47 protein-coding genes and 2 pseudogenes (2 of these 49 only partly in view) are annotated in these 57,671 nt (G+C 71.4%); 28 read left to right on the forward strand and 21 right to left on the reverse strand.

From position 1 onward, the window contains the following. The 15 genes from WFJ17_RS13240 to WFJ17_RS13310 all read right to left on the reverse strand — a co-directional run. On the reverse strand, positions 1 to 1,030 hold the 5' portion of the coding sequence (locus tag WFJ17_RS13240) for an O-antigen ligase family protein (protein ID WP_336648664.1). It extends 281 nt beyond the left edge of the window; only the first 1,030 of its 1,311 coding nucleotides appear in the window; it begins with the start codon at positions 1,028 to 1,030; its stop codon lies beyond the left edge, outside the window. Positions 1,031 to 1,083: 53 nt separating this feature from the next. Beyond that, positions 1,084 to 2,217 (reverse strand): glycosyltransferase family 4 protein, encoded by a 1,134-nt coding sequence (locus tag WFJ17_RS13245; protein WP_336648665.1) that lies wholly within the window; start codon positions 2,215 to 2,217, stop codon positions 1,084 to 1,086. Between the two features lie 32 nt (positions 2,218 to 2,249). After that, positions 2,250 to 2,912: an acetyltransferase gene (locus WFJ17_RS13250; RefSeq protein ID WP_336648666.1), complete on the reverse strand. Its 663-nt coding sequence runs from the start codon at positions 2,910 to 2,912 to the stop codon at positions 2,250 to 2,252. Further along, positions 2,905 to 3,525, reverse strand: coding sequence for a sugar transferase (locus WFJ17_RS13255; RefSeq protein ID WP_336648667.1), 621 nt, complete (start codon positions 3,523 to 3,525; stop codon positions 2,905 to 2,907). The genes WFJ17_RS13250 and WFJ17_RS13255 overlap by 8 nt, the downstream gene beginning before the upstream one ends. A gap of 3 nt (positions 3,526 to 3,528) precedes the next feature. Further along, positions 3,529 to 4,662 carry a DegT/DnrJ/EryC1/StrS family aminotransferase gene (locus WFJ17_RS13260; RefSeq protein ID WP_336648668.1) on the reverse strand — a complete coding sequence of 378 codons (1,134 nt, stop codon included), beginning with the start codon at positions 4,660 to 4,662 and terminating at the stop codon, positions 3,529 to 3,531. Continuing rightward, positions 4,655 to 6,409: a polysaccharide biosynthesis protein gene (locus WFJ17_RS13265; protein ID WP_336648669.1), complete on the reverse strand. Its 1,755-nt coding sequence runs from the start codon at positions 6,407 to 6,409 to the stop codon at positions 4,655 to 4,657. The genes WFJ17_RS13260 and WFJ17_RS13265 overlap by 8 nt, the downstream gene beginning before the upstream one ends. 269 nt (positions 6,410 to 6,678) lie before the next feature. Then, on the reverse strand, positions 6,679 to 8,145 hold the full coding sequence (locus WFJ17_RS13270) for a polysaccharide biosynthesis tyrosine autokinase (protein WP_336648670.1): 1,467 nt from the start codon (positions 8,143 to 8,145) through the stop codon (positions 6,679 to 6,681). Between the two features lie 403 nt (positions 8,146 to 8,548). Further along, positions 8,549 to 9,106 (reverse strand): hypothetical protein, encoded by a 558-nt coding sequence (locus WFJ17_RS13275; protein ID WP_336648671.1) that lies wholly within the window; start codon positions 9,104 to 9,106, stop codon positions 8,549 to 8,551. Between the two features lie 397 nt (positions 9,107 to 9,503). Continuing rightward, on the reverse strand, positions 9,504 to 9,677 hold the full coding sequence (locus WFJ17_RS13280; protein ID WP_336648672.1) for a hypothetical protein: 174 nt from the start codon (positions 9,675 to 9,677) through the stop codon (positions 9,504 to 9,506). Between the two features lie 42 nt (positions 9,678 to 9,719). Further along, a complete protein-coding gene (locus WFJ17_RS13285) occupies positions 9,720 to 10,358 on the reverse strand; it encodes a hypothetical protein (RefSeq protein WP_251445753.1) in 639 nt (212 codons plus the stop codon). Between the two features lie 217 nt (positions 10,359 to 10,575). Beyond that, positions 10,576 to 11,676, reverse strand: a complete 1,101-nt coding sequence (locus WFJ17_RS13290; protein WP_336648673.1) for a glycosyltransferase — start codon at positions 11,674 to 11,676, stop codon at positions 10,576 to 10,578. A gap of 25 nt (positions 11,677 to 11,701) precedes the next feature. Further along, entirely contained in the window at positions 11,702 to 13,258 is a 1,557-nt protein-coding gene (locus WFJ17_RS13295) for a sugar transferase (protein ID WP_336648674.1), read from the reverse strand. A 206-nt stretch (positions 13,259 to 13,464) separates the two neighbouring features. Continuing rightward, positions 13,465 to 14,202, reverse strand: a complete 738-nt coding sequence (gene lepB, locus WFJ17_RS13300) for a signal peptidase I (RefSeq protein ID WP_251445763.1) — start codon at positions 14,200 to 14,202, stop codon at positions 13,465 to 13,467. Continuing rightward, positions 14,199 to 14,981: an arsenate reductase/protein-tyrosine-phosphatase family protein gene (locus tag WFJ17_RS13305; RefSeq protein ID WP_285814330.1), complete on the reverse strand. Its 783-nt coding sequence runs from the start codon at positions 14,979 to 14,981 to the stop codon at positions 14,199 to 14,201. The genes lepB and WFJ17_RS13305 overlap by 4 nt, the downstream gene beginning before the upstream one ends. 45 nt (positions 14,982 to 15,026) lie before the next feature. Next, positions 15,027 to 15,980 (reverse strand): Ppx/GppA phosphatase family protein, encoded by a 954-nt coding sequence (locus tag WFJ17_RS13310; RefSeq protein WP_336648675.1) that lies wholly within the window; start codon positions 15,978 to 15,980, stop codon positions 15,027 to 15,029. A gap of 75 nt (positions 15,981 to 16,055) precedes the next feature. Here WFJ17_RS13310 and coaA point away from each other — a divergent pair, with 75 nt between their 5' ends. The 9 genes and pseudogenes from coaA (at position 16,056) to WFJ17_RS13355 (ending at position 25,465) form a co-directional block, all read left to right on the forward strand. Continuing rightward, the gene (gene coaA / locus WFJ17_RS13315; RefSeq protein ID WP_336648676.1) at positions 16,056 to 17,012 is read left to right on the forward strand and encodes a type I pantothenate kinase; all 957 of its coding nucleotides are present in this window, start codon (positions 16,056 to 16,058) and stop codon (positions 17,010 to 17,012) included. A gap of 95 nt (positions 17,013 to 17,107) precedes the next feature. Further along, complete coding sequence (locus WFJ17_RS13320) at positions 17,108 to 18,145, forward strand: MauE/DoxX family redox-associated membrane protein (protein ID WP_251445772.1); 1,038 nt, start codon at positions 17,108 to 17,110, stop codon at positions 18,143 to 18,145. 227 nt (positions 18,146 to 18,372) lie between these two features. Beyond that, positions 18,373 to 19,242: a helix-turn-helix domain-containing protein gene (locus tag WFJ17_RS13325; RefSeq protein WP_251445775.1), complete on the forward strand. Its 870-nt coding sequence runs from the start codon at positions 18,373 to 18,375 to the stop codon at positions 19,240 to 19,242. Between the two features lie 180 nt (positions 19,243 to 19,422). Continuing rightward, positions 19,423 to 20,034 (forward strand): hypothetical protein, encoded by a 612-nt coding sequence (locus WFJ17_RS13330; protein WP_251445778.1) that lies wholly within the window; start codon positions 19,423 to 19,425, stop codon positions 20,032 to 20,034. Positions 20,035 to 20,243: 209 nt separating this feature from the next. Beyond that, entirely contained in the window at positions 20,244 to 22,094 is a 1,851-nt protein-coding gene (glmS, locus tag WFJ17_RS13335) for a glutamine--fructose-6-phosphate transaminase (isomerizing) (RefSeq protein WP_251445781.1), read from the forward strand. 274 nt (positions 22,095 to 22,368) lie between these two features. Further along, positions 22,369 to 22,716: pseudogene (locus WFJ17_RS13340) on the forward strand (holo-ACP synthase); the annotation flags it as partial. Positions 22,717 to 22,907: 191 nt separating this feature from the next. Beyond that, positions 22,908 to 24,017 carry an alanine racemase gene (gene alr / locus WFJ17_RS13345; RefSeq protein WP_336648677.1) on the forward strand — a complete coding sequence of 370 codons (1,110 nt, stop codon included), beginning with the start codon at positions 22,908 to 22,910 and terminating at the stop codon, positions 24,015 to 24,017. Continuing rightward, complete coding sequence (tsaE, locus tag WFJ17_RS13350; protein ID WP_308220704.1) at positions 24,014 to 24,502, forward strand: tRNA (adenosine(37)-N6)-threonylcarbamoyltransferase complex ATPase subunit type 1 TsaE; 489 nt, start codon at positions 24,014 to 24,016, stop codon at positions 24,500 to 24,502. The genes alr and tsaE overlap by 4 nt, the downstream gene beginning before the upstream one ends. 108 nt (positions 24,503 to 24,610) lie before the next feature. Beyond that, a pseudogene (locus tag WFJ17_RS13355) lies at positions 24,611 to 25,465 on the forward strand (response regulator transcription factor). A gap of 314 nt (positions 25,466 to 25,779) precedes the next feature. Here WFJ17_RS13355 and WFJ17_RS13365 read toward each other — a convergent pair. Then, complete coding sequence (locus WFJ17_RS13365; protein WP_336648679.1) at positions 25,780 to 26,949, reverse strand: glycosyl hydrolase; 1,170 nt, start codon at positions 26,947 to 26,949, stop codon at positions 25,780 to 25,782. A 255-nt stretch (positions 26,950 to 27,204) separates the two neighbouring features. Between WFJ17_RS13365 and WFJ17_RS13370 the strand changes: the two genes are divergently transcribed. The 7 genes from WFJ17_RS13370 to WFJ17_RS13400 all read left to right on the forward strand — a co-directional run bounded on the left by WFJ17_RS13370 (position 27,205) and on the right by WFJ17_RS13400 (position 34,002). Beyond that, entirely contained in the window at positions 27,205 to 28,800 is a 1,596-nt protein-coding gene (locus WFJ17_RS13370; protein ID WP_336648680.1) for a sensor histidine kinase, read from the forward strand. Next, positions 28,797 to 29,945, forward strand: a complete 1,149-nt coding sequence (locus tag WFJ17_RS13375; protein ID WP_336648681.1) for a hypothetical protein — start codon at positions 28,797 to 28,799, stop codon at positions 29,943 to 29,945. The genes WFJ17_RS13370 and WFJ17_RS13375 overlap by 4 nt, the downstream gene beginning before the upstream one ends. 41 nt (positions 29,946 to 29,986) lie before the next feature. Then, positions 29,987 to 30,619 (forward strand): tRNA (adenosine(37)-N6)-threonylcarbamoyltransferase complex dimerization subunit type 1 TsaB, encoded by a 633-nt coding sequence (gene tsaB / locus WFJ17_RS13380; RefSeq protein WP_251445800.1) that lies wholly within the window; start codon positions 29,987 to 29,989, stop codon positions 30,617 to 30,619. Positions 30,620 to 30,701: 82 nt separating this feature from the next. Further along, positions 30,702 to 31,241, forward strand: a complete 540-nt coding sequence (rimI, locus tag WFJ17_RS13385) for a ribosomal protein S18-alanine N-acetyltransferase (protein ID WP_442927991.1) — start codon at positions 30,702 to 30,704, stop codon at positions 31,239 to 31,241. Further along, positions 31,234 to 32,313, forward strand: coding sequence for a tRNA (adenosine(37)-N6)-threonylcarbamoyltransferase complex transferase subunit TsaD (tsaD, locus tag WFJ17_RS13390; protein WP_336648683.1), 1,080 nt, complete (start codon positions 31,234 to 31,236; stop codon positions 32,311 to 32,313). Before rimI ends, tsaD begins: the two co-directional genes overlap by 8 nt. Beyond that, entirely contained in the window at positions 32,313 to 32,753 is a 441-nt protein-coding gene (locus WFJ17_RS13395) for a hypothetical protein (RefSeq protein WP_336648684.1), read from the forward strand. The genes tsaD and WFJ17_RS13395 overlap by 1 nt, the downstream gene beginning before the upstream one ends. A 4-nt stretch (positions 32,754 to 32,757) precedes the next feature. Continuing rightward, positions 32,758 to 34,002, forward strand: coding sequence for a hypothetical protein (locus tag WFJ17_RS13400; RefSeq protein WP_336648685.1), 1,245 nt, complete (start codon positions 32,758 to 32,760; stop codon positions 34,000 to 34,002). On the opposite strand, the gene WFJ17_RS13405 is transcribed toward WFJ17_RS13400, so the two are convergent. After that, positions 34,003 to 35,202, reverse strand: coding sequence for a class I SAM-dependent methyltransferase (locus WFJ17_RS13405; protein WP_336648686.1), 1,200 nt, complete (start codon positions 35,200 to 35,202; stop codon positions 34,003 to 34,005). A gap of 316 nt (positions 35,203 to 35,518) precedes the next feature. On the opposite strand from WFJ17_RS13405, the gene groES reads away from it, so the two are divergent. The 5 genes from groES (at position 35,519) to WFJ17_RS13430 (ending at position 41,064) form a co-directional block, all read left to right on the forward strand. Continuing rightward, complete coding sequence (groES, locus tag WFJ17_RS13410; RefSeq protein ID WP_045250571.1) at positions 35,519 to 35,815, forward strand: co-chaperone GroES; 297 nt, start codon at positions 35,519 to 35,521, stop codon at positions 35,813 to 35,815. 202 nt (positions 35,816 to 36,017) lie between these two features. Beyond that, the gene (locus tag WFJ17_RS13415) at positions 36,018 to 37,163 is read left to right on the forward strand and encodes a hypothetical protein (protein WP_251445818.1); all 1,146 of its coding nucleotides are present in this window, start codon (positions 36,018 to 36,020) and stop codon (positions 37,161 to 37,163) included. A 79-nt stretch (positions 37,164 to 37,242) separates the two neighbouring features. Further along, a complete protein-coding gene (locus tag WFJ17_RS13420; RefSeq protein WP_251445821.1) occupies positions 37,243 to 37,449 on the forward strand; it encodes a hypothetical protein in 207 nt (68 codons plus the stop codon). A 79-nt stretch (positions 37,450 to 37,528) separates the two neighbouring features. Next, positions 37,529 to 39,406 carry a dynamin family protein gene (locus WFJ17_RS13425; RefSeq protein WP_336648687.1) on the forward strand — a complete coding sequence of 626 codons (1,878 nt, stop codon included), beginning with the start codon at positions 37,529 to 37,531 and terminating at the stop codon, positions 39,404 to 39,406. Beyond that, positions 39,403 to 41,064: a dynamin family protein gene (locus tag WFJ17_RS13430; RefSeq protein ID WP_336648688.1), complete on the forward strand. Its 1,662-nt coding sequence runs from the start codon at positions 39,403 to 39,405 to the stop codon at positions 41,062 to 41,064. Before WFJ17_RS13425 ends, WFJ17_RS13430 begins: the two co-directional genes overlap by 4 nt. Before the next feature lie 523 nt (positions 41,065 to 41,587). Here the strand turns inward: WFJ17_RS13430 and WFJ17_RS13435 are convergent. The 3 genes from WFJ17_RS13435 to WFJ17_RS13445 all read right to left on the reverse strand — a co-directional run bounded on the left by WFJ17_RS13435 (position 41,588) and on the right by WFJ17_RS13445 (position 46,870). Further along, complete coding sequence (locus WFJ17_RS13435; RefSeq protein ID WP_336648689.1) at positions 41,588 to 42,373, reverse strand: IniB N-terminal domain-containing protein; 786 nt, start codon at positions 42,371 to 42,373, stop codon at positions 41,588 to 41,590. A 147-nt stretch (positions 42,374 to 42,520) separates the two neighbouring features. Next, the gene (locus tag WFJ17_RS13440) at positions 42,521 to 45,028 is read right to left on the reverse strand and encodes a LuxR C-terminal-related transcriptional regulator (RefSeq protein WP_336648690.1); all 2,508 of its coding nucleotides are present in this window, start codon (positions 45,026 to 45,028) and stop codon (positions 42,521 to 42,523) included. A 21-nt stretch (positions 45,029 to 45,049) separates the two neighbouring features. After that, positions 45,050 to 46,870 (reverse strand): Hsp70 family protein, encoded by a 1,821-nt coding sequence (locus WFJ17_RS13445; protein WP_336648691.1) that lies wholly within the window; start codon positions 46,868 to 46,870, stop codon positions 45,050 to 45,052. A 130-nt stretch (positions 46,871 to 47,000) separates the two neighbouring features. Between WFJ17_RS13445 and rarD the strand changes: the two genes are divergently transcribed. Both rarD and guaB read left to right on the forward strand, forming a co-directional pair. Beyond that, complete coding sequence (gene rarD / locus WFJ17_RS13450) at positions 47,001 to 47,957, forward strand: EamA family transporter RarD (RefSeq protein WP_336648692.1); 957 nt, start codon at positions 47,001 to 47,003, stop codon at positions 47,955 to 47,957. 101 nt (positions 47,958 to 48,058) lie between these two features. Beyond that, complete coding sequence (guaB, locus tag WFJ17_RS13455) at positions 48,059 to 49,561, forward strand: IMP dehydrogenase (RefSeq protein ID WP_336648693.1); 1,503 nt, start codon at positions 48,059 to 48,061, stop codon at positions 49,559 to 49,561. A 157-nt stretch (positions 49,562 to 49,718) separates the two neighbouring features. On the opposite strand, the gene WFJ17_RS13460 is transcribed toward guaB, so the two are convergent. Then, positions 49,719 to 51,203 carry a DHA2 family efflux MFS transporter permease subunit gene (locus tag WFJ17_RS13460; RefSeq protein ID WP_251445847.1) on the reverse strand — a complete coding sequence of 495 codons (1,485 nt, stop codon included), beginning with the start codon at positions 51,201 to 51,203 and terminating at the stop codon, positions 49,719 to 49,721. A 98-nt stretch (positions 51,204 to 51,301) separates the two neighbouring features. Here WFJ17_RS13460 and WFJ17_RS13465 point away from each other — a divergent pair, with 98 nt between their 5' ends. The 5 genes from WFJ17_RS13465 to WFJ17_RS13485 all read left to right on the forward strand — a co-directional run. Further along, positions 51,302 to 51,946 carry a TetR/AcrR family transcriptional regulator gene (locus WFJ17_RS13465; RefSeq protein WP_336648694.1) on the forward strand — a complete coding sequence of 215 codons (645 nt, stop codon included), beginning with the start codon at positions 51,302 to 51,304 and terminating at the stop codon, positions 51,944 to 51,946. A 116-nt stretch (positions 51,947 to 52,062) separates the two neighbouring features. Next, the gene (locus WFJ17_RS13470) at positions 52,063 to 53,751 is read left to right on the forward strand and encodes an ABC-F family ATP-binding cassette domain-containing protein (protein WP_336648695.1); all 1,689 of its coding nucleotides are present in this window, start codon (positions 52,063 to 52,065) and stop codon (positions 53,749 to 53,751) included. Between the two features lie 179 nt (positions 53,752 to 53,930). Beyond that, positions 53,931 to 55,052 carry a GuaB3 family IMP dehydrogenase-related protein gene (locus tag WFJ17_RS13475; protein ID WP_251445856.1) on the forward strand — a complete coding sequence of 374 codons (1,122 nt, stop codon included), beginning with the start codon at positions 53,931 to 53,933 and terminating at the stop codon, positions 55,050 to 55,052. Between the two features lie 91 nt (positions 55,053 to 55,143). Further along, positions 55,144 to 55,908, forward strand: coding sequence for an SURF1 family cytochrome oxidase biogenesis protein (locus WFJ17_RS13480; protein WP_336648933.1), 765 nt, complete (start codon positions 55,144 to 55,146; stop codon positions 55,906 to 55,908). A 358-nt stretch (positions 55,909 to 56,266) separates the two neighbouring features. After that, positions 56,267 to 57,671 carry the 5' end (the start) of an ExeM/NucH family extracellular endonuclease gene (locus tag WFJ17_RS13485; protein ID WP_336648696.1) on the forward strand. The gene runs 3,629 nt beyond the window's last position, so only the first 1,405 of its 5,034 coding nucleotides appear in the window; it begins with the start codon at positions 56,267 to 56,269; the stop codon falls past the right edge of the window.

The raw sequence follows: 57,671 nt of genomic DNA on the forward strand, positions 1-57,671 counted from the left end.
CCAGCCACCCGAAGAAGAGGACGCCAAGCGGCAGACCCCACTCGGCCGCGATCTGAATGTAGGTGTTGTGTGCGACGGTGGCTTCTCCGAACATGGCCTCGTTGACCGCTTGGTAGGTGCCAAGGCCGACGCCGACCCAGGGTGACGTTCCGATCATCGCCAAGCCGGAGCCCCACGCATCTCCGCGGGCAGAGCCGCTCTCGGAGATCGCTCCGGACGGGTCTTCGACAAGGATGGAGATTCGACTCAGCTGAGGGAAGGTCGTGGAACCTTCGGAGATGGCTTGGGCTACCACGGTCATTATCGGTTGCCACAGCAAAGCAAGGGCGACTACGGCCATCAGAAGGAACACGTTGAAACCGACGCTGCCCTCTGACCGTCGCATGCGTTCGAATATCAAGACCACCGCCAGCACGGCGAGCGTGATGAGCCCAGTCTTAGAACCCGACAGGAGTATCGACGCCATAAGGCACAAGACCATACCGAAGCGGGCCCATTTTCTGAGCCCTCGATCCCAGATCACGAATGCGATGGCTGAGGCGGCGAGGACAGCCCAATAGTTTGGGTCAACCATGAAACCGCGAAAGCGGAACCCTGCGTAGTACATCGAGTCCGGCAGGAACCGGCCGCCGAACTCAGCCACGACGCTCAGCAGAGCCACAAGCGATGCTCCGATCGCATACCAGCGAAGCGCCGAGATATGCACGCCGAGCCGCGCGATGCCCACTCCGCAGATGATGTAGAGGAGCGCGACCACTAGTTTGACCAGATCCGACAGCGTGGAGAGATCTGGATAGACCCCGAATAGGCCCGGCGTCACGAACATCGCAGTGATTCCCGAAACGACGACGACGAGGAAGAAGAAGAGGAGGACGAAAACCGGTATGATGAGCTGCCGCATCGCAGCGAGCAGGAGGAGCACCAGCGCCATCAGGGGATCTGCCAGGGAGAGGTTGAGCCCTGCGACGCGTGCAGAGTGATTCAGAAGCAGCGCCATGGTGCAGATCACGACGAGGATCGCCTTCGGCACGGGGGCTACCGTACTGTTGATGCTCTTGTCGGCGGACAGGCTGCGCGGATTGATCATCGCGCTCCCGTGATCGATGCACTGCCGGTGGCTCTCAGCTGACGGGCGACGATCTGCTCCTTGGCCCCCCAGACGGTGTGAGGGTGGAACTCTGCCACCACACGCGCTCTCGCCGCGCGTCCCATCCGCTGCCGTGTCTCGGGCTGCCGGAGACGCTCAATTGCATCGACCAACCGGCCTACGTTCCCGACGGGGATAATCGCTCCTGTCGCGCCGTCGATGACTGCGTCAACGCAGCCGGTTGCATCCGAGACGATCGCCGGCACCTCCATAGCAGCAGCTTCGAGAACCACATTGGGGAAGCCCTCGCGAAGACTCATCAGGACAAGCATGTCAAACGCGGCGAGGTACGGCCGCACGTCCTCGATCTCGCCTGTCCGGTGCACAGGCAGAGAATCATGCGTGGGTAGACGAGTTCCCTCATCGCCGCCGACCAGCAACACCCGCACTTCGGTACCCTTGGCTCGCAGTTGCTCGGCGGCATTCAGCAGCACGTCGACGCCTTTGTCCGGATGCAGTCGGCCGATGTAGCCAATGGTCACCCCGGGGTTCCGCTCGAGGAATTGTGCGGTGCCCGCATCAAGCTCTGAGCGTGCTGCATCCGGCGAGAAGCGCGCGGAGTCGACCCCGTGTGACGAGCCAGCGGCAGGAGCGGTGATCCGCTCGGGCGACGTGATTCCGAGGGCGACGGCCTGCCGCGCGAGGCTCTCGCTGTTGGCGATGATCGATGTCGAACTCGACGCGATGATCCGCTCGATCAGCCGGAAGACCTTTCGCCCGGCGCCAGTCGCAGTCTCGAATCGAATGCCCCAGAGCTCGTAGATACGCACAGGAACACGGAGCAGTCGGGCTGCCACCGATGCGAGCATGCTCGCCTTGGGTGTTGCGTAGACCACGACGTCAGGGCGGACGCGACGCATGAGTAGGACCATCTTCCACAGGCTGCGGAGGTCGCGAATTGGAGACGGATCCCGACGCATCGGGAGGGAGTGCGCTTCGACGCCTTGTTGCGCCAGCACGTCCGCGATCTCGCTCACATCGTCGGCCACCAGCGTCACGGCATAGCCCTGCTCGGCGAGGAACCCCGCGTACCCACGCATGAAGAGACGCGCAGTGATGGCGGCGGTCACGACCACCATGATCGTGGGGCGCTTGGCCGATGTCACGACGCCGCTCCCACCACGCGCGCGGGCACCCCGACCATCACGGATCCCGCTGCGACGTCCTTCGTCACGCAGGCGCTGGCGCCGACCGTGGCGCCCTCGCCGACGCTCAGGCCCTGGAGCACGGTGGCTCCGGCGCCGATGAGCGTGCGCGCGCCGACGGTCACCTCGCCCGAGACGATCGCACCCGGGTTCACCGAGACGAAGTCCTCGAGCACGGAGTCGTGGCCGATGATCGCGCCGGGATTGACGTGTGCATGACGGCCCAGGCGCACGTTCGTCGAGATCTGGGCGCCGCCGCACACCACCGCACCCGGGGAGATCCGCACCCGGGTGCCGACGACCGCAGCAGGGTGCACGAGCACGGCCGGTCGCGCACCCCAGGCTTCGGCCTTCTCGGCGATGCGGGCGCGCACGGCGGGGGATCCGATCCCCACCACGTAGTGCGCGCCGTCCAGGAGCTTGCGATTGCCCTCCGCGTCGCCGAGCATGCGGATCCCGCGGTCGTGAAGGCGCTCGACCTGGATCTCGGCCGGGGCGTCGTCGATGACGCCGATGACATCCCAGAGCGGCTCCCCGTTCGCGGCGTTGATCGCCGCGATGACGTCGAGGGTCTCCCGCCCGAATCCGCCGGCGCCGATGACGATGATGCCGTCAGCCACTCGCTTCTCCGAACTTCGTCATGGTCGCCTGACCCTCTGCCGAGATGCCCTCGCGGACGATCACGGCCCGGAGGGTGGCGAGGATGATGCGGGCGTCGAGCCCCAGGCTCCGATTGTCCACGTACTCGACGTCGAGGGCGAACTTGTCCTCCCAGGAGAGGGCGTTGCGGCCGTTGGCCTGCGCGAGGCCGGTGATGCCGGGACGCACCTCATGACGTCGCGCCTGCTGCGGGGTGTACCGCGGCAGATACTCCACCAGCAGCGGTCGCGGGCCGACGATGCTCATGTCGCCACGGAGCACGTTCCACAGCGAGGGCAGCTCGTCGAGACTCGTGGCGCGCAGCGCCCGGCCGAACGACGTCAGCCGGTCCGCGTCGCTGACGAGCCCGCGGGCCTCGTCGACGTCGCGCATCGACCGGAACTTGCGCAGCAGGAAGACCCGGCCGTCCCGACCAGGGCGGGGTTGCACGAACAGCACGGGCCGCCCGAGTCGCAGCGCGACCGTGATCGCCACGAGGGCGATCACGGGGGAGAGGAGCACGAGCGCCGCGGCGGACGCGACGATGTCGAGGAGCCGTTTGATCGAATCGTACGGCTGTGCGGTTCCGGCCACGGCTCAGCGTCCGCCGAGGAACGCGGTGATGCCGTCGACCACTCGCGCGCGCTGCGGCGCGGTCAACGCCGAGCCGCTGGGCAGAGTGAGTCCCTGCGCGAAGAGTCTCTCGGATGCGCCGTTGATCACGCCGCGGTGGTGTGCGAACACCGGCTGCTTGTGCATCGGCTTCCACAGCGGACGGCTCTCGATGTCATCGGCCGCGAGGGCGGCGGACAGCTCGGCGGGAGCCCAGCCGGTGCGCGATTCGTCGACCACGATCGACGTCAGCCAGACGTTGTCGCCCTCGTCCCCCTCGGCGCCGAAGACCTCGACGCCGTCGACGGCGCCGAACAGCTGCTTGTACAGGTCCCGCATCTCACGGCGGCGGGCGATCATGGTGTCCAGCCGGGACAGCTGCGCGCGGCCGAGCGCCGCGAGCAGGTTGCTCATGCGGTAGTTGTAGCCGACGTCGGTGTGCTCGTAGTGCACGACCGGCTGGCGCGCCTGGGTGGCCAGATACCGCACGTGCTGCGCGATGCCGGCGTCGTCGGTGAGCAGCATGCCGCCACCCGACGTGGTCATGATCTTGTTCCCGTTGAACGAGACCGCCGACGCGCGGCCGAAACCGCCCGCCGCCCGCCCCGCGTGCGTCGCGCCCAGCGATTCCGCCGCGTCGGCGAGCACGGGCACGTCGAACTCGTCTGCGATCGCGAGGATCGCGGTGTAGTCCACGGCCTTGCCGAGCAGGTCCACCGGGACGATCGCGGCGACGTGCTCTCCGCCGTCGCGCAGCGCGGTGAGCGCCTCGCGCAGCAGATCCGGATCCATGTTGCCGGTTGCGGGATCGGCGTCGACGAAGAAGGGCTCCGCGCCGGTGTAGACGATCGCATTGGTGGTGGCGGCGAAGGTCATCGTCGAGGTCACCACGATGTCGCCGGGCTTCACGCCGAGCGCCAGCAGGCCGAGGTGCAGAGCCGCCGTCCCAGAGCTCAGCGCGACGCCGTGCGCCACGCCCACCCGGTCGGCGAGCTCGCGCTCGAACGCGTCGACGTCGGGGCCGAGCGGCGCGATCCATCCGGACCGGATGGCGGAGATGATCGACTGCTCCTCCAGCTCCGTGACATCGGGGGAGGACATGTAGATCCGCTCAGGCATTCGAGAACTCCTCCTGCACGCGGGCCATGACCGCGGTGTCGTTGTCGCGCGGCACGGCGATCATGCGTGCTTCCCAGCCGGCCTTGTCGAGGCGCTCCGGGCTGATCGAGTCCGCATGCGCGTGGGAGATCTGCGGGTGGAACGGTCGCTCCAGGTGCTCCCGGTCGCCCACGAGCTCCTCGTGCAGCTTCTCCCCGGCGCGCAGGCCGGTGTAGACGATGTCGACGTCCTTGCCGCTCATCGCGATCATGCGCTTGGCCACCTCGAGGATCGAGACGGGCTCGCCCATGTCGAGGATCAGCACCTCTCCCGCGCGGCCGATGCCTCCGGCCTGGATCACCAGCTGGCAGGCCTCCGGGATCGTCATGAAGTAGCGGGTGGCCTCGGGATGCGTGACCGTGATCGGCCGGCCCTCGGCGATCAGCCGCTGGAACGTGGGGAGCATCGATCCGCGGCTGCCGATCACGTTCCCGAAACGCACCGAGAGGTACTGCATCCCGGTCTGCTCTCCGGCCCACGCCGTGAGCTTCTCCGCCACGCGCTTCGAGTGGCCCAGCACGCTGGTCGGGTTCGCGGCCTTGTCCGTCGAGACGTTGACGAAGTGGCTCACGCCGACCCGGCGGGCCGCCTGCAGCACGTTGAGCGAACCGAGCACGTTGGTCTTCCACGCCTCGTCGGGATACTGCTCCAGCATGGGCAGGTGCTTGAGGGCCGCCGCGTGGAACACGACCTCGGGCCTGCGGTCGTCGAAGATCGCGTTCAGCACCGCGGCGTCGCGGATGTCGGCGAGCACGACCTCCTTGGTGTCGAGCAGGCCGTTGCCCGCCGTGCCGAGCTGCGCCGTCTGCAGGCCGGTCTCGTCGCGGTCCAGCATGATCAGCTCGCTGGGCCCGAAAGAGGCCAGCTGCCGGCAGAGCTCGGATCCGATGGATCCGCCCGCACCCGTGACGAGCACCCGCTTCCCGGTGATGTATCCCGCGACGAGCTCCACGTTGGTGTCGACCGGGTGCCGGCCGATGAGGTCCTCGATCTCGATGTCGCGGACGTCCACGGTCGTGCGCGCGTCGAGCAGGAAGTCGGTGACCGTCGGCGTCACGGACACCCGCATGCCCTCCGCGTCGGCGGCGTCGCTGAGCTTGCGCAGCAGCACGCTGTCCGCGTTGCCGAGCGCGATCACCAGGCGCGTGGCGCACGTCTGCCGTGCGATCTCCGCCAGCTCGTCGGTCGAGCCCAGCACGGGCACGCCCCGCAGCGTCAGGTTCTTCTTCAGCGGGTCGTCGTCGATGAGGCCGACGGGACGGATCGGCGAAGCCGGATCGGTGGTGATCCCGTGCAGGAGCCGCTCGCCGAGGTAGCCGGCGCCGACGATGAGGGCGCGCTCGGCGGTGTGGCCCGGCTTGCGCGTGCGCTCGATCTTCAGGCGGATGAGGTACCGCGCCCCGAACATGAGCAGCAGGGCGAAGGGACCCGCCAGAAGCATGGTTCCGCGCGGCACGCCGATCGCGTTCCCGAACGGAACGACCAGGAGCGAGAGGGCGGCGGCGATGCCGAGGACGATCGCCGCCAGGGCGCGCACGACCTCGAACGAGCCGAACGCGTAGCGTCCGCGGTAGAGCGCGATCGAGTACCCGATCATCAGCTGTATCGCGGCGGCCGCGGCGCCGAGCAGGAGCGTGGAGGCCCACACGCCGAACGACAGGGTGAAGTCCAGCCGAAGGGCGACGGCCAGGATGCGCCGAAGATCCACGCGAAGGCATCGAAGGCCGCCATCGCGGCACGCCGTTGCCGCTTCGGTGCGGATGTACGGTTCTCCCTGTTCCTGGCAGCATCAAGCGTGTCTGAAGTCACCATTTCACCTATCCCGCACGCCGCCGACCGCCCCGTGACCCGGTGCCCCCCGTCGCTCGCTGCGTGCAAGCAACATTCTGGCATACTGAGATCCCACTGGGACCGGTATATGAACGGGCTGGACGGATTGTTACGTCAGCGCGACAGAGACGGATCCGCCCGGGGCGCTCAGGCCGTCGGCGAGCCGGCTCGGCGCGGCCCGGAGGCCGGCGTGAACGCCTGCGTCTGGCCGTCCTCCGCGGTGTAGTAGTCGCCGTGGTACTGGTAGCCGAAGTAGGCGGCGCCCTGGCCGCGCAGCGGCACCCGGTTCAGCACGATGCCGAGCGTGCGGGCGCCGACGCGCTCCAGGTTGCCGAGCGCCCTGCCGAGCACGTCGTACCTGGTGCGTCCGACCGTGCTGACCACGATGGCTCCGTCGGCGCTGTGCGCGAGCACGGCGGCGTCCGTGACCGGGATGAGCGGAGGGCTGTCGATCACGACGACGGCTTCGCGCGCGATCGTGTGCAGCAGGTCCCGCATGCGGGTCGATCCGAGCATCTCGCTGGGGTTCGGCGGAAGCTTGCCGGCGCACACGACGAGCAGCTTCCCGTCGCCGAAGCGATGGGCGACGTCGGCGATCGATGCCCGGCCGGCGAGGACGTCGGAGACCCCCGCCCCGGCGGGCACGCCGAACACCGTGTGCTGCACGGGCCGGCGCAGGTCGGCGTCGATCAGGACGACCGGCTGACCGCTGGCGGCGAGCGTGACCGCGAGGTTCGCGGCGACGAGCGACTTCCCGTCTCCGGGCAGCGGGCTCGTCACGACGACGATGCGGGGCGGGTCGTCGACATCCATGTACTGCAGGTTGGTGCGCAGCTCGCGGAACGCCTCCGACACCGTGAAGAGGTGGGGGTTGCTGCTCGCGCTGCTCACGGCCCCGGACTCCGGCAGCAGCCGATCGCCGTCGGCGAAGGCCGGCTCCTCGGGGATCGTGCCCACCACGGAGATCCCGGTCTCGCGCTCGGTCTGCTCGACCGAGCGGATCCGCTGGTCGAGGGTGTGCCGCAGCAGTCCGTAGCTGATCGCGACCGCAAGGCCGAGAAGGCCTCCCAGCACCAGTGCGAGGGCGGTGTTCGGCGACGAGGGACGCTCGGGCAGCAGCGCCGAGTCGAGCCGGCTGAGGAAGACGGCTCCCTTCGTCTGCGGCGAGCCCGACTCGACGCGGTTGATCTCCGAGCCCATCGACGTCACCCATGCCTCGGCGATGTCGCGCGCCTTCTCCGGCGTGCTCGCGTTCGCCGTCACCGACAGGGTCTGCGTGTCGACGGCGCTGGTCACGCGCACCTGCTTCACGAGGTCGGCGGGGGAGACCTTGAGGTTGAGCGCCTCGATCACGCCTTCGGCCACGGAGCGGGACTCTCCCAGGGCGGCATAGGTCTTCACGCGTCCGGTGACCAGCGTGTTGACGGAAGCGGCCGTGCCCGCCTGATTCGCGAAGTAGTCGGCGTTCGCCTGCACGATGGCGGTGGAGTCGGCCGAGTAGACCTTGGGCTGGATCAGCGTCCAACCGAACGCGGCGACGACCCCGACGACGGTGATGAGGACGATCCCGAGCCAGTGGGCTCGAACGACACGCAGATACTCGCGCAGATCCATGCGGACGGCTTTCCCCCTACTTCGCCCTCGAGGGCGACTCTCACCGCGGGCCTATCGAGCCTACCTGAACTGGGATATTGGTGTTACTGGTTGTCCGTCGTGTGACGGCCCGTGCCCATCCGGCCATACCCGAGAACTTGCGGCGGCGGACGCGAAGCCGCCCCGCCGTCCGATGACGGCGGGGCGGCTTCCTCATTGCCGGGAGTCGTTCGCGCTCGCCAAGCTGAGTGAGGCGATGCGATCTGGGCCACGACTAGTTCTGAGCGATGAAGATTCCGGGACTCGTTTCCACGGCGGTGCTCGAAGGTGCCAGCGGCGTGGTCCCGGGAACGTCCGTGCTCGGGTTGGGGGTGGGGTCGGGATTCGTCATGATGGGCTCCTGATCGGTGGTGAGGTGTCGAGACTAGGCCGTGACGGGACCGCGGACGAAGGAGTAGGAGGTTCCGTCCACGATCACGCTGCGCCGGATATACGACGTGATCTGGCTGCACTGCCACCCGATGTCGGCCGTCCACTTCGGACGCCCGTTGGCGACCTGCACGTCCGACTGCGGGTTTCCGTTGTTGTCGACGTAGCCGTTGGTGCTGTGCTTGTAGGTCCACGTGCCGGAGTAGGTGGCTTTGTAGGCGTAGAAGCCGCTGGCCGGTGCCGATCCGTCATCCCCGGGACTGCGCACGAGGTTGTTCCAGCCGGTGCCGGAGCCGTTGATGAAGGTGAGATCGCTCCGGGACAGGTAGACGATCATCGTCGCGCCCGAGATCACGGCTGCCGACCCCGCGAAGATCCAGATACCCCGATCGGAGCTGGAGCCCGTGACGAAGCCGGAGCCCTGTGTGCCGTCGAGAGAGTAGGTGCTGCCGATGAAGCAGTTCCGTTCGACCGTCACCCAGCCGTTGAGGCCTTTCGCCGGCACGGTGTTGGACGCGGCGTACGCGGGCGCGGCGGCTGCGAGAGCGATCATGGGCGCGGCCCAAGCGGCGCCCTTCATCAGAGTGCGGCGCGAAACCCCGCGCGATTCGTAGGCACGTCGAACGTCGGTGTCATTTGTCATGTGTGAAGCTCCCCAGTAGCTTTTCTCGTCATGCCCGAGGGCGCGACGTATCACACGACGCCTCCCCAGGCGGCTGAAATCGTCCGTGCGATATCCCAGTCAGAACACGAACCCTCTGACTCTTCCACCGACGGCCCGGAGTGTCAAATGCCCGCCCTCTGGAGGGGTCGTCGGGGCGGTCGGCAGGAACGGCAGAGTCGCCCCCACCGTCGCAGGGCGGGGGCGACTCTGATGTCGGTCGCGGAATGCGTGGCTCTCGGCTCGCGTGACCAGGACTCCTGGGATACTCTCCTGTCGAGCCGAGGGACTAGATCTGGGCGACGAAGATTCCGCTGTCGGCGCTCGTGTCGTCCGATTGCGTGCTCCGCTCAGCGGGTGCCTGCTCCGTCGACGCGGTCTCGGGTGAATCCGTGCTCTGATCGGGCGCGGCACTCGGATCGGGCGCGGCACTCGGATCGGGCGAGGTGGTGTTGTCAGTCATGTCTGGCTCCTGAATCGTTGCTGGATGAGAAGTGGTCGGCGACTAGGCGCCGACGGGGCCGCGGACGAAGCTGTAGGAAGATCCGTCCACGGTCACGGTGCGCCGCGCGTAGGCGCTGAGCGAGGGACAGCTTTGCCCCAAGCTGGCGGTCCACTTCGGCTGGGAGTCCGCCACCCACACTTGAGTCTGCGGGTCGCCGTTGTTGTCGACGAAGTTGCCCGTGTGATAGGTCCAGGTACCGGTATAGGTGGTCTTGTAGGCGTAGTAGCCACTGGCGGGAGACGATCCGTCATCCCCGCTGCTCCGCACCAGGTTCGACCAACCCGAACCCGAACTGTTCGTGAAGGTCAGGTTCGACTTGTTGATGTAGAAGATGATCGTCGCGCCCGAGATCACGGGGGCGGGTGTGTTCCCCGCGAACAGCCAGATGCCCCTGTCGTTGGTGCCGCCATTCGTGAAGGACCCGGTCCCGTCGATGACGAAGGTGTTGTTGTCGCAGTTGCGCCTGAGTTCCACCCAGCCGTTGAGGCCCTTCGGCGGCACCTTGCCCGAGGCGGCATAGGCCGGTGCGGCCACAGCGGCGATGAGCAGCGGAGCCGACCACGCGGCCCCCTTCATCACGGTGCGGCGTGAGATCCCGGCCTGATTCCGGGTACTCCGAACGTCGTTCATATCGGTCATAGCAGAGAACTCCCCAGTGCTCTATCGCTGTGCCCGCGACAATATTGCTCCCCACCACGCAACACCGCCCCAGACGGTTGATGTGTGCTCCGTGTCGAAGACCCCAGTCAAGACACGGTTTCACCCATTCTCATCTGGGTGTGTCGGTCGTGTCAATCGCCAGCCTGTCTCGGCCTGCCGTTCTCGTCGACCGGGGAGTGACCGCAGTCGTCGCGGATCAGGCCGGCAGCCACTCCCGCACGGCGCGATCGAACTCCGCCGTGTCGAAGCGGAGGGCTCTGGCGGCCACCGCCGAGCGGTCCAGGGCCGCGACGCGATCCAGCGCGGCCCGGAACTCCGCGCCTTCGAACGCGTCGAGATCCTCGATCAGCACGCCGCTGACGCCGTCCTGCACCGACTCGGAGACCCCGCCCGTCGTGCGGCCGATCACGGGGGTCCCCGTCGCCATCGCCTCCACCGGCATGATCCCGAAGTCCTCGACCGCGGGGAAGACGTAGGCGATGCTGCGGCGGTAGAGCTCGGCCAGCAGTGCACGGCTCGGGCTGTCCACGAGGACGATGCGCACGCCGCGCTCGGCCGCGAGCGCGACCAGCGCGTCGCGCTCGGGACCGCCGCCGGCGAGGACCACGGGGAGTCCCGCGGCGGCGCCGGCGCGCACCACGGTGTCGAGGCGCTTGTACGGCACGAACCGTGATGCGCCCAGCAGGAACTCGGACGGCAGGCCGTCGAGCACCGCGGATTCCGCTGAGCTGAGCGGCGCGGGGTCGCGCAGTCCCACCACATCGACCGGGGGATGGATCACTCCGGCATCGACGCCCCAGTGTTCGCGGATCCGCTCGCGCACCGCCTCGCTGTTGGCCATCATCGACGCGGCCTCCTCCGCCCGGCTACGGTCGATCGCCCGCAATGCCGGGGCCGCCGCGCGCACGGCCGCGCTCCGGCCCCGGTCATCGAGCTCCGGGTTCCAGATGTAGCGCGCCGGGGTGTGCACGTAGACGTGCTTGGGTGCGTCCCGTGCGGTCCCCGCGAAGCGGGCGTGGTGCGCGAACAGGTGCGAGCTGCAGACGATCCAGTCGGCGTCCGCGCTGCCGAGATGGCGCCAGGTCGAGGGCTGGAACGGCAGCGCCAGGGCCTTGCGGCGCCGCAGCGGCGTGCGGGCGAGCCAGGTCTCGTGCACCCGTGCCGGGTCGAAGCGCCCCGGTGCGTCGTTCCACAGGGCCTGGATCGGCGCCTGCGGGTAGAGCGCGGCGAAGCGGTCGACGACGTTCTCGGCCCCGCCGAAGCGCTCGAGCCATTCGTGGACGATGATGCCCGTCATGCTGCCTTTCGCGGCACGACGGCCGTCAGTATGCCCCTTCCGGAGCGATGACGGCGCGGACGGTGCGCCAGAGGATCATCAGGTCTCCGGCCGGCGACCAGTTCTCCACGTAGTACAGGTCGAGGCGCACGCTGTCCTCCCAGGAGAGGTCGGAGCGCCCGCTCACCTGCCAGAGACCGGTGATGCCGGGCTTGACCAGGAAGCGACGCCGCACGTGGTTGTCGTAGCGCTGCACCTCGGAGGCGAGCGGCGGGCGCGGGCCGACCAGGGACATGTCGCCGCGCAGGACGTTGATCAGCTGCGGCAGCTCGTCGATGCTGTACCGGCGCAGCCAGCGGCCGAACGGAGTGACCCGCGGATCGGTCTTCATCTTGAACAGCATGCCGTTGCCGTCGGTGCGGTCGAGCAGGCCCTTCAGACGCTCTTCGGCGTCGACGACCATGGTGCGGAACTTCAGCATGGCGAAGGAGCGCCCGTCGAGGCCGACGCGTTCCTGGCGGAACAGGGCGGGGCCCCCGTCGCGGCGCACCATCACCGCGATGAACAGGAACAGCGGCGAGAGCAGGAGCAGGCCCAGTGCGGACACCACGATGTCCGCGGCCCGCTTCGTCAGATAGCGCCCGCCCTCGAACGTCGGGAAGTCGACGTAGATGAGCGGGAGTCCCGCGACGGGGCGCGCGTGGATCCGGGGTCCCGCGATGTCGGTGAGGGCGGGAGCGACGATGAGGTCGATCCCGCGGGATTCGAGGTTCCAGCCGATCTCGCGCATCTGCTGCGGCGAGATGGAGTCGGATCCGCTGAAGATCACGGTGTCGGCGCCGACGACGTCGAGCTGCGTCACCACGTCGCCGAATCCCGCGATCACGGGCACGCCGGGAACGAGGTCGTTGCGGGTGCCGCTCTCGGTGATCGCGCCGACGATCTGGAAGCCGACCGACGGGACGCCCTGGGTCTGCTCCGCCACGTGGCGCAGCTGGGTGCGCTCGCCCATCAGCAGCGCGCGCTGCACGAACGCTCCCTGCAGGCGCTGGCGATGCAGCCAGGACCGCCAGGCCCATCGGCCCAGCAGCAACAGGCACAGCCCGAGGGGCAGTGCGACGAGCAGGTAGCCGCGGGCGATCGGGATCTTGAACGCGAACGCGATGATCGCGAACGCGCCGAAGGTGCGGAAGGTCGCCGAGCCGATCCGCTTGTACTCGGTGGACCCGTTGCCGATCACCTTGTGGTCTCGCGTGCCGGACAGGGCGAGCATCGCCATCCAGGCGACCGCGATCACGGCGGCGATGATCGGATAGCCGAGCTGGACGAACTCGCTGGGAAGCGCAGTGTCGGTGTCGCCGAAGCGTAGCAGCACGGCCGCGAAGACGGCGATGACGACCGCTAGCCCGTCGGTGATGCGCAGGCGCATCGCATAGGCCCTGCGCCAGTCGTGCGTGCGACGCGAGGGCAGGACGAGGTCGGTGAGTGCGTTGAACGTCGCATCCTCCTCCGCCGTCGTCCGCCTCGGCGCGATGTACGTCGCGACCCGCGTCCTTGTCCCAAGCTGCGGCTCTGCGCCGCTGCGAACCCCGAAATCCACCACGTCCGTTGGAAACCTTCCCCAAAGGTTCCGCCCTCCACAGGGCGAAGACACGCTTCCCGGATCGTCCCCACGACGCTCCGGCATCCCCGCCGCGGGAGGACGCCCGGGTGTGCGCCGTCTGCCGTGAGGATTGGCAGGAGTCTAACAGGAGGCGCGCGGGGCGCAGGGCCGGTTCCTCTGTTGTGGGTCAGCGACCCGCCGTGTGGTCAGAATCCCCGCCAGCGCGAGATCGGCCACAGCGTCGCGACGACGCGGCCCACGATCTGGTCGCGCCGCGCCCAGCGGAAGCACCCGGGTGCCTCCGCCCCCGGGGCCCGGCAGCGGACGGCGCCGTCCGCGGAATTGGAGCGGTGGTCGCCGAGTACGAGATAGGACTGCGCGGGCACCGTCACCGCGGGGAAGCAGCGCAGGGATCGCGGCGTGGTGGAGCAGTCCAGACTCCCCGCCTGGAAGGCGAGGTCCTGATAGATGTAGGGCTCGTCGACGGGCACGCCGTCGACGATCAGGCGTCCGTCCGCCGTGCAGCACTCGACCTTCTGCCCCGGCGTCGCCACGATGCGCTTCACCAGCGTGTGCGGGCCGGAGGGACCGAAGCCGGTGACCTCGCCCACCCAGCGCAGCGCCGCCTTCCACGGCGGATCCTGCACTGCGGGAACCCCCCAGGAATCGTCTGCGTCGAACACCACGACGTCCCCGCGTCCCGGATCCGCCCAGTGGTAGGCGAGCCGGTTCACGAGCACCCGATCGCCGATCTCGAGGGTCTGCTGCATGGACCCGGAGGGGACCACGTACGGCTTCGCGATGAACGAGAGCACGAGACCCGTCACCACGACGGCCAGCAGCAGCTGGAACCACGCGCTCGAGGTGAACCGGCGCAGGCGCCGGCGGGCCGGGGGACCCGGAGTCGGCGGACTCTCCGGGGTCTCGGCCGTGGCGTCGGTCATTCCGCGGTCCCGCCGAGCGCCGCCCGCACGACGCGCTCGACCTCCGCGAGAGCGGGATCCAGCTGAGCGGCGGAGGCTTCGTAGGCGGCGGCGCCCTGGCGGTACGGGTCGAGCACGTCGTCGTCGTCGCTGATCGAGCCGCGCCGGCCGGCGATCGCCATGATCACGGCGCCCAGTCGCGCCCGGGGGTCGCTGCCGCCCGTCGCCGCGAGCCGGCGGATCTCCTCCTCGGACAGCCCGCTCGCCGCCCGGGCGAACTCCCGCACCGGGAAGATGCGGTGCAGCCGGCTCGGCACGAGCTGGACGACGAACCCGCGCTGCTCCTGCGTCATGGTGAGCACGAGGTCGGATTCCAGCACCATCGGCTCGAGCAGGCGCCGGCCGCGGTGCGCGGCGATGTCGGCCGGGCGCGCCTGCCGGGCCAGGGCGACGGCCTGGGCCTCCTCGGGCATACCGGCCCCGATCAGGGCGTGCGTTCCCGCGCTGTGCAGGCGCACACCGAGCGCTTCGAGCCGGGCGCGCAGCAGCACCTCGGCGAGCGGTGAGCGGCAGATGTTGCCGGTGCACACGGTGAGGATCGTGGGCGCGCCCTGCGGCATCGGATCCGGGGCGATGACCGGGGTGCGATTGCGCAGGCGCTTCGCGGGCGGCGAGGGCGGTGCGGCCGGGCGGGCGGCGGCGGCGCGGGCGGCTTCCCGGGCCGCGCGCAGCTCGCGGCGTGTGCGCGGGCGCAACGGCCCCCCGGAGCCGCGCGTGCGGCCGTGCCCCTCTTCGCTCATCGCTCCAGCCTAAGGGCGCGGACTGCCGCGGGGGAGCAGCTCCTGCTACGCGTCGCGGTCGTGCGCGCGGTCCTCGATGTAGCGCAGCAGCACGCCCTCACGCAGCGCCCAGGGCGAGACCTCGAGCTCGTCGACGGCCATCGCCGTCATCGCGGTGTGGAGCACGACAGCGGCGGCCACGATCTGGAAGGTGCGGTCCGGGGTGATCCCCGGGAGCTCCTGCCGGGCCGAGGCGGGCAGGCGGGCGAGGCGCGGGATCCAGGATCCGAGGGACGCGCGCGGCAGCAGCATCGCGACGTCGGCCCCCGAGCCGTTCGGGGAGCCGGGCGCCGGATGGCCCACGAGCCGGGCGAGCGACCGGATCGCCTTCGACGAGCCGACCACGTGGTCGGGGCGGGGAAGCGCCGAGAACCGGGCGGTGACCGGCGCGAAGACGTCGGCGGCGTGCGCGCGCAGGCGCTCGACGGCCTCCTCGCCGGGCGGGTCGTCGGGGAGGAACATCAGCGTCGAGCGGCCCGCGCCGAGCGGGACGGAGGCGGCGATGTCGGGCAGCTCCTCGGATCCGGCGGCCATCTCGAACGAGCCGCCGCCGATGTCGAACAGCAGGATCTGCCCGGCCGACCAGCCGAACCAGCGCCGTGCGGCGAGGAACGTGAGGCGCGCCTCGGTCTCGCCGTCGAGCACCTGCAGCGGCTGTCCGAGCGCGGCCTCGACGCGGGCGATCACGTCGGCGCCGTTCGCGGCCTCGCGCACGGCGCTCGTGGCCGTGGCGAGCAGCGCGTCGACCTTCTCCTGCGCGGCGATCGCGCGCGCCCGCACGACGGCGGCCACCAGCGCCTGCACGCCCTCCTCGCTGATCGCCCCCGACGGGGTCAGGAAGCGCATCAGGCGCAGCACGGTGCGATCGCTCGTGGTGGCGAGCGGACGTCCGCCGGGATGGACGTCGGCGGCGAGCAGGTGGACGGTGTTGGATCCGATGTCGAGCACTCCGAGACGCACGGGGGAAGGATACCCGGCCCGGGTGACGCCGAGGTCGGCGGATGCGGGCCGCCGGCGCGGATGCGCGCGGATACGATGGAGCGCGTGAGCCCCGATCCCCTCGCGTCGCAGTCGCTGTCGCCGTACCGCCGCATCGATCGTGCCGACTGGGCGCGCCTCGCCCAGGGACTGGATCAGCCGCTCAGCGAGACCGAGGTCGTCGAGATCCGCGGTCTGGGCGATCGGCTCGACCTCACGGAGGTGCAGGAGGTCTACCTGCCGCTGAGCCGCCTCCTCAGCCTGTACGCCACGAGCACCAAGCGTCTCGGCGCGGCGACCAGCCAGTTCCTCGGCGAGGCCGACGACACCACGCCCTTCGTCGTCGGCGTGGCCGGCTCCGTCGCGGTCGGCAAGTCGACGATCGCGCGTCTGCTGCGCGAGCTGATGAGCCGCTGGCCGGGCACGCCCCGCGTCGAGCTCGTCACGACCGACGGGTTCCTGCATCCGAACGCCGAGCTCGAGCGCCGCGGCATCATGGACAGGAAGGGATTCCCGGAGTCCTACGACCGGCGCGCCCTGATCGAGTTCCTGACCGAGGTCAAGAGCGGGGCGGACGAGGTGCGCGCGCCGTTTTACTCGCACATCCGCTACGACATCGTGCCCGACGCGCATGTCGTGGTGCGCCGGCCCGACGTCGTGATCGTCGAGGGCCTGAACGTGCTGCAGCCGCCGCCGGCGCCGAACGACGTCGCCGTCAGCGACCTCTTCGACTTCTCGATCTACGTCGACGCCGAGCTCGACCACATCGCGCAGTGGTACGTCGACCGGTTCCTCGCGCTGCGGCAGGGCGCGTTCACGAACCCGTCGTCGTACTTCAACGTCTTCGCGCACCTCACGGACGACGAGGCCGTCACGACCGCGATGGGGTACTGGAACGAGATCAACCTGCCGAACCTCATCGAGAACGTGATGCCCACCAAGCACCGTGCGACGCTCGTGCTGAACAAGGGCGCCTCGCACGCCGTCGAGTCGGTGCTGCTGCGCAAGCTCTGACACGGGTGAGCCAGCCCGCCGGCGGCGAGTGAGCCGGGACCCGACGCGGATCCGGATCCGCGCCCGGTGCGCCGAGCGACTGGGATACTGACAGCATGGGGAGTGCTCTCTACGTTTTTCTGCTGCCGGCGCTGGCGCTGTCGTCGACGCTCATCCTGGTCGGGGTGCTCGCGGTCAGCGGGATCGCGAAGCTGCGCACCCCCGATGACGCCGCGGGCTGGGAGGCGCTGGGAATCCCGGCCGTCCTGCGCAGGACCTGGCTGATCCGACTGCATCCGATCGCCGAGCTGGTGCTCGCCGCGGCGCTGCTGCTGCTCGGCGGCGCCCTCGGGACGGCCGCCGCGGTGGTCGCGGTGCTCCTGTTCGCGGCCTACCTCGCGATGGTCTGGAGGGCTCGGCGGCAGACGCCCGATGCGTCCTGCGCATGTTTCGGCGAGCGTCGCCCTATCACCGGACGCACGCTGCTGCGCAACGGCTGGCTGACCCTGCTGGCCCTGGTCTCCGCGGCGACGATCGGGGCGCTCCCGCCGTTCGGCGGCGTCGCCGTGCTGGCGGTCGCCTTCTGGCCCTGGGCGATCGCGCTCGCGGCCGTCGCGGTGACCTTCGTCCTGATCCAGGAGCCCTCCTCCGCCGATGCCGGTCCGGCGCGCGCCGGCCAGCCGGGCGCGGCGGGATCCGCTCTCGGCGAGGAGGGGGAGTTCGAGGACTACCTGCGCACGCGCACCCCCTCGGTGCCCGTCCAGCTCGGCGACGGCGAGACGGTGAACCTGCGCGAACTCGCCGCGCAGAAGCCGCTCCTACTGCTGTTCGTCTCCGAGACCTGCGGATCCTGCACTCCCGTGATCGAGAGCGCCGGAGCGTATCGCGCGCTGCTGCCCGAGGTCTCGGTGCGCATGGTCCTGCAGATGCGACCGGAGGAGAGCGCCCTCGCGTCCGCCGAGGAACCGCAGACGCTGCACGACCCGCACCGCTACGCCAGCGGCTCGATCGGCGACTTCTCCACGCCGACCGCGGTGCTGCTCGGCATGGACGGGATGCTCGCGGGCGGCCCCGTGACCGGCGCCGGCGCGATCGCCGAGTTCGTCGACGACGTGTACGAGAGCCTGCACGGCGAGCGTCCGCCCGGTCGCTGAACCGTCGCGGCCCGCTCCCCTCCTCGTCCGAGCTGTTCCCCGGGCGGTCCGTGCCCCTCGCCGCCGTCGATGGGCGGCCGGCATCCTCGGCGAACCGTGACCGGGGAACACCTCCTTCGGGGGTCATCCGCGCACTTCTTCCGCAAGTCGCGTAATGGATCCGCCTCTCATGCATCTCATTGATCGGACGTCTGTCCTGACGTTCTGGGGACCTGGGGAGGTCGACGATGGGGATCGTCATGGATGCCGCAGAGGCGACGAGCCTGCTGCATGGCACGAAGCAGGGGCCGCTCACCGCGGTCGGCTTCCGTTCGGCGCTGCTGACGCGGCATGCGCTGGCTGCGGAGGAGGAGGTCCGCTGGTCTGCGCAGACCGCGGATGGCACGGCGATGGCGGCCATGGTGGTCGCGGTCGGAGGACTCCGGGTGCAGGACGACCGGGGCACCGTGCACGACGTGCCCGACAGCCGGCTCGTCTTCCTGCATCCGGAGCGGGCGGCCCGCATCGTGACGCCGCGGCCGTCGACCCTGATCTGCGCGTGGGTGCCGTGGAGCGTGCTCGAGGAGGTGGAGCGGTCGGGCGAGATCCCGCCGGGGGCGATCCCCGACACGGCCCTGACGCGCGGGCTCTCGTCGTTCCTGGAGTCCGCCACGCAGAACGCACCCGAGACGCGATCGCACACGGATGCGGTGATGGAGCGGCTGATCGGCGAGATGCTCTTCGGGATCCTGGCGGATGCCGTCGCGCACGGCCCGGTACGGCCTCGGGCGCCGCGGCCCATCGACCGGGCTCGCGCGCGCATCCTCGCCCGCCACATCGACCCCGACTTCGACGTCTCGACGCTCGCCCGGGAGATGCATCTGTCCCATCGGCAGGTGCAGCGCCTCTTCGCGGCGGAGGGCAGCACGGCCGCCGATGAGCTGCGCAGGCTGCGCATCGGCGTCGCGCGCGAGCTGCTCGACTCGGACGGCGGACGCTCGATGCGGATCAGCGAGATCGCGCGGCGCGCCGGCTTCCGGGATCGCCCCGCGCTGCGCAGGGCGCTCGCCGCGGTGGGCGCCGCGGCGCCCAGGGCCGCACGCACCGTGCGGCCCTGACCGCCTCCGGCGCACCGCAGGGCGTTTCGCGACGCGATGCGTGCAAATCGCGACATCCGGATCGCGGCCCCGCGGAGGCCGGCGGAGAGTGGCGATGTACCCGCCGCGCTTGGGAGCGCGACGCGCCCGGGAGCGCAGAGCGGAGTGCACCAATCCATCGATATCTGTCTGGGGAGACGCATGCCTGAATCGGCGACGTGGGTAAATGGATCGAACGAGAGCAGCACCGGCACGGCCGTGGCCGTCCGCCGGCGCACGCTGCTGAAGGGCGCCGCGTGGAGCCTGCCGGTGATCGCGGCCGCAGCAGCGGCTCCGCTCGCCGCAGCGAGCGGAGCGCCGAAGAACGCGCTGGCCGGGGTGTTCTACGTGACACGCAGCTTCGACCAGACGGTCACCTGGGACGGGCGGGCCAGCAGCGGCGGTCAGCTCTACGTCACCGACACGGTGACGGGGCAGAAGATCACTAGCATGAGCCTGCGGTTCGGATCGACCAAGCAGGTGTCGAACTGGACCAAGGTCGGCGGCGGGACCTGCTGGTCGCTGCCCGTCGCGGACGGCCAGCTCACCTACAACGGCCAGACGTTCTACATGTACAAGTCGGTCTACCAGTGCGCCCTGCCGCTCTCCGCGACGAACGGCAACACCACCGTGAACTCCGAGTTCTACTGGCAGGGCACGGTGAGCAACCCGACGAACCTCATCACGCAGCGCGTGACGCAGGTGACGCAGCCGCCGAGCAACACGGCGCCCGGAGCCACGATCACGTGGATCCGCAACGTGGCGACCATCTGAGCCGCCGCGCACGCACCCCTGTCACGAGAACCGAACGGAGCACATCATGACCGACAACGGCACCGCACCGCAGCCCGACCCGACCACTCCCGTCGCCGACGCGACGGCGGAGACCCCCGTGCCCGTGGGCACGGTCATGCCGAACTGAGCCCCGCCGGATCGGATTTCGTACGGAAGCCGCGCAAAATCGCGGCCGTACGCTGGAAACCATGTGTGGAATCGTCGGATACGTGGGGTCGCGCCCCAGCCAGGACATCCTGCTCGCGGGCCTCGCCCGTCTGGAGTACCGAGGGTACGATTCGGCCGGCATCGCCGTGATCGATGAGGCCGGATCTCTCGGCATGCGCAAGAAGGCGGGAAAGCTGCAGATGCTGCGCGACTCGCTCGCGGACGCCGCGCTGCCCGACGGCAGCACCGGCATCGGGCACACCCGCTGGGCCACCCACGGCGGCCCGACGGATGCGAACGCGCACCCGCACCTGGCCGACGACGACAAGCTCGCGCTCATCCACAACGGCATCATCGAGAACTTCGCCGCCCTGCGCGCCGAACTCGAGGCCGAGGGTGTGACGTTCCGCAGCGAGACGGACACCGAGGTGGCCGCCGCTCTGGTCGGTCGCGAGTACCGCCGCACCGGCGACCTGCGCGCGGCCTTCCGTGCGGTGGTCAACCGCCTCGAGGGCGCGTTCACCCTGCTCGCCGTGCACGAGGACGAGCCCGGTCTCGTCGTCGCCGCGCGCCGCAACTCGCCGCTGGTGGTCGGCCTCGGCGAGGGGGAGAACTTCCTCGGATCCGACGTGGCCGCGTTCGTGGAGCACACCCGCCGTGCGCTCGCGATCGGCCAGGACGAGATCGTCGCGATCACGCCGTCCGAGGTGACCGTCACCGACTTCGCGGGCACCGCGGTGACCCCCGAGCCGTTCGAGGTCTCGTGGGACGCGTCGTCCGCCGAGAAGGGCGGCTGGCCGAGCTTCATGGCCAAGGAGGTCGCCGAGGAGCCCGACGCCGTCGCGAACACGATCCGCGGCCGCGTGCGGGACGGGGCCGTCGTGATCCCCGAGCTGGACGGATCCGACGAGCTCTTCCGCGGGATCGACCGCATCATCATCACCGCCTGCGGCACCGCGTCGTACGCGGGCATGGTCGGCAAGTACGCGCTGGAGCAGTGGGCGCGCGTGCCGGTCGACGTCGAGCTCGCGCACGAGTTCCGCTACCGCGACCCGGTGATCGGCGAGACCACGCTGGTGGTGTCGATCAGCCAGTCGGGCGAGACCATGGACACCCTGATGGCGGTCAAGTACGCCCGTGAGCGCGGCGCGCGCACGCTGTCGATCTGCAACACGCAGGGCGCGACGATCCCGCGCGAGTCGGACGCGGTCGTCTACACGCACGCCGGTCCGGAGGTCGCGGTCGCGTCGACCAAGGCGTTCGTGGCGCAGATCACCGCGCTGCTGCTCCTCGGCCTGCACGCGGGGCGCGTGCGCGGCTCGCTCTCCGCCGCCGACGGCGCATCCGCCGTGGCGGAGCTGGAGAGCCTGCCCGGCAAGATCGCCGAGGTGCTCGCCGAGGAGCAGGCGCACGTCACCCAGCTCGCGGGCTGGATGGCGGACACCCGCTCGGTGCTGTTCCTCGGCCGCCACGTGGGCTATCCGATCGCGCTCGAGGGCGCGCTCAAGCTCAAGGAGATCTCGTACATCCACGCCGAGGGCTTCGCCGCCGGCGAGCTCAAGCACGGACCGATCGCCCTGATCGAGCCCGGCCAGCCGGTGTTCGTGCTCGTGCCGTCGCCGCGGCACTCCGCGCTGCTGCACGCGAAGGTCGTCTCCAACATCCAGGAGATCCGCGCCCGCGGCGCCCGCGTGATCGTGATCGCCGAGGAGGGCGACGCGGCCGTGCTGCCGTTCGCCGATGAGGTCATCCGGATCCCGCTCGCGGAGGCGCTCTTCGAGCCGATCCTCGCGGTCGTGCCGCTGCAGATCTTCGCCATGGCGCTCGCCACGGCGAAGGGCCTCGACGTCGACCAGCCGCGCAACCTGGCCAAGTCCGTCACCGTGGAGTGAGGTCCCGGCGCGACTCGACCCGGCGCGTGTCCGGCTCGGGCTCGCGCCGCCCGGACCGGGCGGTCTGCGCGCACGGGTTCTCGTCGAACGCACGGCTTCGCGTCGAACGCACGGGAACGACGCGTGAAGAAGCGGTGCGTTCGGCAAGATCCGGTGCACTCGCGGTGCGTGTCGTCGGCGGCACGGGTTCTCGACGCGCGGATCGGTCCACCGTCGCCCGGGTGGACCGCCGCACCATCCGGGCCGCGTGGATCCCGCCCGGTAGGCTGAATCGGTGATCATCGGCACCGGCATCGACCTCGTGGACATCCCGCGGTTCGAGCGGACGGTCGCCCGCACGCCCCGGCTCATGCAGCGGCTGTTCGCGCCGTCGGAGCAGGGGCTGCGGCTGCCCTCGCTCGCCGCGCGGTACGCAGCCAAGGAGGCGCTGATCAAGGCGCTGGGCGGATCCGACGGCGTGCACTGGACCGAGATCGAGATCGCCTCGGAACCCTCCGGCAAGCCGTACTTCGTGCTGACCGGCACCACGGCCGCCGCGGTCGCCGAGCGCGGCATCACCACGCTGCATCTCTCGCTGACCCACGACGCGGGCCTCGCCGCGGCGCACGTCGTGGCCGAGTCCCGGGAGGCGGACGTTCGCGAGACGGACGCCCGGTTCGGAACGCGCGGATCCGCCGACGCCCCCTCTGAGCACCGAGACCCCCTCGCAGGTGCGAACCTCAGCGGGGGCGCGGACGCTGCCGGGGGGCCTCGACAGGATCCCTCGGGCGTTGACAGCGCCGCCCAGAGCCGCGGTCCCGGGGAAGGACGCCCATGACCGCTCCGTTCCGCGAGGCGACGATCGATCTCGACGCCATCAGCGACAACACCCGCCACCTGCGCCGCCTCACCGGCGTCGAGGTCATCGGCGTCGTCAAGGCGAACGCCTACGGCCACGGGGCGGCGGCCGCCGCGGTCGCGGCGCTCGCCGGGGGAGCGACCCGGCTCGGCGTCGCCACGGTCGACGAGGGGCTGCAGCTGCGCCGCGACGGCGTGAACGCGCCGATCCTCGCCTGGCTGCATGCGCCCGACCGCCGGTTCGACGACGCGGCCGAGGCCGGCATCGAGCTCGGCATCTCGAGCTTCGAGCAGCTGATCGCCGCCGCGGCGGCGTCACGCGGATCGGATCCGGTCCGCCTGCATCTCAAGTTCGAGACGGGCCTGAGCCGCAACGGCATCGCCCCCGCCGACCGCGCCCGGTTGCTCGCCGAGGCGGCGCGCCTGGAGCGCATCGGCCGGATCCGCGTCGTCGGCCTATTCAGCCACGTCTCCAACACCTCGCCGGAGGACGACCGCGCCGCGCTCGCGGCGTTCGAGGCGGCGTGCGCCGAGGCCGAGGCGAACGGGATCCACCCGGAGCTGCGCCATCTCGCCGCGACCGCGGCGGCCATCGATCTGCCCGAGACCCGGCTCGACGCGGTGCGCATCGGGATCGGCCTCTACGGCGTCAGCCCCTTCGACGACCGGAGTCCCGGGGATCTCGGTCTGCGCCCGGCCATGACGCTGCGCGGCGCGGTCGCCGCCGTGCGCCGAGTGCCGGCGGGCACGGGCGTCTCCTACGGCTACACGCACCGCACCGAGTCCGAGACCACGCTCGCGCTGATCCCGCTGGGCTACGCCGACGGCGTGCCGCGGCAGGCATCGGGCCGCGGACCCGTGCAGATCGGCGGGCGCCGCTACACCGTCGCCGGACGGATCGCCATGGATCAATTCCTCGTCGACGTGGGCGACGATCCGGTCGCGGTCGGCGACGAGGTCGTGCTCTTCGGCGACCCCACGCTGGGGGTGCCCTCGGCCAGGGACTGGGCGGATGCGGCGGACACCATCGACTACGAGATCGTGACGAGGATCGGACCCCGCGTGCCGCGCCGGAGCGTGTCGTGACCGCGCTCGACGACCTCGCGGGGCGGCATGAGATCCGCACCGCCGAGGCCATGGAGGAGCTCGGCCGGCGGATCGGATCCGACCTCGTCGCCGGCGACGTGCTGATCCTCACGGGCGCCCTCGGCGCGGGCAAGACGACGTTCACGCGCGGACTGGCGGACGGCCTCGGGGTGCGCGGGCCGGTGCAGAGTCCCACCTTCGTGATCGCGCGGACCCACCCGTCGCTGGTCGGCGGGGCGCCCCTCGTGCACGTCGATGCGTATCGTCTCGGATCCGCGGCGGAGCTGGACGACCTCGACGTCGACGTGCCGGGATCCGTCGTCGTGGTGGAGTGGGGGCGGGGCATGGCGGAGGAGCTCGCCGACGCCTGGTGGGACATCGAGCTGGAGCGCCCGATCGGGGCGTCCGCCGACGATCTCGCGGCGGAGGATCTCGACGCCGATGCGCCCCGTCTCGTCACGATCGCCCGCGCGGGTCGTCGCTAGCGGAGTCCGGACCGGCTCTTCCGGCGGCCGTGCGGTGCAGGTCACACCCCCGGGAGGCGTACTCATATGCCGATATGATGCTCACGACCGGGAGCTGCAGGGAAGAACATGACCGAAGACGCCACGAAGACCGCCGTCATCATCGAGGACGATCCGGACGTCCGCTCGCTGCTGGACGAGGTCTTCCGGGCTGCGGGATTCCGCACCGTGCTGGCCGGCACGGGCCTCGAGGGGGTCGCGGCGGTCGCCGAGCACAGCCCCGTCATCACCACGCTCGACATCAACCTCCCCGGCATCGACGGCTTCGAGGCCGCCCGCCGGATCCGGCTGCTCAGCACGACGTTCATCATCATGCTGTCCGCGCTCGGGGAGGAGTCGGACGTCGTGCTCGGCCTCACCTCCGGCGCCGACGAGTACCTGGTCAAGCCGTTCCGGCCGCGTGAGCTGCGGGCGCGCATCGAAGCGCTGCTGCGGCGTCCGCGCAGCCCGGAGTCCGTGCAGCCCGACGGCGAGGCGGCGCCCGTGCCCTCCGAGGCGGTGCGTGCTCCGCAGATCGCGGCCGCGGAGTCCGCGGCTCCCGCGCGCAACCCCTCCGTCACTGCGGCCGTCCCGCTCCCTGGCGCAGCGGGGCGGTGGCATGCGCACCGCGACATCCGCCTCGATCTCGACACCCACACCGTGCTCGTGGCGTAGCAGGAGGTCGAGCTGACGCCGACCGAGTTCGATCTGCTCGCCACGCTGCTCGAGTCCAAGCGGCGGGTGCGCAGCAAGTCCGATCTCGCACTCGTGCTGCGCGGCGAGGCGTTCGGATCCGCGTCCTATGTGGGCGAGCCCGACAAGCGGGCGATCGAGGCGCACATGGCGAACCTGCGGCGGAAGATCGGGGACAGCACCGCGGATCCCCGCTACATCGAGACGGTGCGCGGCGTCGGCTACCGCCTCACCGCGCACGCGGAGGTCTGAGTCCGCCGCAGCCGGCCGACCGTGCGGCGGACGGCTGAGACCTCGCGGCTATCGCCGTGCGCCGGAGCCCTCCGTGGTCCGCCGACGGCCACGGGCCTCAGGACCCGCGCTTCCCGTGCGGCAGAGGCCCCAAGCCCCTGCCGCCTGCGCGGGCCCCAAGACCCGAACCCTGTGCGGTCCCCGGGGGCCGGTCCCCTCGGCCCCCGGGTCCACAGGCCGGACATCGATCCCCATCGATCTCCGGTGTCCGTTCCCGGGCAGGGCCCCGGGAACGGAGCGGCGCCTCCCGAAGGCGCCTTCCCCTCCGCGTCCGGTTACGGGTCCGGACTCGGAGCGGGCGTCGAAGCCGGCGGTGCCGGGGCAGTGGTGGCGGGCGGTGCCGAGGCGGGCGGGTCCGTCGTGGCGCCCAGTCCGCGTCTCAGCACGGCGGCGAAGGCGTCGTCCTGCGGAAGCGCCCCGGTGCATCCGCCGGCGCCGGGGTCCGTCGCCGGGGTGCACGAGAGGTCGCGGTTCGCCGACCACATCGACAGCCGGGCGAGGCGCTGCTTCTGCGCGAAGGTGCTGAGGGCCGCCGCGTCGTCGAGGGCGAACACCCCGTCCTCGCCCTCGACGCGCCCGATCGTCGGCGTGGCGCCCATGATCGCCCAGACGCCGCCCACCGGGAGATCCACGTTCAGCTCGTCGTACAGGCGCCCGAGCTGATCGTGCACCGCCGTGAGCGCCGCGATCGCTGCCGCGCCCCGGGACTGCCCGTCCTGCGGCGCCTCGTCGCGCCCGGTCATCGCGTTGATGCCGGAGAGGCGCACGCCCGCCTGCTGCAGCTGGCGGATCGACCGCAGTCCGCCCGTGCTGAGCCCGCTGCGCCCGGCGGGCAGAGTGAGCCAGACGGCGAGTTGAGCCCCCCGCGCGCGATGGTTCGCCTGCAGTTGCGCGACGGCCTGGGCGCGCCGGTCGCCGGCCGCCGGGTCGTCGAGGCTGCGGGCGCCCAGGTCGAGGTCCATCGTGGTCACCGCATAGCGGTCGAGCACCGACGCGTAGGCGCTCGCGAGGTCGCCGACCGATGCGCAGGCGCCCGCCAGCTCGATCCCGGTTCCGCCGAACGACACCGCGACCATCCGCCCGCTCTGCTGCACGCGCGCGATCCGGTGGTCCAGGTCGAGGGCCCGTGCGGCGTCGGCGAGGGAGTACGCGCCTCCCCAGCTCGCGCTGCAGGCGTTCGCCGAGGGGGCGCTGACGAACGCGAGCACGACGGCGTCCGAGGGGGATCCGCCAGCGAGGGCGGACGCTGCCTGCCCCTGGGTGACATCGACGTAGCTGCCGAACCAGCGCGCTCCGGCCGGGGCGAGGGGCACGGCCCGCTCCTGCATCAGGAACCAGGGCACGGCGACGACCCCGAGCGCGACGGTGAGGGCGACGAGTGCGCCGGTCAGCACCGTCCAGCCCCGGCGGGGCCGGGCGGGTGCCACAGAGGAGGGGGCGGTCATCGCGCATCCTCCTTCGGCGGGTGATCGTGGATCCGGGGGCGACGGGAGAGTGGTGCCGGATCCGCGTTCGGGCCGCGGATCCGGCGACGGAGGGGGGTCCGTCTTCCAGCGATGCTATGCGGCGCGATATCCCGGTTGAACCGCCTTGGGCCGTTCTTTGGATAACCTTGCGGAAGCGTTGAGCGGGCGGGCTCCGGAACGGGTCCGTGCGGCGCATCCGGCGCCGGCGTCGGGCCGCGCGGGGAGAGGATCGGCATGTCGCGCAGGGCGTCGATCTGGCGCTGGCAGCTCATCTTCGTCAGCACCACCGTGGCGATCGCGGTGCTCGTCGCCGCGCTCAAGCCGACCGTCTTCGCCACCCCGCTCTTCACCGCAGGACTCGTGCTGGCCCTGCTCACGACCGTCGTCGCACTCGTGCTGCCCTGGGACCGGATCCCGTCCGCCGCGATCCTCGCCGTTCCGATGGTCGACATCGCCGCGATCGGCCTCACCACCCAGGCCCCCGACATCCGGCTCGGCTTCCTCTGGGTGATCCCGATCACGTGGATCGCCACCTACTACTCGATGATCGCCGTCCTCGGGGGCATCGCGCTGATCACGGCGTTCCTCTTCACGGTCGCCAACCAGAGCGGGCTCTTCTCGGACGTGGTGCTGCGCGTGCTGATCACCGCGTTCTCGCTCGGCTTCCTGGGGACGACGATCCGGATCGGGGTGCGCCGCTCGCGCGCCGCGAGCAGGCTGCTGCGGCGCGGATCCGAGCAGATCGACCGGGTCGCACGCCGCGCGGAGACGCATGAGCGGCGCATGGCGCAGATCATCGACGCCCTCGGCACCGCCCTCGTCACGGTCGGCGAGGACGGTGCGATCCTGCGGATGAACGACGCCTACCGGCGGCTGTACGGGATCGACGCCGACGGGTCCGCCCTGCCGGCGCCCGCCGTGGAGTACGACGACCGGGAGGGGGATCCGGTGCCGATGCACCGGACCCTGCTCGCCCGCGCCGTGCGCGGCGAACGCCTCGACGGGGAGCGGGTCTGGCTCTACGACGCCGCCGGCGTGTGGCGGGCGCTCGAGGTGGACACGCTGCCGATGGCGGGCGACGCCGACCAGGGGGCGGTGGTGCTGGTCACGATCGACGACGTGACCGCCCGGCTGGCGGCGGCCGAGGAGCGCCGGCTGATGTCCGCGATCCTGACCCATGAGCTGCGCAACCCGCTCACGGCGATCGTGGGGCACGTCGATCTGCTGCTGGAACGGGCGGATCTGCCCCCGCGGATGGCCGACCAGCTCTCCGTGGTTGCGGGCGCCGCCGAGCGCATGCAGGATCTCGTCACGACGGCGCTGGACGCCTCCCGTCCCGCCGCGCGCGTGCTCTCCGAACCGGTAGACCTGCACGCGCTCGTGCAGGCGTCGGTCTCGTCGTTCCTTCCGACGGCCGCCGCCGGCCGGCGGCAGGTCACGGTCACCGGAGCCGCCACGCTCCTCATCTACGGGGATGCGTTCCGGCTGCGTCAGGTGATCGACAACCTGCTGAGCAACGCGGTCAAGTACACCCCGGCGGGAGGATCCATCGTGGTCTCGCTGGACGTCGCCGAGGACGGCTGGGCCGAGCTCGTCGTCGCCGACACGGGGGTCGGCATGGCTCCCGCCGACGTCGATCGACTGTTCCAGCCGTATTTCCGCAGCGAGCAGGCCGAGCACAGCGGCGTCCCGGGCACGGGCCTGGGCCTCGTCGCCGTCCGGGACATCGCGACCGCGCACGGCGGCACCGTCGACGTGCACAGCCGCATCGGCGAGGGCACCCGCATGCGCGTGCGCCTGCCGCGCCGCCCCGAGAGGAACGACGCATGATCTCCGTCACCGCCCCCATCGGCATCACCGTCAACACCTCCGCGACCCTGGTCGCGCTGGTGACGCTGTCGGCCGCGCTGGTGTTCGGCCTGGCCCTGATGCCGCGCCCGAGCAGGGCCACGATCACCTGGTCCGTCGGCTTCGGCGTCGCCATGCTCGCGACCTACGTCTGGGTGGCGGCCAACCAGTTCGACAGCGCTTCGCTGCGGGCGCTGTCGTCGGGGCTCATCGTCTGCTTCGAACCGCTGCTGTGGCTCGGGATCCGCTTCTACGCCGGCCGGCGGGCGTTCTGGCCCGCGGCGGTCGTCTACATCGCGATCGGGCCCGCGGCGCTCGCGCTCACGTCGACCACGGACGCGTATCCGGTCGTGTTCCGCATCGTGTTCTCGGCGGGCGCGGTGTTCGCGGGGATGTCCGCCTGGGAGCTGTTCCGGCTGCGGATCAGCGCCCGGGACGTGGTGATCCCGCTCGCCCTCGTGTCCTCGGCGTTCGTCGTCGTCGCCGTTTTCGGCATCGCGGCAGGGATCACCGGCGTCGGTTCCGCCCCCGGAGACGAACTGCGGATGCTGCGCGACATCAACGGCGTCGGCATCCTGCTCACCAGTCAGTGCGCCGCGATCACGATCGTGCTGCTCACCCGGGGGGAGACGCTGCTGCGCGGCGGGGGCAAGGGCGAGCAGGACGACCACGCGATCCTGCGCGCCCGGATCGCCCGCGCGAGCCGCCGCCAGGATCCGGCGTGGTCGCTGCTCGACGTCCGTCTCGACGATCCGGTGGACGTGCAGGACGCCCTGGGGCCGGCCGCGTTCGCGAGCATCGTCGCGGCGTTCCACGCGCATGTGCTGGATGCGCTGCCGGCCGCCGCCGACGTGGCGAGGATCGCGGATGGGCGGGTGCTCGTACTGCTGCCCGGCAGCGACGACGAGGTGCGGCGCCTGCTCCGGGCCCTGCTGACGCGGGTCTCCACGATCGAGGATCCGGGCCCCCGCGCGCCCCTGCGGGTCTCGGCGAGCGTCGGCTGGGCGGGCGTGCTGGATGCGGACTACGACCTCGAGGCGCTCACGTCGGCCGCCGCCGAGGCGTCCGCCCTCGCCCAGGCGCGCGGCGGGGATCGCTGGGAGCGGGCGGTCGTCGCCGCCCGGTGATCCGGGGGTGCCGCGCCGGGCGCACCGACTACCCTGGAAGGGTGATTCTCGGCGTGGACACCTCACTCGGCTCGGCCGTCGGCCTGATCGGCCATGACGGCCGCACTCTGGCCGAGGTGTCCCAGGGCGGGCACCTCGGGCACGCCGAGGCGATCGGGACGCTGCTCGAGCAGGTCCTCGCCGCCGGATCCGAGGACGAGGATCCGCTCACGCACGTCGCGGCGGGCATGGGCCCCGGACCGTTCACGGGACTGCGGATCGGGATCGCCGCGGCACGCGCCTTCGCGCTCGGCCGGGACGTCCCCGTGATCGCCGTGCCCAGCCACCACGCCGCCGCGCTCGCCGTGATCGAGGGCGAGCACCCGCCGCAGCACCCGTTCGCGATCCTCACCGACGCGCGCCGGCGCGAGACCGCGGTGACCGTCTACGAGGGCATCGACGTCGACGGGATCCCGCACGCCGTGGTCGACACGGTGCTCGTCCCGCAGGCCGACGTCGACCGCAAGCTGGGGGCGCTGCGCCGCTTCGAGGTCACCGGGATATCGGGGGCCGCGGTCGCCCGCGTCGCCCGCCGCGCGGTCGCCGCCGGACGCACGCTGACCGGATCCGAGCCGCTGTACCTGCGTCCGCCGGACGCCCTGGTGCCGGCCGCGCCCAAGAAGGTGGGCTCGTGAGGCCGCTTGCCCCGCACCGCAGCGCCGGGGCGGGAGGCGCCTCGTGATCCGCAATGCGACGGCGGACGACCTCGACGCGATCATGCTCATCGAACGGCGCTCGTTCCCGACCGATGCCTGGAGCGCCGAGATGATGGCCGCCGAGCTCGCGAGCCCGCACGGCCGTTACCTCGTCGACGTCGAGCCGTCCGCCGTGCCGGCCGACCGCGGGACCGTCGTCGGCTACGGGGGAGTGCGCGCGCTGCGCGGATCCGCCGACAGCGACATCCAGACCATCGCCCTCGACGCGGCGCACCGCGGATCCGGACGGGGCAGAGCGCTGCTGCGCGCTCTGCTCGCGGAGGCCGCGGAACGCGGCGCCCGCGAGGTGTTCCTCGAGGTGCGCGCGGACAACCCGGTCGCCCAGCGGCTCTACGCCTCGGAGGGGTTCGCCGAGATCGGCCGGCGCGCCGGCTACTACCAGCCCGACGACGTCGACGCCGTGATCATGAGGCTCGACCTGTCCGATCGCGACACGACCGTACTCAGGCTGGATCCGGCGGATCCGCGAGAATCGAACGGAATCATGCCGGAGAAGCGCATCGAGCCTGAATACGGCAACGCGGAGGGATCCGATGACTGACCAGCCCCTCGTGCTCGGGATCGAGACGAGCTGCGACGAGACCGGGATCGGCATCGTCCGCGGGCGCACCCTGCTGTCCAACACGATCGCGTCGAGCATGGACGAGCACGCCCGCTACGGCGGTGTGGTCCCCGAGGTCGCCGCCCGCGCGCATCTCGAGGAGCTGCAGCCGGCGATCGAGCGCGCGCTCGCCGAGGCGCAGGTGCGGCTGCAGGATCTCGACGCGGTCGCGGTGACGAGCGGCCCGGGGCTCGCCGGAGCGCTGATGGTCGGCATCGGCGCGGCGAAGGGGCTGGCGGTGTCGCTCGGCAAGCCGCTCTACGCCGTGAACCACCTCGTGGGCCACATCGCGGCCGACATCCTGACGCCCGACTCGGTGCCCCTGGAGTATCCGACGATCGCGCTGCTCGTCTCGGGCGGGCACACGTCGCTGCTGCACGTGCGCGATCTCACGACGGACGTCGAGCTGCTCGGCGAGACCGTCGACGACGCGGCGGGCGAGGCCTTCGACAAGGTCGCCCGGATCCTCGGCCTGCCCTATCCGGGCGGTCCGGAGATCGACAGGGCCGCCGTCGGCGGGGACCCGGCCGCGATCCGGTTCCCGCGCGGGCTGTCCCGCGCCTCGGACCTGGAGAAGCATCGCTACGACTTCTCCTTCTCGGGCCTGAAGACCGCGGTCGCCCGGTGGATCGAGCGCGAGGAGGCGTCGGGGAACCCGATCCCGGTCGCCGATGTCGCGGCGAGCTTCCGCGAAGCCGTCGTCGACGTGCTGGTGACGAAGGCGCTCGCCGCCTGCGCCGACCGCGGCGTCCCGCGCCTGCTGCTCGGCGGCGGAGTGATCGCGAACCGCCGGCTGCGCGAGGTCGCCCTCGCCCGTGCCGCCGAGGCCGGGGTCACCGTGCGCATCCCGCCGCTCTCGCTGTGCACCGACAACGGCGCGATGATCGCCGGCCTCGCGGCCGAGCTGATCTCGTCGGGCCGGCGTCCCTCGACGCTCGCGTTCGGGGCGGACTCGACGCTGCCCGTGACGGAGATCCAGGTCGCCGAGCGCGCCGGGGAGGCCGGGGCCTGATGGCGGAGACGGGCGGGAAGGATCCGGAGCGGTACACACGGCTGCCGACGGCGCCCGTGCCGGTCGGCGTCGAGAGCGGACCGCAGCTGGACAGCGGGATCGCGCCCGAGGAGCTGGAGCTCGACCGCGACGGCACGACCGTCGCGCACGAGGAGTGGCACCCCACGGACAGCACCGACGTCCCGGTGCCGGTGGCCGCCGAGCCCCGGCTCGCGCCTTGGGCGCTGCTCTCCGCCATCGTCGCGCTCTTCGCCTCGATGTTCGTCGGCTGGGGGATCCCGGTCGCGATCGTGTCGGTGATCGCGGCGATCATGTCGCTGCGCCGGCCGGACGAAAGCCGTGCCCTCTCGGTGTGGGCACTCGTGCTCGGGCTCGTCGCCACGCTGTACAGCGCGGGCTGGCTGGTCTGGGCCGCCTACCGGTTCGGCTGGATCGGGTAGCCGCATGCCGGATCCGGGCCTCGACCGCGAGCGTCGCGAGCTGGAGCGCCGCGCCTTCGCGCGCGAGGGATCCGGTCTGAGCGAGGTCGAGGCAGCGCGGCTCTCCGAGCTGCGGCGGGCCGACGCGCCGGCCCCTCCGCCGACGCCCGCGTCGGGAGGGCCCGCTCCGGCGCCGTCCCCGTCGGCGCCGCCTCCGCCGGGGGAGGCGCCGCCTCCGCCGGGGGAGTCGAGGGCGCGCGTCCCCGGGCCTGCGCCGGTAGAGGGTGAGCCGGCGATCACCGCGGAGCGCCCGGGACCGTCGCACAGCGACGCCGCGGATGCCGCCCCTCCGGGAGCGTTGAAGGAGGGAGCCGCGGGTGCGGCCGCTCCCGGCTCTCGCATCCTGTCGATCGGGCCGGGGAGGGCAGTCCGCGCCTGGCTCGCCACCGGCGCCTGGAAGCGCCCGCGCTTCGTCGTCGGTGGTCTCGCCGTGGTCCTGCTGGCGGGCCTGCTGGTGGGCTGGGCGATCCCGCGCCCGCCCGATGTCGGGCTCGCGCTGCGGGCCGGGGAGGGCGTGCGGGCGGCGGCGATCCTGAAGCTGCACGACGGCATCGATCCCGGAACCCTGCAGCTGCTCGCGCGCGATCACGACGGACTGCTCTGGTACGCGACGCAGGCGAACGGCATGCTGCGCTGCGCGATCCTCGATGTGCGCGGTTCCGCTCCGCAGCGCGAGTGCCAGACGGCGGAGCAGCTGCGGGACCAGCCGCTGACGGTCTCGCCGCGGACGTTCACCGACCAGCGCGACGGGTACCAGGGGACCCTGGCGATCGCGGGCACGGGCGTTCCACTGGGGACTCTGATGCGCTTCGAGGGGATGTTCTACGGCGCGGGTCTGCAGGATCCCGAGGAGCAGAGCGAGATGAACCGTCTCGTCGCCGAGAACGATTTCGCCTACGCCATGGTCGTCGGGCGCGTGGGGGAGACCCGGGTGTGGATCGGGGACGACGGCCGCGGGAACAGATGCATGATCGTGGAGGATCCGGATCCGCAGAAGGCCTGCAGCCGGAGCACGGTTGCGTTGGAGTTCGGCGCCGACGGCAACGCCGATCCGCCCCCAGAGAATCCGCCGCTCACCCTGCGGCTGCGCGAGACCGCAGCGCATCCGGCGCTCCGGCTCGAGTACTGGATGCCGTCGATGAGCGGCCAGTACCTCGTCATCACGCAGGACGACGCCCTCTTCTCCCGCAGCGACCGCAGCGCGGACTGATCAGACCCGGTCGGCGAGGAGCGCGTGCCGCTTGTCCCCGATCCGCACCAGGATGAGCGTCGCCTCGCCGGATCCGCGCAGGTTCAGCTTCTTGCGGAACGCGGCCGGATCCACGTCCACGCCGCGCTTCTTGATCTCGAGGCGCCCGATGCCCGCCTTCTTGAGGGCGGCGCCGATCGCCTTCGGGTTCATCGGCAGCACCTCGCGCACGCGGAACGACGCCGCGAACGGGCTGTCGGCCGGCGCATCGGACGTCAGATACGCGATGTGCGGATCCAGCATGCCGGCGCCGAGCCGGCGGGCGAGGTCGCCGATGAGGCGGGCGCGGATCACGGCGCCGTCGGGTTCGTGCACATAGGCGCAGAGCTCGCGCACCTCGGCGTCCTCGGTGTCGGCGGGGGCCGTGAGCTCGTGCGCGCGGTCGCCGCGGATCACGAGGGCCGCCCGGCGCACGCCCTCGCGAGCCAGGGAACCCGACCACAGCACGAGCTCGACGACGTCGCCGTCCGCGCTCACCCACTGGGCCTCGACGTCGGCGGGGATCGCGTCCCGGTCGTGGGCGGGTCCGAGCTTGATGCCGGTGGGCACGCGCTCGGCCAGCGCGAAGGCCCAGTCCAGCGAGGGGGAGTAGTCGTCCGCGGACACGCGACGGGTCTCGGAGTGCCCGGCCGTGCGCCGGGCCGGATCCAGCCACACCGCGGCGGCGCCGTCTCCCGCGACGAGGGATGCGTGGTCCTCGGCGAACCCGTGGCGTACCTCGACGTCGGATCCGAACGGCGCGAGGTTGTACGCCGCCAGCGCGGCGGTGACCTCGTCGGCGTCCACGGCCGTGACGCGCAGGCCCGCGCCGGCGAACGCCAGTGCGTCCCCGCCGATCCCGCACCCGAGATCCGACACGTGCCCGATCCCGGCGGAGCGCATCCGGCCCGCGTGACGCGCGGCGACGCCGAGCCGGGTGGCCTGCTCGAGGCCGGCGCGAGTGAACAGCATCCGGTCCGCGAACTCGCCGAACTTCGCCCTGCCCTTCGTGCGCAGCCGTGCCTGGCCGACCACGGCCGAGACGAAGTCGGGGGAGCGGCCTTCGGCGCGCAGGCGCAGGACCGCCCGTGCGGCCGCATCCGTGGATCCGATCTCGCCGAGCTCGTCGATCGCCCGCAGCGCCTCGGGCGTCAGCACGGTTCGCAGTTCGCTCATGTCCACGCGGTCCAGGCTATCGACGTCGCGCCCCGGGCCGCCGCCGATGAGGCCGTGCCGTGCGGTCGGCACGCGCCCCACCGCACCGGATCCTGACGAGTGCACGGGGAGTTCGCGTCCACAGGTCGTGCACTCGGCAGCAGGCCGTGCACTCATGGCGGAGCCCGTCTCCGGCCGCGAGTCCGGCGACCGGCGGTGCGCTCCACTCGCCCCCGACTGGCACTCTGATTGCGGGAGTGCCAGCGATGCGCCTAGACTGGCGTTAGCACTCTCGGGTTGAGGGTGCTAACGAAGTCTTGAACCGTCAAGAAAGAGGTAGACCGTGTCGGTTTCCATCAAGCCGCTCGAGGACCGCATCGTCATCAAGCAGGTCGAGGCCGAGCAGACCACCGCGAGTGGCCTGGTCATCCCCGACACCGCCAAGGAGAAGCCCCAGGAGGGCGAGGTCGTGGCCGTGGGCCCCGGTCGCATCGATGACAACGGCAACCGCGTTCCGCTCGACGTCAACGTCGGCGACCGCGTGCTCTACAGCAAGTACGGCGGCACCGAGGTGAAGTTCGGCGTCGAGGAGTACCTCGTGCTCTCGGCGCGCGACGTGCTCGCCGTCGTGGTGCGCTGAGTCCGCACCGACGTACCGAAGGCCCGGATGCCCTGCGCATCCGGGCCTTCGTCGTGCCCGGAGCATCCCCTACCGGTCCGTCGGGAGTCCCCCTGCGCCGACGGGGGAGGATGCGGGATCATCCCCGATGCCGCGATCGGCGCCGCGTCCCACACTCGTAGGACACGCCGCTTGGCGCCCACACGAACAAGGGGATTCGATCATGGCTTTGGAAGACAACATCAACGTTCTCGGCCGGCAGTGGAACGTGGGAGTCGCTGACTCCGGCAACGACAACTCCGACAACTCGGACAACTCGGAGAACTGGTCCCACAACGACACCGAGGTCGAGGACTCCTTCAACGACAACTCCGACAACTCCGACAACTCGGACAACTGGTCCCACAACGACACCGAGGTCGAGGACTCGTTCAACGACGACCACTCGACCAACGACTCGTACAACACGGACCACTCGTACAACACGGACCAGTCCGACCGCTCGGTGCACGACTCCGGCAACGACAGCTCGATCAACGCCGGTGTTCGGCAGTACAACGCTGGCTTCGGCGACTTCAACCTCGGCCTCGGCGGGGCCGGAGGCATGGCGGCGGCCGCCAAGCACGGCGGCGGCGGGGACACGGACATCGACATCGAGATCGACGCGCGCTCCACGACCACCGACCAGTCGGTCAACCAGAACATCTCGACCTCGTCCGGCAGCGGCGGCGCCGCCATCGCGGTCGGCGGAAGCGCCGACGGCGGCTTCGGCGGGCCGGCGCTCGCGGGGGCCGCGGGGGGCGACACGGGCTCGGGCGGTGCCGGCGGCAACAGCGGCAGTGCGACCGCGGGTGCCGGTGGCGACGGCGGTGTCGGCGGCCTCGCCAGCGGCGGCGACGGCGGCGACGGCGGTCCGGCGACGAGCGGCGGCACCGGAGCCGGCGGTGCGACGGGCGACGCCGGCGGAGCCGGAGCCGGTGCCTTCGGCGGCGGCGCCGACGGCGGCACGGGCGGCGACTCCGGCGCGGTGGGCGGGGGAGCGTACGGCGGCAACGTCGTGCAGTCCTTCAACCAGAGCGCGGTCACCGGGTCCGGGGATCACTCGGTCGCCGGAGGCGGCGACGTGACGATCCACAACATCGACACGGACATCTCGGTCGGAGACGTGTCGATCGGCAACACCTGGAACACCGACTCGTACAACCAGGACTTCTCGGACAACTGGTCGATCGACGATTCGTTCCAGGACAACTCGATGGTCGACGACTCCTACACGGACCACTCGAGCACCGATGTCGACGTCGATGTCGACGTCGATCACTCCAACGTCGGAAGCCCGTTCGGCGACGCGAACGAGTTCGACTTCTGACAGGACCCGTGCGCTGCCCGATCCCCCTTCCGGGTGGTCGGGCAGCGCACTACACTCCAGAGCACAGAGAGGGTGAGAGATGTCTGCGGATCCGGATGAGCCTCTGGGCGCCTCGGGCGGAGGCGGCCCCGCCTGGATGGACGGCCAGGACGATCCCTTCGCGAGCAACACCTTCACCGACGAGCTGGCCGGAGCCGATCAATCGGTGTGGGACATCGACTCCGACTTCTTCTGGGGAGATCCTCCTGCGGACGGGGACGCGCCCGACGCGGGCCTTCTGATGTGACCCGGTCCGATCGGCCCGCTTCGATCGCAGGCGGACCGCACAACCGAAAAGCCCGTCCAACCGACCGCAGGGGGGTCGCATGCCGGATGCAGGGGACGACTCAGAGATCGAGATCGCCGATGTCCTTCGCGAGGTCGGCGATCTCGCCGCGACGTCGGGGCGCGGGGACCTGCGCGACCGCCTCCTGCAGACGCAGCGGCGACTCGAGGATCCGGCGATCCACGTCATCGTCGTCGGCGAGTTCAAGCAGGGCAAGAGCAAGCTGATCAACGCGCTCGTCAATGCCCCCGTGTGCCCGGTGGACGACGACATCGCCACGAGCGTCCCCACCACGGTCGGGTATGCGGAGACCGCTGCCGCATGGGTCGTCGAACGGACGGACCCGGCCGGCAGCCCGGGGTCCGCACCGCGCCGCCGTGAGATCCCCTTGGCGGAGTTGGCCGATTACGTCTCCGAACGCGGGAACCCCGGCAATCAGCGCGGCATCGTGGCCGCCGAGGTGCAGCTGCCGAGGGAACTGCTGCGCGGTGGCCTCAAGCTGGTCGACTCGCCCGGCGTGGGCGGGCTGGAATCGGCGAACTCCCTCGCCACCCTGGCCGCGTTGTCGTCGGCGCACGCGGTGCTCGTGGTGTCGGACGCCTCGCAGGAGTACACCGAACCCGAGGTGCAGTTCCTCCGGCACGCGATGCGCATCTCGCCGAACGTCGCCGCGGTCCTCGCCAAGACGGACCTGTACCCGGAGTGGCGCCGGATCGAGGACATCGACCGCGGTCACCTGCACGACGTCGGGGAGGTGCCGCTCTTCGCGGTGTCGAGCGATCTGCGCCTACTGGCGGCCGAGACGCAGGATCGCTCGCTCAATGACGAGTCCGGGTTCCCGGCGCTGGTCGGACATCTGCACCGTGACGTGCTCGGCCGCGCGGAGCTCGTGAGCCGTCGCGGCGCGGTGCACGACCTGCGGTCCGTGGTGGACCAGCTCGGCATGTCGCTGCACGCCGAGCTGAACGCGCTGCTGCATCCGCAGGACACGCCGCGGATGATCGCGGAGCTCGAGGTCGCCAAGGCGCGCGCGGACGAGTTCCGCGGACGCTCCGCGCGCTGGCAGGTGACCCTGACCGACGGCATCGCCGATCTGGTCGCCGACATGGAGCACGATGTGCGGGACCGTCTGCGCCGGGTGCAGCGCGAGGCGGAGCGCGCGATCGACGAGGGCGATCCCGGTCCCATCTGGGACCAGATCCGGGAGTGGATCGATCAGCGCGTCACCGCGGGGGTCGCCGAGACGTTCGTGTGGACCGATGAGCGCGCGCGCTGGCTCTCCGAGGAGGTCGCCGAGCTCTTCAGCGCCGAGGAGGCGGACGTCCCCACCATCGATGTGAGCGACACGCGGGGGATCCTCGACGTGGTCGACGACATCGCCGGCCTCGAGGTCGGGCACCTGAACGCCGCCGAGAAGATGTACATCGGGGTGCGGGGCTCGTACGGCGGCGTGCTCATGGTGGGTCTCGCCACCGGGCTGATCGGCATGTCCCTGATCAATCCGATATCGCTGCTCGCGGGGGTGCTCGTGGGGCGCCGGGCCTATCGCGAGGACATGAACGCGCGCCTGAACCGTCGCCAGCAGGAAGCGAAGATGATCGTCCGCCGGCACATCGACGAGGTCACGTTCCAGGTCAGCAAGCAGCTGAAGGACCGGCTGCGCCTCGTTCAGCGCATCTCGCGGGACCACTTCGGCTCGATGGCGGAGGAGCTGCACCGTTCGCTGTCCGAGGCTCTCGCCCGGGCCAAGCAGGCGGCCGCGGCCTATACGGCGGACAACGACGAGCAGGTCGCCGTCCTGCGGGTGCGACTGGGCGAGATGGAGCGGCTGCGCGCCCTCATCCCCGAGAACGAACCGCCGGAGGGCGGCGACGTGCCCGCCGTGCGGCAGCGCGCGCAGCGCAGCGTGGCATCATGACCGTGATCGACGGCGAGCGGACCCGGAGCGAACCGGACGTGATCGCGCAGACCCGCGATCTGCTGCGGATCGCGCGGACCCTCTACGCCTCCGACCGTGCGGCGCTGGCGGCGCTGGACGCCATGCAGACGCGGCTCGACGAGCCGTTGCGGGTGGCGGTGGCTGGCATGGTCAAAGCGGGGAAGTCGACCCTGCTGAACGCCCTGCTCGGCGAGCGCATCGCGGCGACGGACGCGGGCGAGTGCACGCGCGTGGTCACGTGGTACCGCTACGCGCAGACCCCGTCGATCTCGATGCATCTGCGCGACGGGCGCACCGAGCGCATGCAGATCCGGCGCGATCACGGGCGCCTCGTGCTGGACCTCGGCGGCAGGGTCGCCGAGGAGATCGACTGGATCGACGTCGGGTGGCCGCTCGGCGGCCTGGAATCGCAGATCCTGATCGACACGCCGGGCATCGCGTCGTTGTCGCACGGCGTCTCCGCCCGCACGGCGCAGTTCCTCGCGCCCGAGCAGTCGGCCTCGTCCGCCGATGCGGTGATCTACCTCATGCGCCACCTGCACGGATCCGACATCCACTTCCTCGAGGCGTTCCGCGACACGGCGGCCGGTGCGGCTCAGAGCGTCTGCGCGGTCGGCGTCCTCTCCCGTGCCGACGAGGTGGGGTCGGGGCGGATCGACTCGCTGATGTCGGCTCGGCGCGTGGCACGGCGCTACGAGCGAGACGGAGAGCTGGCCTCGCTCGCCCTGGGGGTCATTCCGATGGCGGGGCTGCTCGCCGAGGGGGCACGCACGCTGCGGGAGAGCGAGTTCATCGCCTTGCGCGACCTGGCGGGACGGGAGCGGACCGACCGCGAGCGCCTGCTGGTCTCGGCCGATCGCTTCGTGCGGCCCGATGCGGACACGGATCTCAGCGTCGGCGTGCGACAGGACCTGCTGGCTCGCTTCGGGCTGTTCGGCGTGCGCCTCGCGGCCGCGGTGATCCGCGGCGGTGTGGCCGACTCCTCGTCCCTCTCCGCCGCGCTGGCCGAGCAGAGCGGACTGCACCAGCTCGAGGAGTTCATCGCACGCCAGTTCATCCCGCGTGCGCCGGCCCTCAAGGTGCGCGGCGTCATGATGCAGCTCCAGGAACTCGTGTCCGAGCGCCCGTGTGAGGGCGAGGAGCGGATCCGCGCCGGGATCGAGCGGTTCTTCGCCTCGGCGCACACGCTGCGCGAGCTCTCCCTGCTCGCCCTGGCCCGCACGGGCGCGCTGCCGTTGCCGGAGGCCGAGGCCGACGACGCCATCCGCATCATCGGCGGTGACGGCACCACGGCGGCGCTGCGACTCGGGATGGCGGAAGGGGCGTCGCAGGGCGAGATCCGCATCCGGGCGCAGCAGGAGAGCATCCGCTGGCGCAGCCTCGCCGCGGATCCGACGGCGGCACCGGACACGGCGGAGATCCGCCGATGCGTGGTGCGCAGCCTCGCCGGGATCGCCTCAGAGATCGGGGGCGCCCGTGACCTCAGGCCCGCGCCTGATGTCGTGCCGTCGGGCGGACCAGGCCATGGCGCCGGGGAGGACGCTGAACAGGAGAGCCAGCAGCACCAGCGCGGCCTGCGCCGCAAGAATCGGCTGCATGATCTCTCCCTGCGTTCCCAGCGCGACCCATTTCGGTGACATCACGACCAGCGCCGCCTGAAAGAGAAGCGTCACGAGCTGCCACCAGCGCACCTGCGGCCGGCGGGCCATGAACGACACCAGCAGCATGATCTGCGCGAACAGCGCTGCGACGATGACGGCGAACACCACCCAGAAGACGATGTCGGCGGCCGCGGCGTACGTCGTCGCGTCCCGCCCCGTGGCGGCCTTCTTCGCAGCATCGGCGATCTCGGGCAGCAGCTTCTTGCGGATCACGAAGAAGTACACCGTGGCGAACCCGCCGACGGCGAAGCTCAGGATCCACAGCAGCTGGGCCGTCCGCACCGAGAACGGCGGAGTCGCCTTGATCAGGACAGGGGCGCCGTTCGGACTGCGCATGGACGGGCGCCGCGGCGCTTCTCTCGTCCCGTATCGCGGCGCGGGGGCCTCCGCGGCCGGTACGGCCGGGACCGCGGCGGCGTCGATGCGCGCGACATCCCGATCGTCCGAGGGAGCCTGCTCTCCCCTCGGACGATCGCCGCGCCGCGGCGCGGAGTCGATGTCAGTCATCCTCGAGCGGCGCATCGACCGCTCCGTCGTCGATCGCCGCCGCGCTGGCCGTGTCCGCCTCGTAGGTGTCGCTCGCCGTGGACGTCATGTCGCCCTCCAGCATGTCGGCGGGTTCCGGCACCGCGGCGTCGGCGGGAGCGTCGTGCGCGGCGTCGGCCGCGGTGCCCGCCGCGTCTCCGACCTGGGCCGGGAGGTCGTACACGGTCTCGTAGATGACCGTCGGCTCGGGGGCTTCCTCGGGTGCCGGCTCGGCGCCGGTCGTGTTGTAGCTGTCGGTGTTGGTCGTGTTGCCGGCGGTGATGTCGCCGGTGGTGATGTCGACCTGGGAATCGACGACCGTGGCGTCGTGGCCGGCCGCGACCGCGTCATCACCCGAGGCGACCACGGCCCCCTGGTCGAACGTCTGCGTCACGTCCCCGCCGTTGGTCCAGATGTTCTGGTTCACGGACTGGTCGACGATCGTCGAACGGGCGTCGACGGTGGTGAAGTGCTGCACCATCCTCACGATCTCCTGCACCGGATCGTGGTGCTCGGGAGCCGGCGGCCGATAGGAAGGCTGAGGGGCCGGTGCGGGGCTCGGCACGTAGACCACCGAAGGGTGATCCACGATGACGGGTTTCACCGCGGCGACATCGGCCTGGCACACGTTCCCCAGGCCGTGGTTCGCCAGCGTCGCCTGGGGCTCGGCGGTGAACTCCTTCGCCGCGACGGGATCCCTGAGCAGGCTCAGGATGAATGAGAACAGCGCGTCCGCAACAGTCTCGACCGGCGTAGCCATCAGCTTCCCCCTTCGTCGTCGACCGCGACGCCGGCATCCTGCCGGACCACGCTGTCGCCATCGACGTTTGCTTCTCGGAGCGTAGACCTCGTGCCGCGGCGCGGGCATCGGGGGATACCCCGATATCCCGGACGCGGCCTACGGGGGTCACTCATCGGAGCCCCTCGCAGCCAGAGCGCCGTCCTCGCTGAGCAGCTCCCGCAGCTTCGCCAGGACGTCCGCCCGGGAGGTCGCGCCGAGCCGGCGGCGGATGTGCGCGATGTGATGCTCGGCGGTGCGCGGAGAGATGAAGATCGCCTCGCCGATCTGCGCGTAGGTGCGTCCCTGCAGCACGAGGCGTGCGATCTCCAGCTCGCGCTCGCTGAGCAGCTCCGCGGCCTGTGGGCGCTCCGTGCCGGTCGCGCTGTCGTCGGCGGCGACGAGGCTGCGTGTTCCGTCGGCGGGATGGATCTCCCGCGCACAGGCCAGCAGCCGCGCGGCGACCTTGCGGTCGGTGGCGCGTCCCGCACCATGTCCCGCGAGCCGCGCGGCATCCCACATCATGCCGATCGAGGAGAGGCCGATCGCCGCCTCCTCGACAGCTTCCGGATCCACCGAACCGGCGAGGACCGACGTCCAGACGCGCCCGGCCTTGGCCATCGTCGCCGCGACCTCGCTGTGCGCGGACTGGACGACCAGCGCCTTCGCATGCGGTGCGACCAGGTCGGGACGCCCGAGCAGGATCCCCTGCTGGATCCCGGCCCAGTGCAGGTGCGCGGTCCACAGGGGTGGGCTTCCCCAGCGCGCGGTGAGGGCGAGGGCTGCGTCGAAGGCCGCGGCGGTGTGATCGGCATCGCCGAGGCGCGCCGCCGCGCCGATCAGCTCGGTCAGCGGATGAAGGAGGAACGCATCGACGTCGACGCGCAGCAGCGCGCCCCGAGCCTCGCGCCAGGCCGACTCGAGCGCGGCCGTGTCCTCGTACCGGCGCACCAGGGCGACCCGCACCGCGTGCGCCAGCAGTGCGCTCCGCGGGGTGAACGCAGGAGCAGCGGCCTCGGCGCGGCGCAGGGAATCGCGGGCCTCGCCCGGTCGGGCGCGCTGCACCTGCACCCAGGCGAGCCAGAGCAGCAGCCGGTGCCGCGCCCAGGGGCCGCTGTGACCGGTGGCGATCGCGTCGGTCAGCACCGCCTCGGCGGTGGCGAGCGCGCCCAGGCCGAGGGCGACGTTGGCCGCGACGACGGCGGGCGGCTCGCAGATCGCCCCGGCGTGCCCGGAGCGGGTGTAGAGCTCCGCGGATCGCACCAGGTCGGTGAGCGCTGCCTCCGAGGCGTCGGGGCTCACGGAGCTGATCAGTCCGCGCCGCAGGAGCTGCGTCGACACGCCCAGGGCGGTCGGCGGGCACGGGCGGTCGTCCGCCTGGATGAGGGACTCGGCGTCGCCGGTGCCGAATGCCGTGAGCAGGGCGGAGGGGGTGAGCGGGTCGCGATCCGGCATGAGCCGGTGCACCGCCTCGCCCTGGGCGAGCATGCCCCGTTCCGCCCATACTCCTGCGGACAGGTCGGCGAGCACGGGCGAGTCGGTCTCGGGCGCATGAGCGCCGTCGTGCTCGATGACGGCGGCCGCTCCTTCCACGTCGCCCTGCAGCCAGAGCACCTCCGCGCGGCGGGCCGCGAGGACCGCAGGATCGGCGCCGTACGCGACCGCGCCCTCGTAGAGGCGCGCGGCCTGCACCGGATCCGTCGTTCCCCGGCGATCCGCGTGCCGTACGAGAATCGCCGCGAGCCGCGCATCGTCGTGCTCGCAGAGGCCGCCGGCCCGCGCGACCGTCTGGGCGATGTCGGCCGAGCGGGCGCTCAGCGCGATCAGTCGCTGCATCGGAACGGCGGCGCGCACGGCGCGGCGCACGATCGGTGCCGGCTGGCCGTTGCGCAGCAGCAGGCCTTCGGCGTGACCGCGCAGCACCCAGTCCGTCGTCGGCGTCTCCGGCTCCGACAGATCCGAGGCGCCGAGGCACGCCTCCTCGATGCGCGCTCTGAGCGCCGGATCGAGGCGTTCCAGACGACGGACGATGCTCGCCTGGAGCGACCGCACGAGCTCGCCGTGGTCGTCGTCGCCGTCGCAGTCGCGCACGTCGTGCTGGGCGAGCGCGGCCCAGGTCAGCCAGGAGACCCCGGCGGTGAGATCGAGGATGCCGGTCACGCACCCGTCCGGCACGGTCATTCCGCGCGCGGCGATCGCATCGAGCATCTCCGCGCGCGACACGTGCCCGAGCACGATCGCGGGAAGATGCTGTTCGAGGGCGTCCGCCACGGCGCGCGCCCCCGACGACTCCGACAGCGGGCGGGTGGTCACGATGAGCGCGGCGGCCGGATCGCGGGTGCGTCGGTGCAGACCGGCGATGCGCTCGTCCGACAGCAGGTGCAGATCGTCGACCAGGAGCACCTCGGAGGCCGGGAAGTCACCCGGATCCGGTTCGCGTCCGTGGACGAGGCTCGCGCGCCGGCCATCGCTCTCGAGCGCATCCCGCAGGGTGCGCAGCGCGGTGGACTTGCCGGCGCCCGCCCCGCCGATCAGGAGGACGCGGGGCACCCCGGAACGGAGCGCGTCGAGGGCTCCGCTGAGCATCCGCGGAACGGGCGCGGTCGGCGAAGCATCGGCGCGGATCTCGATCGTCATCGTCGGAACGGTTCTGGCGGTTCAGGGGGCCGTGGCCGGCGGGTCGCTCGTCATGAGCGGCGCGGGGTCGGCGGTCGGTGATGGCGACGGTTCCGGGTCGGGAACGGGATCCGAGGTCGGCGCCGGGGGATCGGGGGGCGTCGGCTCGCCCGACGGCGCGGGATCCTCGGTGGGAGTCGGCGTGGGCGTCGGGGTCGGGGTGGGCGGGGGCGGCTGGTCCTCCGGCACGGAGGTCGTTCCCCCGGAGGGGGCGGGCGCCGTCCCTCCGGACGGCGGTGCGGAATCGGTTCCTGCCGGGGGAGCCGCGTTCGTCCCGGTCGGGGGAGGGCTGCTCCTGCCCGGGCTCGACGGAGGGTCCGACCGCGTCCGCGGCGCCCCCTCATCGACGGGGAGCACCGGCCCGAGTTGCGTGACGGGCTGCAGCGCCGGCCCTGCCGCGGGACCGTCGACGGCCGTGACTCCGGGTGTCCAGGCGAGCGGAAAGTCCAGTCCCTTCCCCGCAGCGGGCGCCTTGCCGGAGAGGGTCTCCCCGACGGCCTCGTCCTGCCGGCCGTCCGGAAGCATCGTGGCGAATGCGGCACCCGCGACCAGCAGGGTGCCCACGGAGAGCATGACCGCGCCGGAGATCACGGGCCGCAGCCGCACCGGTCGGGTGCGGCGGGGGCGCGGCGCTGGAGCCGCGACGGCCTTCTCCTCCTCGACGTCCGGTTCCCGGATCGTCGAGGGGTGGGCCTCGTGGGCGGACCACGCGGCGCGGGCGGCCCCGAAGACCGCGGCGACATGCGGGTCGGATCCGCACAGCGGGAGGTCGAACCGGGCCGACAGATGCTCGACGACCGCGGGGATCCGAGAGGATCCGCCGGCGAGCACGATCGCGTCCACCCGATCGGCATCGACGTCCGCGACCTCGAGGGCGCGGTCCAGCGCATCCGCCGTCCGGGCGAGATCGGCGCCGATCATCGACTCGAACTCATAGCGGGTCAGACGGACGCACGAGCGACGCTCATCGAACTCGAGCTCGATCGTGGTCTCCGGCCCGAAGGACAGCGCCTCTTTCGCCCGGGACGCCGCGTGCCGCGCCGCGGCCAGGGCCGCGGCGGGCGCGACCGCATCGGGTCCCGGAGGGGCATCGGGCGCCTCGTCCGGCGCGGGCCGCCGCTCCGCCATCGTCAAGGCGTGCTGGAGCACCCGGTGGTCGAACGTCCGGCCGCCGACGTCGTCGAGCAGGACCGGCGCGGCGGTGAGACGGTAGTCGCCGTCGCCGTGCGCCCGCAGCACGGCACCGCAGAAGCCGCTTCCGCCGAAGTCGTACACCGCCACGGTGCCGCGGGCGGGCACGCCGCCCGCGGCGTACTGCTGTCGGGCGGCGGCGGCCGCCGCGGGCAGCAGCAGGACGCCCTCGACGCCCATCTCCTGAAGCCGGGTGCGCACGGTCTCGATGCGGTGTCCCCGCCACGAGCTCGGGTGCGCGACGGCGACCCGTGCGGGTGGTGCGCCCTGCGCGGCCGTGACCGTCGCCACGGCCCAGCCCATCAGCCGCGCATACAGTTCGTCGGCGTGCACCGCGAAGTCCCCGGCGATCAGCGGGGTGCTGTCGCCGACGTCCCGGACGAAGTCCTGCAGCAGCCGCTCGGGATGCTCCGCCCCGTGCTCCTCGGCCGCCTCGCCGAACAGCACGTCGCCCTCGTCGGTGACGTAGGCGGCGGCGGGGACGTCCGTGCGGTCCGTGCCCAACGGGAACGCGGTGACGACGACACCCTCTGCCGGCGATGGCGTGGCCACCGCCGCGATCAGGCGACTCGATCCGCCGTCGAGCCCCAGTGCGTAACCGTCCGTGAACATCTGTCAGATCCCCGAATGCCACTCCCCAGGTGGCCCACCGCTCCCCCGAACGGCTGATTGGCACTCACTATAGAACCTCGCCGCACCCGGGGAAAGGCCTCGCGGGAAACAGGGCGGATAGGGTTGTCCGGTGACCTCCCCTCGCAGCGCCCAGCCTGCCGGCGTCGCCTTCGCGATCGGCGCGTATCTGCTGTGGGGCGTGCTTCCGCTGTACTTCCTCCTGCTCGCGCCCACGGGTCCCTGGGAGCTGGTCGCGTGGCGGGTCGCGCTCTCCTTCGTGTTCTGTCTCATCCTGCTGGCGATCACCCGCGGCTGGAAGCCGCTGAGGGCGATCATCCGGCAGCCGAGGCTCCTCGCGCTCACGGCGCTCGCCGGCGTGCTGATCTACATCAACTGGCAGGTGTTCGTCCTCGCGACGCTGAATGGGGAGATCGTCGAGACGAGTCTCGGCTACTTCATCAACCCGATCGGCACCATGCTGCTCGGCGTCTTCGTGCTGAAGGAGAGGCTGCGCCGGCTGCAGTGGGTGGCCATCGGGATCGCGACCGTCGCCGTGCTCGTGATCGTCTTCGCGCACGGGACGTTCCCGTGGATCGCCCTGTCGCTCACCGCGTCCTTCGGGATCTACGGCCTCGTCAAGAAGAAGATCGGGCCGTCGGTCGACGCGCTCAGCGGCCTCACCCTCGAGTCGTTCTGGCTGCTGCCCGTCGCCGTCGTGCAGCTGATCGTGGTGGGGCTCACCACCGGGATCACGATGGGGCAGAACGGTGCCCTGCATGCGGGCCTGCTCGCGTTCGCCGGCATCGCGACCGCCGTGCCGCTGCTGCTCTTCGCCGCCGGGACGCGCCGCATCGGGCTGACCGTGATCGGCATGATCCAGTTCATCACCCCGATCATGCAGTTCCTCGTCGGCGTGCTCGTGATGCACGAGCCGATGCCGGTCGAGCGGTGGATCGGCTTCGCGATCGTGTGGGTGGCGATCGCGGTGTTCCTCGTCGATCTCGGCCTCTCCGCCCGCCGGCTGAGGTCCGGTCGGGTCGCGGCGGGCGAGCCGAATCCCGGCACCGACTCGATCCCCGTGCCCTGATCGCCGAGCGCGGCTCGGCCGGCGCCGTTCCTGGGAATACCGCCCCTCCCGCGGCGCTTAGAATCGATACACGCGCGCGAGAAAGAGGAGCCCCGCAACCCATGGAGCAGCACGACCCGTTCGGTTTTGTCGGATTGACCTACGATGACGTCCTGCTCCTTCCGGGGCACACCGACGTGATCCCGAGCGAGGCGGACACCTCGTCGCGCGTGACGCGCCGCATCTCCGTCGCCACGCCCCTGCTCTCCAGTGCGATGGACACGGTGACCGAGGCGCGGATGGCGATCGCCATGGCGCGCGAGGGCGGGCTGGGCATCCTGCATCGCAACCTGTCCATCGCCGACCAGGCCGCGCAGGTGGACCGCGTCAAGCGCAGCGAGTCGGGCATGATCACGGATCCGATCACGACGACCCCCGATGCGACGATCGCCGAGGTCGACGCGATGTGCGCCAAGTACCGCATCTCCGGGCTGCCCGTGGTCGACCCGGACGGGCGCCTGGTGGGCATCGTCACCAACCGCGACATGCGCTTCGTGTCCGGATCCGCCAAGCAGACCACGCTCGCGCGCGACGTGATGACGAGCGAGAACCTCGTCACCGCTCCGGTCGGCGTTCCCGCCGAGCAGGTCATCGCGCTCTTCGCCAAGCACCGTGTCGAGAAGCTCCCGCTCATCGACGAGGACGGCAAGCTCGCGGGCCTCATCACCATCAAGGACTTCGACAAGAGCGAGAAGTACCCTCTCGCCACCAAGGACGACCAGGGCCGGCTCCGCGTCGGCGCCGCAATCGGCTTCTTCGGCGACGCCTGGGAGCGCGCCGAGGCGCTGCGCGACAAGGGCGTCGACGTGCTCGTCGTCGACACCGCGAACGGCCAGTCGCAGGGCGTGATCGACCTCGTCAAGCGGCTCAAGGCGGACCCCTCGTTCGACCACATCGACATCATCGGCGGCAACGTCGCCACCCGCGAGGGGGCGCAGGCGCTCGTGGACGCGGGCGTCGACGCCGTCAAGGTCGGCGTGGGCCCGGGCTCGATCTGCACCACGCGCATCGTCGCCGGTGTCGGCGTGCCCCAGGTCACCGCGGTCTACGAGGCCTCGCTGGCCGCACGCCCGGCCGGCATCCCGGTCATCGCCGACGGCGGTCTGCAGTACTCCGGCGACATCGCGAAGGCGCTCGTCGCCGGCGCCGACGCCGTCATGCTCGGATCCCTGCTCGCGGGCACCGAGGAGTCCCCGGGCGAGATCGTCTTCCAGGGCGGCAAGCAGTTCAAGCTGTACCGCGGCATGGGCTCGCTCGGCGCGATGCAGACCCGCGGCAAGCAGACGTCCTACTCCAAGGACCGCTACTTCCAGGCCGACGTGCCCAGCGACGACAAGCTGATCCCCGAGGGCATCGAGGGACAGGTTCCGTATCGCGGCCCGCTCTCGGCCGTCGCCTACCAGCTCGTCGGCGGGCTGCGCCAGTCGATGTTCTACGTCGGCGCGCGCACCATCGAGGAGCTGAAGACCCGCGGCAAGTTCGTCCGCATCACCGCGGCCGGGCTCAAGGAGTCCCACCCGCACGACGTCCAGATCGTGGTCGAGGCCCCCAACTACAAGCGCTGAGCCGCCTCGAGCCCTCGCCGGGGGCGTTGAGCGCGCCCCTCCCCGGGATCGTTGAGCGAGCACCGGCGGCGCCGGCGCGAGACGAAACGCGGTGCCCTCGTGAGGGCACCGCGTTTCTTCGTTCCCGCCTCCGGGGCCGATGCGCGGCGCCTCGGCCTCAGGCCGCGACCGGCTCCGGAGCGGCGGAGGCCGTCTCGGCCACGGCGTCGTCCGCGCCGTGCGCGCCCCGGCCGGCCGGCAGCCACAGCGCGATCACGGTGGCGACCAGCAGCACTGCGGCCCCGGTGAACACGGCGGGCCGGGCGGCGTCGACGTAGTGATCGGGCAGCAGCTGACCGCCGGCCCCTACGAAGATCGCCGTCATCACCGCGGTGCCCAGCGCGACGCCGAGCTCGCGCACCGTGGAGTTCACGCCCGAGGCCTTGGCGTGGTCGACCAGACCCAGCGTGGCGAGCAGCGCCGTGGCGGACGGGGCGAAGACGAGGCCCATGCCGACGCCCGCGAGGATGAACGGCGCGACCAGGGCGGCGTATGCCACGTCCGCCGAGAGCAGCGCGGCGAGCCAGCCCAGCGCCACCCCCTGCAGCAGCAACCCGGACACGAGCAGGGCCCTGGTCCCGACGCGGGGCGCGATGATCCCGGCGATCGGGGCGACGACCATGGGTGCGAGCGTCCACGGCGTCGTCTGCACCGCGGCCTCGAGCGGCGTCGCCCCCTGCACGACCTGCAGGAACTGGATCAGGATGAACACGGATCCGAAGGTGCCGAAGCTGAAGGCGAAGCCGACGACATTGGTGAGGGAGAAGGACCGGTCGCGGAACAGGCGCAGCGGCACCAGGGGTGCGGGCGACCGCAGCTGCCAGACGATGAAGCCGATCACGAGTGCGGCGCCGAGGGCGAGCTCGGCGATCACGCCGATCGTGTCCCACCCGTCGTCGTTGCCGCGCACGATCGCGTGGACGAGGGCGAGCACGCCGCCCGCGGCGAGCACCGCACCGGGCACGTCGATGCGCGCCCGGGCGCCGAAGTCGTTCTTCAGCACGAGCAGGGCGAGCGGGATGGCGATCACGGCCACCGGCACGTTGATCCAGAAGATCGCCTGCCAGTTCCAGCCCTCCATGATCGCGCCGCCGATGAGCGGGCCGACGGCGACGCCCAGGCCGGAGACTCCGCCCCAGATGCCGATGGCGAGCGCCCGGCGCGCTGCCGGCACGGCGCCGGTGAGCAGAGCCAGGGAGAGCGGCATGACCGCGGCGGCGCCGAGCCCCTGCACCGCGCGGGCGGCGATGAGCTGGCCGGGGTCTGTGCTGAGCGCCGCGAACAGCGATCCGGCGCCGAACAGCGCGATGCCGAGGGCGAACACCGTGCGGCGCCCGAATCGATCGCCGAGGGCGGAGGCCACGAGGATCGCGCCGGCGAACGCGAGCGTGTAGGCGTTCACGAACCACTGCAGCTGTTCGATACTCGCGCCCATCTCGCGGTGCAGCACGGGCAGGGCGTTGGTCATCACGAGGTTGTCGAGGGTCGCCATGAACATCGGGAGGGAGGCGGCGGCGATCACGAGCGCCACGGGGCGGGATCGACGCGGCGCGACGGAGGAGCGCACGCGGCGGGCGGCGGCGAGCGGAGAGGACTCGGTCATGGAAGAACTCCAGTTGTAATTGGATGATTACCAGCGCTGGAGACAATGTAGTAATCAGATGATTACAAAGTCAAGTCATTCGCTGATAACCTTTCGACATGACTTCCGCAGCGACCTCCGCACCCGGCGCCACCGAGGATCCGGGTCGGCGCCTGTCCTCGGAGGAGCGGCGTGCGCAGATCATCCTCGCCGCCCTCACGGTCTTCGGATCCCGCGGGTACGAGGGCGCGACCACCGATCAGGTCGCCCGTGCCGCCGGGGTCAGCCAGCCGTACGTGGTGCGCCTGTTCGGCACGAAGGAGAACCTCTTCCTCGCCACCATCGAGTTCGCCCTCTCGCAGTCGCTCTCGGCGCTGCGCACGGCGCTCGCGGCCTCGGACGAGGGCGGCGAGAACCCGATGGGCAAGAGGGTCGGCGAGGCCTACGTCGATCTCATCGAGATCCCGGGCCTGCATCAGACGCTCGCGCACGCGTTCCTCCTCGGCGGGCATCCCGCGATCGGCCCGGCGGCGCGGCGCGCCTACCTGGCGATGTGGCGTTTCGTCCGCGACGAGATGGGGCTTCCCCCGGACTCCGCACGCGAGTTCGTCGCCCAGGGGATGCTCATCAGCACGATGATCGGCGTGCGGATCGTCGACGACTACGGATCCGACCCCGAGGTCGCCGAGCTCTTCCAGGCCTGCTTCCCGAACAAGCTGGGGCACGTGCTCGACGTCCTGCCGCGGGGTGAGCGCGGGCTGTAGCCCGCCACCGTCGGATCCTGGCGGGCGGGACGGATCCGGCTTGCGTCGCCCGGCCGTCCTGATAGCCTGGTCGGCTCGCCATCGCGCACCCGCGTGCGGGCGGAAGGACCACCACCGTGGGATACATCGACGTCACCGGCGTCTCGCTCACCCTGCCCGACGGCCGCCCTCTGCTGGACGAGGCCACGTTCCGCGTGGGCGCAGGATCCACGAGCGCCCTGATCGGGCCGAACGGCGCCGGCAAGTCCACGATCCTGAGGATCGTCCGAGGGGATCTCGCCCCGGAGGCCGGGGCCGTGGTCATCGACGGCTCCCTCGGGGTCATGGACCAGTTCGTCGGGCACGGCCGCGACGGGCAGACCGTGCACGACCTGCTCGTCTCCGTCGCGCCCGCGCGGATCAGGGCAGCGGCCGAGGCGCTGGAGACCGCGGAGAACGCGCTCATCGAGGACGACGTCGAGAGCACCCAGATGCGCTACGCGACCGCGCTCGCCGAGTACGCCGATGCCGGCGGGTACGAGCACGAGACGGTCTGGGACCAGTGCACGGTCGCGGCGCTCGGCGTGCCGTTCGACCGCGCGCGGTTCCGCGACCTGGCCACCCTGTCCGGCGGGGAGCAGAAGCGGCTCGCGCTGGAGGCGCTGCTGCGCGGACCCGATGACGTGCTGCTGCTCGACGAGCCCGACAACTACCTCGACGTGCCGGGCAAGCGCTGGCTCGAAGAGCGGCTGCGCGAGACGCCGAAGACCGTGCTGCTGGTCTCGCACGATCGCGAGCTGCTGGCCCGGGCCGCCGACCGCATCGTCACGCTCGAACCGGGCGGCGCCGGCGCGACCGCCTGGGTGCACGGCGGCGGCTTCTCGACCTATCACCAGGCGCGGCGGGATCGGATGGACCGGCTCGACGAGCTGCGCCGGCGCTGGGACGAGCAGCACGAGAAGCTGCGGATCCTCGTCGCCACCCTCAAGGTCAAGGCCGCGGCGAACGACGGCTTCGCGTCGCGCTATCAGGCCGCGCAGACGCGCCTGCGCAAGTTCGAGGAGGCAGGGCCGCCCGAGGAGCGCCCGCCCGCCCAGGAGTTCGACATGCGGCTGCGGGGAGCGCGCACCGGCAAGCGCGCCGTCGTGTGCACGGGGCTCGAGCTGACCGGCCTGATGCGGCCGTTCGACGCCGAGATCTGGTTCGGCGATCGCGTCGCCGTGCTGGGCTCGAACGGATCCGGGAAGTCGCACTTCCTGCGGCTGCTGGCGCGGGGCGGCAGCGACCCCGATCCGACGCTCGGTCATCTCACGAGCGCGGGCGAGCGGCTCGACGCGGTCGCGCACACGGGAACGGCGGTGCTCGGTGCGCGCGTCGTGCCGGGGCTGTTCGCGCAGACCCACGCGCATCCGGAGTTCGCCGGGCGCACGCTGCTGGAGGTCCTGCATCGCGGCGACGACCGCAGAGCCGGGATGCCCCGCGACGCCGCCAGCTCGGCGCTGGACCGCTACGGGCTCGTGCGCCAGGCGCAGCAGGAGTTCGGGCAGCTCTCCGGCGGGCAGCAGGCGCGTTTCCAGGTGCTGCTGCTCGAGCTGTCCGGGGCGACGCTGCTGCTGCTCGACGAGCCGACGGACAACCTCGACCTCGAATCGGCGGAGGCGCTGGAGGAGGCGATCGCCCGCTTCGAGGGCACCGTGGTGGCCGTGACGCACGACCGCTGGCTGGCCCGCTCCTTCGACCGCTTCCTCGTGTTCGGCGAGGACGGCGCCGTCTACGAGTCGGACGCCCCGGTGTGGGACGAGCGGCGGGTCGCCCGCGCCCGCTGAGCGCCGGCGTCGCGGGCTCGCGTCCGGACTCTGTGACGGATGCAGGACGTCGTGACGAATGCAGGACGGTTCCGCCGATCCGGTCCTGCATTCGTCACTTGATCCTGCATCCGTCGCGCCGGGGCCGGGCCGGGGCCGCGGGCCCGTTGTCCGGGGGCAACCCCGGGTAGTCTGGGTTCGTGACCCAGGAGATCGAGCTCGGCCGAGGCAAGCGCGCGCGTCGCGCATACACGTTCGACGACATCGCGGTGGTGCCCTCGCGGCGCACCCGCAATCCGGAGGACGTCTCCACCGCGTGGACGATCGATGCGTTCCCGTTCGAGATCCCCGTGCTCGGCGCACCGATGGACTCCGTGATCAGCCCCCGCACCGCGATCATGCTGGGCCGCCTGGGCGGGCTGGGCGTGCTCGACCTCGAGGGACTGTGGACCCGGTACGAGGATCCGGAGCCGCTGCTCGCCGAGATCGCGGGCCTCGATGAGGCGACCGCGACCTCCCGGATGCAGGAGCTGTACGCCGAGCCGATCAAGCCCGAGCTGATCAAGGCGCGCCTGGCCGAGATCCGCGAGGCCGGTGTCACCGTCGCCGGATCCCTCACGCCGCAGCGCACCCAGGAGCTCTACCAGACCGTGGTCGAGGCCGGTGTCGACCTCTTCGTCATCCGCGGCACGACGGTCTCCGCCGAGCACGTCTCGAGCGTCGCGGAGCCGCTGAACCTGAAGAAGTTCATCTACGACCTCGACGTGCCGGTGATCGTCGGCGGCGCCGCCACCTACACCGCCGCCCTGCACCTCATGCGCACGGGAGCGGCGGGCGTGCTCGTCGGCTTCGGCGGGGGAGCGGCCTCCACGACCCGCGCCACGCTGGGCATCCACGCCCCGATGGCGACCGCCGTCTCCGACGTCGCCGCAGCGCGCCGCGACTACCTCGACGAGTCGGGCGGCCGCTACGTGCACGTGATCGCCGACGGCGGCGTGGGCACCTCCGGCGACATCGTGAAGGCTCTCGCCATGGGCGCCGACGCCGTGATGCTGGGGGTCGCGCTCGCGCGCGCCACCGATGCGCCCGGTCAGGGCTTCCACTGGGGCCCCGAGGCGCACCACCCGAAGCTTCCGCGCGGGCGCCGCGTCGCGGTCGACGGCGTCGCGACCCTGGAGGAGATCCTGTACGGTCCGGCTCCCGTGGCCGACGGCACCGCGAACCTCATCGGAGCACTGCGCAAGTCGATGGCGACCACCGGGTACTCCGACCTCAAGGAGTTCCAGCGCGTCGAGGTCGTGCTCTCCCCGTACGAGTCCTGATCGCCCTCTGTCGTTGAACCTTCCCGTGTCCTCACCGCTTCCGGACGCCGCCGCATCGGCTCCCGAGTTCCCGCCGACCCTGCGCGAGGTGATGCTGCGCGGCCGATGGATCGGGATGCTGCTGCTGTGCCTGGTCGTCGCCGGCGTGTTCGCCTGGCTCGGCCAGTGGCAGCTCGGTCGCGCGATCGACACCAGCCCGCCGGCTCCGGGTGCGACCGAGAAGGTGCTGCCGATCGATCAGGTCGTCAAGCCGGGGGCCTATCTCGATGCGCCGCTCGTGGGCCAGCGCGCCGAGACCAGCGGATCCTGGGTCCCGGGCGACTTCTTGGTCGTCTCCTCGCGGTTCAACGACGGAGTCGAGGGGTACTGGGTCACGGGGCAGCTGCGCATCGCCGGCACCGCGAAGCCCACCTCGCTCGCCGTCGCGATCGGCTGGACCGCGGACGAGGAGAAGGCGAAGGCGGCCGCGCAGCGACTCGAGGAGACGGCGGACGGATCCGTGGTCACCGTGAGCGGACGGCTGATCTCGGATGAGGGGCCCGTCGCACCGCCCCAGGACCAGCCCACGCGCATGGACCGGATGTCGCCGGCGGCGCTGCTCGGGTTCTGGCACGACACCGCCGAGCTGAACGTCTACCGGCCGTTCCTGACCTCGACCGCGCCCCTGGGCGGCCTCGAGGCCATCTCCTCGCCGGCGCCGGAGGAGCACTCCTCGATCAACTGGCTGAACATCTTCTACGCCGTGGAATGGGCGATCTTCGCGGGCTTCGCCTTCTACCTCTGGTACCGCCTGGCGAAGGATGCCTGGGAGCGCGAGCTCGAGGAGTTCGAGGAGCGCCGCACCGCCGCGTCCTGACCCCTCGCCGGCCGTGTCCCGACCCCTCGCTCGGCCGTGTCCCGACCTCTCGCTCGGAGATGTGCGCTTCGCTCGGAGGATCTGCCGGATCCGGTCCGAGGATCGCGTACATCTCCGAAAGAGGTGTTCGTGAACTCTGCGCTCGTACGAGCAAGGAGCGCGGTCATCGTGCGCCTTCGCGCGGACGCGGGTGAAGATCCGTTGTCCTGACAGTGAACTCCTTTCAGCGCGTCCTTATGGTCCTTGAAGCCCGCGCATAGCCTCGCCTAGGGTCGGGACGTATGCGCCGTCCCCCAGGCGGCGCCGTCGGCGGTCCCGCGAGGGAGCCGGCGTTCCACTTCCCGAGGAGACAGCACCGATGACGTCCGTCCCCACCGGCGAGAACCGCGCGGTTCCCGCCGTGAATCGCAGAAGGCGGGCGCGCCTGTGCGCGCTCGCCGTGACCACCGTCAGCGCCGTGGGCTTTGGCAGCCTCGTGGCGCTTCCGGCCTTCGCCAACACGTCCGGTACGGGGGTGGTGATCAACGAGGTCTACCTCTCCGGCGGCAGCGCGGGGGCGGCGTTCAAGAACAAGTTCGTCGAGCTCTACAACCCCACGGACGCGGCGATCCCGCTCGACGGCACCTCGGTGCAGTACCGCTCTGCGACCGGCACCGCGGGCTTCACCGGTGTGGTCCCGCTCGCCGGATCCATCCCCGCGCACGGCTACTACCTGATCCAGGGCGGCAGCAACGCCTCGAACGGCGCGGACCTTCCCACGCCGGACGCGACCGGCGGCCTGAACCCCAGCGGCACCAGCGGCACGATCGCGCTCGTCAACAGTGCGTCCGCGGTGGCGCTGCCGACCGGATCCCTCGCCGGTAGTCCCGACGTGATCGACCTGCTCGGCTACGGCACGTCCAACACGTACGAGGGCGCCGTCGCCGGCGCCCCCACGGGCAACACCGACGTGCGGTCGCTGAACCGCGCCCAGGGCGCCGACACCGACGCGAACGCGGCCGACTTCTCGCTCTCGGCGACGATCACGCCGACGAACACCAAGAACAACGCGACGGACCCCGACCCCGAGCCGACGCCGACCCCCACTCCGACCGACACGTCCGCACCCGGCGCGAGCAAGACGATCGCCGAGGTGCAGGGCACGACCGACACCTCGCCCCTCGTCGACCAGACGGTCACCGTGCAGGGCGTCGTCACCGGCGACTACCGCGTCGGCGGCTACAAGGGCATCACGATCCAGACCCAGGGCACGGGCGGCGACACCAAGACCGCCGGCGCCTCGGACGGCATCTTCGTGTTCCTGAACGCGCTCACCCCCTCCGTGGCGCGCGGCGACCTCGTCTCCGTCACCGGCAAGGTGTCGGAGTACTTCGGACAGACGCAGATCACCCCGGCCGCGCTGGGCGACGTCTCGGTCGTGACGGCCGGCGTGGGCGTCCCGCAGCCGGTCGCGCTGCCCGACAGCGTGCGCGGCGGCGACCGCGAGGCGTACGAGAACATGCTCGTGGCACCGACCGGCACCTACAAGCTCGCCTCCAGCCACCAGCTCTACAACTACGGCGCGCTGTGGCTCAACGCGGGTGACAAGCTCAACGTCAAGGCGACCGAGCTCGCCCGTCCGGGCGCCGATGCCGACGCGATCACGGCCGCGAACCGCGCGAACCGGATCCTGCTCGACGACGGCTGGTCCTCGCAGATCGGCAAGGGCGGACACACCGGCGGCCAGCCGTACTTCACCAAGGACACGGTGGTCCGCAACGGCG

The organism is Microbacterium sp. MMO-10, assembly GCF_037148715.1.
Classification (GTDB): domain Bacteria; phylum Actinomycetota; class Actinomycetes; order Actinomycetales; family Microbacteriaceae; genus Microbacterium.

Excerpts from the sequence above, each read along its gene's own strand:
- WFJ17_RS13260 (WP_336648668.1), bottom strand. The coding sequence starts at position 4,662 with ATGCCTGAGCGGATCTACATGTCCTCCCCCGATGTCACGGAGCTGGAG.
- WFJ17_RS13270 (WP_336648670.1), bottom strand. The coding sequence starts at position 8,145 with ATGGATCTGCGCGAGTATCTGCGTGTCGTTCGAGCCCACTGGCTCGGG.
- WFJ17_RS13275 (WP_336648671.1), bottom strand. The coding sequence starts at position 9,106 with ATGATCGCTCTCGCAGCCGCCGCGCCCGCGTACGCCGCGTCCAACACC.
- WFJ17_RS13280 (WP_336648672.1), bottom strand. The coding sequence starts at position 9,677 with ATGACTGACAACACCACCTCGCCCGATCCGAGTGCCGCGCCCGATCCG.
- WFJ17_RS13285 (WP_251445753.1), bottom strand. The coding sequence starts at position 10,358 with ATGACCGATATGAACGACGTTCGGAGTACCCGGAATCAGGCCGGGATC.
- WFJ17_RS13290 (WP_336648673.1), bottom strand. The coding sequence starts at position 11,676 with ATGACGGGCATCATCGTCCACGAATGGCTCGAGCGCTTCGGCGGGGCC.
- lepB (WP_251445763.1), bottom strand. The coding sequence starts at position 14,202 with ATGACCGACGCCACGGCCGAGACCCCGGAGAGTCCGCCGACTCCGGGT.
- WFJ17_RS13305 (WP_285814330.1), bottom strand. The coding sequence starts at position 14,981 with ATGAGCGAAGAGGGGCACGGCCGCACGCGCGGCTCCGGGGGGCCGTTG.
- coaA (WP_336648676.1), top strand. The coding sequence starts at position 16,056 with ATGGAGCGCGTGAGCCCCGATCCCCTCGCGTCGCAGTCGCTGTCGCCG.
- WFJ17_RS13320 (WP_251445772.1), top strand. The coding sequence starts at position 17,108 with ATGGGGAGTGCTCTCTACGTTTTTCTGCTGCCGGCGCTGGCGCTGTCG.
- WFJ17_RS13325 (WP_251445775.1), top strand. The coding sequence starts at position 18,373 with ATGGGGATCGTCATGGATGCCGCAGAGGCGACGAGCCTGCTGCATGGC.
- WFJ17_RS13330 (WP_251445778.1), top strand. The coding sequence starts at position 19,423 with ATGCCTGAATCGGCGACGTGGGTAAATGGATCGAACGAGAGCAGCACC.
- glmS (WP_251445781.1), top strand. The coding sequence starts at position 20,244 with ATGTGTGGAATCGTCGGATACGTGGGGTCGCGCCCCAGCCAGGACATC.
- alr (WP_336648677.1), top strand. The coding sequence starts at position 22,908 with ATGACCGCTCCGTTCCGCGAGGCGACGATCGATCTCGACGCCATCAGC.
- WFJ17_RS13365 (WP_336648679.1), bottom strand. The coding sequence starts at position 26,949 with ATGACCGCCCCCTCCTCTGTGGCACCCGCCCGGCCCCGCCGGGGCTGG.
- WFJ17_RS13370 (WP_336648680.1), top strand. The coding sequence starts at position 27,205 with ATGTCGCGCAGGGCGTCGATCTGGCGCTGGCAGCTCATCTTCGTCAGC.
- WFJ17_RS13375 (WP_336648681.1), top strand. The coding sequence starts at position 28,797 with ATGATCTCCGTCACCGCCCCCATCGGCATCACCGTCAACACCTCCGCG.
- rimI (WP_442927991.1), top strand. The coding sequence starts at position 30,702 with ATGCTCATCGAACGGCGCTCGTTCCCGACCGATGCCTGGAGCGCCGAG.
- tsaD (WP_336648683.1), top strand. The coding sequence starts at position 31,234 with ATGACTGACCAGCCCCTCGTGCTCGGGATCGAGACGAGCTGCGACGAG.
- WFJ17_RS13395 (WP_336648684.1), top strand. The coding sequence starts at position 32,313 with ATGGCGGAGACGGGCGGGAAGGATCCGGAGCGGTACACACGGCTGCCG.
- WFJ17_RS13400 (WP_336648685.1), top strand. The coding sequence starts at position 32,758 with ATGCCGGATCCGGGCCTCGACCGCGAGCGTCGCGAGCTGGAGCGCCGC.
- WFJ17_RS13415 (WP_251445818.1), top strand. The coding sequence starts at position 36,018 with ATGGCTTTGGAAGACAACATCAACGTTCTCGGCCGGCAGTGGAACGTG.
- WFJ17_RS13420 (WP_251445821.1), top strand. The coding sequence starts at position 37,243 with ATGTCTGCGGATCCGGATGAGCCTCTGGGCGCCTCGGGCGGAGGCGGC.
- WFJ17_RS13425 (WP_336648687.1), top strand. The coding sequence starts at position 37,529 with ATGCCGGATGCAGGGGACGACTCAGAGATCGAGATCGCCGATGTCCTT.
- WFJ17_RS13430 (WP_336648688.1), top strand. The coding sequence starts at position 39,403 with ATGACCGTGATCGACGGCGAGCGGACCCGGAGCGAACCGGACGTGATC.
- WFJ17_RS13435 (WP_336648689.1), bottom strand. The coding sequence starts at position 42,373 with ATGGCTACGCCGGTCGAGACTGTTGCGGACGCGCTGTTCTCATTCATC.
- WFJ17_RS13440 (WP_336648690.1), bottom strand. The coding sequence starts at position 45,028 with ATGACGATCGAGATCCGCGCCGATGCTTCGCCGACCGCGCCCGTTCCG.
- WFJ17_RS13445 (WP_336648691.1), bottom strand. The coding sequence starts at position 46,870 with ATGTTCACGGACGGTTACGCACTGGGGCTCGACGGCGGATCGAGTCGC.
- guaB (WP_336648693.1), top strand. The coding sequence starts at position 48,059 with ATGGAGCAGCACGACCCGTTCGGTTTTGTCGGATTGACCTACGATGAC.
- WFJ17_RS13460 (WP_251445847.1), bottom strand. The coding sequence starts at position 51,203 with ATGACCGAGTCCTCTCCGCTCGCCGCCGCCCGCCGCGTGCGCTCCTCC.
- WFJ17_RS13465 (WP_336648694.1), top strand. The coding sequence starts at position 51,302 with ATGACTTCCGCAGCGACCTCCGCACCCGGCGCCACCGAGGATCCGGGT.
- WFJ17_RS13480 (WP_336648933.1), top strand. The coding sequence starts at position 55,144 with ATGCTGCGCGGCCGATGGATCGGGATGCTGCTGCTGTGCCTGGTCGTC.